This is a genomic window from Falsiroseomonas stagni DSM 19981 (assembly GCF_900114315.1).
Lineage (GTDB): Bacteria > Pseudomonadota > Alphaproteobacteria > Acetobacterales > Acetobacteraceae > Falsiroseomonas > Falsiroseomonas stagni.
The window spans coordinates 392,904-447,662 of sequence record NZ_FOSQ01000001.1 but is presented as its reverse complement, the minus strand read 5'-3'; the positions used below and the strand labels follow the sequence as shown (position 1 = coordinate 447,662).

The 54,759-nt window shown below is 70.6% G+C and carries 57 protein-coding genes (2 of these 57 running past the window's edge); 21 read left to right on the top strand and 36 right to left on the bottom strand.

The features are described from left to right. Positions 1-163, bottom strand: the 5' end (the start) of a protein-coding gene (locus tag BM041_RS02145) for an FKBP-type peptidyl-prolyl cis-trans isomerase (protein ID WP_245761888.1). The gene continues 170 nt to the left of window position 1, outside the view; only the first 163 of its 333 coding nucleotides appear in the window; its start codon is at positions 161-163; its stop codon lies off the left edge, out of view. A gap of 14 nt (positions 164-177) precedes the next feature. After that, positions 178-606: a DUF3830 family protein gene (locus BM041_RS02140; protein ID WP_092954808.1), complete on the bottom strand. Its 429-nt coding sequence runs from the start codon at positions 604-606 to the stop codon at positions 178-180. A 121-nt stretch (positions 607-727) separates the two neighbouring features. Between BM041_RS02140 and BM041_RS02135 the strand changes: the two genes are divergently transcribed. Continuing rightward, positions 728-1,774, top strand: a complete 1,047-nt coding sequence (locus tag BM041_RS02135) for a YihY/virulence factor BrkB family protein (RefSeq protein WP_092957352.1) — start codon at positions 728-730, stop codon at positions 1,772-1,774. A gap of 18 nt (positions 1,775-1,792) precedes the next feature. On the opposite strand, the gene BM041_RS02130 is transcribed toward BM041_RS02135, so the two are convergent. The 3 genes from BM041_RS02130 to BM041_RS02120 form a co-directional block, all read right to left on the bottom strand. Continuing rightward, positions 1,793-3,121 carry an SDR family oxidoreductase gene (locus BM041_RS02130; RefSeq protein ID WP_217648589.1) on the bottom strand — a complete coding sequence of 443 codons (1,329 nt, stop codon included), beginning with the start codon at positions 3,119-3,121 and terminating at the stop codon, positions 1,793-1,795. A gap of 139 nt (positions 3,122-3,260) precedes the next feature. Next, the gene (locus BM041_RS02125) at positions 3,261-4,007 is read right to left on the bottom strand and encodes a superoxide dismutase (protein ID WP_092954805.1); all 747 of its coding nucleotides are present in this window, start codon (positions 4,005-4,007) and stop codon (positions 3,261-3,263) included. Positions 4,008-4,063: 56 nt separating this feature from the next. Beyond that, positions 4,064-5,101 (bottom strand): ABC transporter substrate-binding protein, encoded by a 1,038-nt coding sequence (locus BM041_RS02120; RefSeq protein WP_245761887.1) that lies wholly within the window; start codon positions 5,099-5,101, stop codon positions 4,064-4,066. 183 nt (positions 5,102-5,284) lie between these two features. On the opposite strand from BM041_RS02120, the gene BM041_RS02115 reads away from it, so the two are divergent. The 3 genes from BM041_RS02115 (at position 5,285) to BM041_RS02105 (ending at position 7,168) form a co-directional block, all read left to right on the top strand. Continuing rightward, positions 5,285-5,623: a DUF883 family protein gene (locus BM041_RS02115; RefSeq protein WP_139225933.1), complete on the top strand. Its 339-nt coding sequence runs from the start codon at positions 5,285-5,287 to the stop codon at positions 5,621-5,623. A gap of 15 nt (positions 5,624-5,638) precedes the next feature. Further along, positions 5,639-6,073, top strand: coding sequence for a hypothetical protein (locus BM041_RS02110; protein ID WP_092954796.1), 435 nt, complete (start codon positions 5,639-5,641; stop codon positions 6,071-6,073). Positions 6,074-6,166: 93 nt separating this feature from the next. Next, on the top strand, positions 6,167-7,168 hold the full coding sequence (locus BM041_RS02105) for an enoyl-CoA hydratase/isomerase family protein (RefSeq protein WP_092954793.1): 1,002 nt from the start codon (positions 6,167-6,169) through the stop codon (positions 7,166-7,168). 311 nt (positions 7,169-7,479) lie between these two features. Here BM041_RS02105 and BM041_RS02100 read toward each other — a convergent pair whose 3' ends face one another. Beyond that, positions 7,480-8,232, bottom strand: coding sequence for a GntR family transcriptional regulator (locus tag BM041_RS02100; RefSeq protein WP_092954791.1), 753 nt, complete (start codon positions 8,230-8,232; stop codon positions 7,480-7,482). A 112-nt stretch (positions 8,233-8,344) separates the two neighbouring features. Then, the gene (locus tag BM041_RS02095) at positions 8,345-8,740 is read right to left on the bottom strand and encodes a hypothetical protein (RefSeq protein ID WP_092954788.1); all 396 of its coding nucleotides are present in this window, start codon (positions 8,738-8,740) and stop codon (positions 8,345-8,347) included. A 307-nt stretch (positions 8,741-9,047) separates the two neighbouring features. On the opposite strand from BM041_RS02095, the gene BM041_RS02090 reads away from it, so the two are divergent. Both BM041_RS02090 and BM041_RS02085 read left to right on the top strand, forming a co-directional pair. Then, positions 9,048-9,875, top strand: a complete 828-nt coding sequence (locus BM041_RS02090; protein WP_217648588.1) for a glycosyltransferase — start codon at positions 9,048-9,050, stop codon at positions 9,873-9,875. A gap of 103 nt (positions 9,876-9,978) precedes the next feature. Continuing rightward, positions 9,979-10,611: a DsbA family protein gene (locus BM041_RS02085; protein ID WP_092954783.1), complete on the top strand. Its 633-nt coding sequence runs from the start codon at positions 9,979-9,981 to the stop codon at positions 10,609-10,611. A gap of 19 nt (positions 10,612-10,630) precedes the next feature. Here BM041_RS02085 and BM041_RS02080 read toward each other — a convergent pair whose 3' ends face one another. After that, positions 10,631-11,299, bottom strand: a complete 669-nt coding sequence (locus BM041_RS02080; protein ID WP_092954780.1) for an SIMPL domain-containing protein — start codon at positions 11,297-11,299, stop codon at positions 10,631-10,633. 152 nt (positions 11,300-11,451) lie between these two features. On the opposite strand from BM041_RS02080, the gene BM041_RS02075 reads away from it, so the two are divergent. The 6 genes from BM041_RS02075 (at position 11,452) to BM041_RS02050 (ending at position 18,066) form a co-directional block, all read left to right on the top strand. Beyond that, on the top strand, positions 11,452-13,017 hold the full coding sequence (locus BM041_RS02075; RefSeq protein ID WP_092954777.1) for an ABC transporter substrate-binding protein: 1,566 nt from the start codon (positions 11,452-11,454) through the stop codon (positions 13,015-13,017). 55 nt (positions 13,018-13,072) lie between these two features. Further along, the gene (locus tag BM041_RS02070) at positions 13,073-13,438 is read left to right on the top strand and encodes an endonuclease domain-containing protein (protein WP_092954774.1); all 366 of its coding nucleotides are present in this window, start codon (positions 13,073-13,075) and stop codon (positions 13,436-13,438) included. Positions 13,439-13,540: 102 nt separating this feature from the next. Further along, complete coding sequence (locus tag BM041_RS02065; protein ID WP_092954771.1) at positions 13,541-14,956, top strand: amidohydrolase family protein; 1,416 nt, start codon at positions 13,541-13,543, stop codon at positions 14,954-14,956. 85 nt (positions 14,957-15,041) lie between these two features. Continuing rightward, entirely contained in the window at positions 15,042-16,019 is a 978-nt protein-coding gene (locus tag BM041_RS02060; protein ID WP_092954769.1) for a Bug family tripartite tricarboxylate transporter substrate binding protein, read from the top strand. Next, positions 16,016-17,161 (top strand): mandelate racemase/muconate lactonizing enzyme family protein, encoded by a 1,146-nt coding sequence (locus BM041_RS02055; protein ID WP_092954766.1) that lies wholly within the window; start codon positions 16,016-16,018, stop codon positions 17,159-17,161. The genes BM041_RS02060 and BM041_RS02055 overlap by 4 nt, the downstream gene beginning before the upstream one ends. Then, on the top strand, positions 17,161-18,066 hold the full coding sequence (locus BM041_RS02050) for an EamA family transporter (RefSeq protein ID WP_092954763.1): 906 nt from the start codon (positions 17,161-17,163) through the stop codon (positions 18,064-18,066). Before BM041_RS02055 ends, BM041_RS02050 begins: the two co-directional genes overlap by 1 nt. Here the strand turns inward: BM041_RS02050 and BM041_RS02045 are convergent. The 13 genes from BM041_RS02045 to BM041_RS01985 all read right to left on the bottom strand — a co-directional run bounded on the left by BM041_RS02045 (position 18,063) and on the right by BM041_RS01985 (position 29,180). Beyond that, on the bottom strand, positions 18,063-19,460 hold the full coding sequence (locus BM041_RS02045) for an amidase family protein (protein ID WP_092954760.1): 1,398 nt from the start codon (positions 19,458-19,460) through the stop codon (positions 18,063-18,065). The two genes, BM041_RS02050 and BM041_RS02045, sit on opposite strands and share 4 nt — an antisense overlap. Before the next feature lie 79 nt (positions 19,461-19,539). Then, positions 19,540-19,962: a hypothetical protein gene (locus tag BM041_RS02040; protein ID WP_092954757.1), complete on the bottom strand. Its 423-nt coding sequence runs from the start codon at positions 19,960-19,962 to the stop codon at positions 19,540-19,542. Positions 19,963-19,966: 4 nt separating this feature from the next. After that, the gene (locus BM041_RS02035) at positions 19,967-20,434 is read right to left on the bottom strand and encodes a hypothetical protein (RefSeq protein ID WP_092954754.1); all 468 of its coding nucleotides are present in this window, start codon (positions 20,432-20,434) and stop codon (positions 19,967-19,969) included. Next, a complete protein-coding gene (locus BM041_RS02030; RefSeq protein WP_092954751.1) occupies positions 20,434-20,850 on the bottom strand; it encodes a hypothetical protein in 417 nt (138 codons plus the stop codon). The genes BM041_RS02035 and BM041_RS02030 overlap by 1 nt, the downstream gene beginning before the upstream one ends. After that, complete coding sequence (locus tag BM041_RS02025) at positions 20,847-21,404, bottom strand: hypothetical protein (protein ID WP_092954748.1); 558 nt, start codon at positions 21,402-21,404, stop codon at positions 20,847-20,849. Before BM041_RS02025 ends, BM041_RS02030 begins: the two co-directional genes overlap by 4 nt. A gap of 3 nt (positions 21,405-21,407) precedes the next feature. Continuing rightward, positions 21,408-21,959, bottom strand: coding sequence for a hypothetical protein (locus BM041_RS02020; protein WP_092954745.1), 552 nt, complete (start codon positions 21,957-21,959; stop codon positions 21,408-21,410). Positions 21,960-22,027: 68 nt separating this feature from the next. After that, positions 22,028-22,804: an enoyl-CoA hydratase/isomerase family protein gene (locus tag BM041_RS02015; RefSeq protein WP_092954743.1), complete on the bottom strand. Its 777-nt coding sequence runs from the start codon at positions 22,802-22,804 to the stop codon at positions 22,028-22,030. Next, positions 22,801-23,445, bottom strand: coding sequence for a 3-oxoacid CoA-transferase subunit B (locus BM041_RS02010; protein WP_092954740.1), 645 nt, complete (start codon positions 23,443-23,445; stop codon positions 22,801-22,803). Before BM041_RS02010 ends, BM041_RS02015 begins: the two co-directional genes overlap by 4 nt. Before the next feature lie 86 nt (positions 23,446-23,531). Continuing rightward, positions 23,532-24,212, bottom strand: coding sequence for a 3-oxoacid CoA-transferase subunit A (locus BM041_RS02005; protein ID WP_092954737.1), 681 nt, complete (start codon positions 24,210-24,212; stop codon positions 23,532-23,534). Between the two features lie 86 nt (positions 24,213-24,298). Continuing rightward, positions 24,299-25,159, bottom strand: a complete 861-nt coding sequence (locus BM041_RS02000; protein ID WP_092954734.1) for a MaoC/PaaZ C-terminal domain-containing protein — start codon at positions 25,157-25,159, stop codon at positions 24,299-24,301. A gap of 2 nt (positions 25,160-25,161) precedes the next feature. After that, positions 25,162-27,192: an acetate--CoA ligase family protein gene (locus BM041_RS01995; protein ID WP_245761886.1), complete on the bottom strand. Its 2,031-nt coding sequence runs from the start codon at positions 27,190-27,192 to the stop codon at positions 25,162-25,164. A gap of 135 nt (positions 27,193-27,327) precedes the next feature. Beyond that, positions 27,328-27,543 (bottom strand): hypothetical protein, encoded by a 216-nt coding sequence (locus BM041_RS01990; protein WP_092954731.1) that lies wholly within the window; start codon positions 27,541-27,543, stop codon positions 27,328-27,330. A gap of 302 nt (positions 27,544-27,845) precedes the next feature. Further along, positions 27,846-29,180: a transglycosylase SLT domain-containing protein gene (locus BM041_RS01985; RefSeq protein ID WP_245761885.1), complete on the bottom strand. Its 1,335-nt coding sequence runs from the start codon at positions 29,178-29,180 to the stop codon at positions 27,846-27,848. Between the two features lie 359 nt (positions 29,181-29,539). On the opposite strand from BM041_RS01985, the gene BM041_RS01980 reads away from it, so the two are divergent. From BM041_RS01980 to BM041_RS01965, 4 genes are read left to right on the top strand one after another with little or no spacing between them, the layout of a single operon-like run. Then, on the top strand, positions 29,540-30,160 hold the full coding sequence (locus tag BM041_RS01980) for an outer membrane lipoprotein (protein WP_245761884.1): 621 nt from the start codon (positions 29,540-29,542) through the stop codon (positions 30,158-30,160). A 52-nt stretch (positions 30,161-30,212) separates the two neighbouring features. Continuing rightward, a complete protein-coding gene (locus BM041_RS01975; RefSeq protein WP_092954725.1) occupies positions 30,213-31,055 on the top strand; it encodes an ABC transporter permease in 843 nt (280 codons plus the stop codon). Positions 31,056-31,059: 4 nt separating this feature from the next. Continuing rightward, the gene (locus tag BM041_RS01970; RefSeq protein ID WP_092954722.1) at positions 31,060-31,791 is read left to right on the top strand and encodes an ABC transporter ATP-binding protein; all 732 of its coding nucleotides are present in this window, start codon (positions 31,060-31,062) and stop codon (positions 31,789-31,791) included. After that, entirely contained in the window at positions 31,791-32,582 is a 792-nt protein-coding gene (locus tag BM041_RS01965; RefSeq protein WP_092954719.1) for a hypothetical protein, read from the top strand. The genes BM041_RS01970 and BM041_RS01965 overlap by 1 nt, the downstream gene beginning before the upstream one ends. A gap of 21 nt (positions 32,583-32,603) precedes the next feature. Here the strand turns inward: BM041_RS01965 and BM041_RS01960 are convergent, their stop codons facing one another. From BM041_RS01960 to BM041_RS01920, 9 genes are all read right to left on the bottom strand, one after another. Continuing rightward, on the bottom strand, positions 32,604-35,672 hold the full coding sequence (locus tag BM041_RS01960; protein ID WP_217648587.1) for a glycosyltransferase: 3,069 nt from the start codon (positions 35,670-35,672) through the stop codon (positions 32,604-32,606). 8 nt (positions 35,673-35,680) lie between these two features. Beyond that, entirely contained in the window at positions 35,681-36,673 is a 993-nt protein-coding gene (locus BM041_RS01955) for a GHMP family kinase ATP-binding protein (RefSeq protein ID WP_092954711.1), read from the bottom strand. Continuing rightward, positions 36,670-37,608, bottom strand: coding sequence for an NAD-dependent epimerase/dehydratase family protein (locus BM041_RS01950; RefSeq protein ID WP_092954708.1), 939 nt, complete (start codon positions 37,606-37,608; stop codon positions 36,670-36,672). Before BM041_RS01950 ends, BM041_RS01955 begins: the two co-directional genes overlap by 4 nt. Next, a complete protein-coding gene (locus BM041_RS01945) occupies positions 37,592-38,605 on the bottom strand; it encodes an NAD-dependent epimerase/dehydratase family protein (protein WP_092954705.1) in 1,014 nt (337 codons plus the stop codon). The genes BM041_RS01950 and BM041_RS01945 overlap by 17 nt, the downstream gene beginning before the upstream one ends. After that, positions 38,602-39,879, bottom strand: a complete 1,278-nt coding sequence (locus BM041_RS01940; RefSeq protein ID WP_217648586.1) for a class I SAM-dependent methyltransferase — start codon at positions 39,877-39,879, stop codon at positions 38,602-38,604. The genes BM041_RS01945 and BM041_RS01940 overlap by 4 nt, the downstream gene beginning before the upstream one ends. Next, positions 39,872-40,804, bottom strand: coding sequence for an NAD-dependent epimerase/dehydratase family protein (locus BM041_RS01935; RefSeq protein ID WP_092954702.1), 933 nt, complete (start codon positions 40,802-40,804; stop codon positions 39,872-39,874). Before BM041_RS01935 ends, BM041_RS01940 begins: the two co-directional genes overlap by 8 nt. A 77-nt stretch (positions 40,805-40,881) precedes the next feature. Beyond that, the gene (locus BM041_RS01930; RefSeq protein WP_092954699.1) at positions 40,882-42,123 is read right to left on the bottom strand and encodes a glycosyltransferase; all 1,242 of its coding nucleotides are present in this window, start codon (positions 42,121-42,123) and stop codon (positions 40,882-40,884) included. Continuing rightward, on the bottom strand, positions 42,120-43,313 hold the full coding sequence (locus BM041_RS01925) for an HAD-IIIA family hydrolase (protein ID WP_092954696.1): 1,194 nt from the start codon (positions 43,311-43,313) through the stop codon (positions 42,120-42,122). The genes BM041_RS01930 and BM041_RS01925 overlap by 4 nt, the downstream gene beginning before the upstream one ends. Next, positions 43,306-43,878 carry a D-sedoheptulose-7-phosphate isomerase gene (locus BM041_RS01920; protein WP_092957340.1) on the bottom strand — a complete coding sequence of 191 codons (573 nt, stop codon included), beginning with the start codon at positions 43,876-43,878 and terminating at the stop codon, positions 43,306-43,308. Before BM041_RS01920 ends, BM041_RS01925 begins: the two co-directional genes overlap by 8 nt. Positions 43,879-44,044: 166 nt before the next feature. On the opposite strand from BM041_RS01920, the gene BM041_RS01915 reads away from it, so the two are divergent. Both BM041_RS01915 and BM041_RS01910 read left to right on the top strand, forming a co-directional pair. Next, positions 44,045-44,707, top strand: a complete 663-nt coding sequence (locus tag BM041_RS01915) for an acetyltransferase (protein WP_217648584.1) — start codon at positions 44,045-44,047, stop codon at positions 44,705-44,707. Then, positions 44,707-45,774 (top strand): methyltransferase domain-containing protein, encoded by a 1,068-nt coding sequence (locus tag BM041_RS01910; protein WP_092954690.1) that lies wholly within the window; start codon positions 44,707-44,709, stop codon positions 45,772-45,774. Before BM041_RS01915 ends, BM041_RS01910 begins: the two co-directional genes overlap by 1 nt. Here BM041_RS01910 and BM041_RS01905 read toward each other — a convergent pair. From BM041_RS01905 to rffA, 6 genes are all read right to left on the bottom strand, one after another. After that, positions 45,732-46,655, bottom strand: a complete 924-nt coding sequence (locus BM041_RS01905) for a hypothetical protein (RefSeq protein WP_139225932.1) — start codon at positions 46,653-46,655, stop codon at positions 45,732-45,734. The genes BM041_RS01910 and BM041_RS01905 overlap by 43 nt on opposite strands. Continuing rightward, on the bottom strand, positions 46,648-47,286 hold the full coding sequence (locus BM041_RS01900) for a class I SAM-dependent methyltransferase (RefSeq protein ID WP_092954684.1): 639 nt from the start codon (positions 47,284-47,286) through the stop codon (positions 46,648-46,650). The genes BM041_RS01905 and BM041_RS01900 overlap by 8 nt, the downstream gene beginning before the upstream one ends. Then, entirely contained in the window at positions 47,286-48,101 is an 816-nt protein-coding gene (locus tag BM041_RS01895; RefSeq protein WP_092954681.1) for a phytanoyl-CoA dioxygenase family protein, read from the bottom strand. Before BM041_RS01895 ends, BM041_RS01900 begins: the two co-directional genes overlap by 1 nt. 10 nt (positions 48,102-48,111) lie before the next feature. After that, positions 48,112-48,657 carry a methyltransferase domain-containing protein gene (locus tag BM041_RS01890; protein ID WP_092954678.1) on the bottom strand — a complete coding sequence of 182 codons (546 nt, stop codon included), beginning with the start codon at positions 48,655-48,657 and terminating at the stop codon, positions 48,112-48,114. 70 nt (positions 48,658-48,727) lie between these two features. Beyond that, on the bottom strand, positions 48,728-49,435 hold the full coding sequence (locus BM041_RS01885) for a WbqC family protein (RefSeq protein WP_217648583.1): 708 nt from the start codon (positions 49,433-49,435) through the stop codon (positions 48,728-48,730). Next, the gene (gene rffA, locus BM041_RS01880) at positions 49,432-50,604 is read right to left on the bottom strand and encodes a dTDP-4-amino-4,6-dideoxygalactose transaminase (protein WP_092954676.1); all 1,173 of its coding nucleotides are present in this window, start codon (positions 50,602-50,604) and stop codon (positions 49,432-49,434) included. The genes BM041_RS01885 and rffA overlap by 4 nt, the downstream gene beginning before the upstream one ends. Positions 50,605-51,048: 444 nt before the next feature. On the opposite strand from rffA, the gene BM041_RS01875 reads away from it, so the two are divergent. From BM041_RS01875 to BM041_RS01865, 3 genes are all read left to right on the top strand, one after another. Then, complete coding sequence (locus tag BM041_RS01875; RefSeq protein ID WP_175533667.1) at positions 51,049-52,257, top strand: FkbM family methyltransferase; 1,209 nt, start codon at positions 51,049-51,051, stop codon at positions 52,255-52,257. A gap of 46 nt (positions 52,258-52,303) precedes the next feature. After that, a complete protein-coding gene (locus tag BM041_RS01870; RefSeq protein WP_092954670.1) occupies positions 52,304-53,335 on the top strand; it encodes a class I SAM-dependent methyltransferase in 1,032 nt (343 codons plus the stop codon). 103 nt (positions 53,336-53,438) lie between these two features. Then, positions 53,439-54,759 carry the 5' portion of an RHS repeat domain-containing protein gene (locus BM041_RS01865; RefSeq protein WP_092954667.1) on the top strand. The gene runs 1,562 nt beyond the window's last position, so 1,321 of the gene's 2,883 nt are visible here — the first part of the coding sequence; it begins with the start codon at positions 53,439-53,441; the stop codon falls past the right edge of the window.

The window sequence follows — 54,759 nt, the reverse complement described above, 5'->3', positions numbered from 1 at the left end:
CGCCAAGCGGGAAGCCGAAGGGGTCGCCGCGGTCGCGGGAGCTGTCGAACTTCCTGCCCTTGTTCTCCGGCGCCTTCGGATCGAACAGCCAGCCGGTGTAGTGCACGGTCACCTGCTTGCCGGAGACCGCCATGGTCCCCGTGCCCTCGGTGATGTCGGTCATGCCCAGTGCCATGGTCAGCCTGCCTTCCTGAAGGTGATGGGCTTGTTGCCGTCCCAGAGGACCGAACGCCCGATCTTGTAGAGGCGATCCAGGCCTTCCCGGATCGTGAGGAAATGGTTGCCCGCCAGCGGCCCGGCCTTGGAGGCGAAGGCGACGGCGCCGTAGGCGAGGAGGATCTCCGTCTCGCTCACGCTGGTCGGCAGGCCACCGGGATAGACGATGATCTGGCCGGGGGCCGGGTGGCTGGTCGCGTTCTCATACCCGATGGAGAGGTCGCGTTCGCCCATCGGGATCCAGCAGGCCTCGCCGGACCAGCGGACATGGATGATGCGGTCGCTGAAGGGCAGCAGCTCGCGGAAGCGGGCGACCGTCTTCGGCGCGTCCTTCTCCTCGTAGAAGGCGTGGAAGATCTCGCCCCCGATGTCGATCTCGATGTCGGCCATGCCGTGGTCACTCCCGGTCTGTCGCCCGCCCCTACGATGCCCGGCCGCGCTTGCCAAGCCGGGGGATGGCAACCCCGTGCCGGCCGGGCCGTTGCGGGATGCGCGGGAATGGGATGCTGCGATGCCGAGACGCGCCTGGTCGATCATCAAGGAGACGGTGGAGGGCTTCATCGAGGACGAGGCGATGACGCGGGGCGCCGCCATCGCCTGCTACACCATGTTCTCCATCGCGCCGCTGCTGGTGGTGGCGGTCGCCATCGCCGGCTTCGCCTTCGGGGAGGAAATGGTCAGCGCCGCGGTGGCGGAACAGCTGCGCGCGCTGGTCGGCCGCGAAGGCGCGGCGGCGGTGGAAGCCATCATGGAGGGCGTGGACGGGGATGGCGCGGGCGCGTCGGGCGTCCCGGCGCTGATCAGCCTGGCGGTGCTCCTCATCACCGCGTCGGGCGTCTTCGCGGAGCTGCAATCCGCGCTGAACGCGATCTGGAAGGCGCCGCCGCCGCCGGTGACCATCTCCACCCTGGTGCGGGCCCGGCTGCTGTCGATCGGCCTGGTCGCGACCACGGGCTTTCTTCTGTTGGTCTCGCTGATCGCTTCCACGATCATCGCGGCGCTGTGGAAATGGACCGAACGGCTGGCGCCGGAGCTGATGCCCCTGCTGCAGGGGGCGAACCTGCTGGTCTCCTACCTGCTGACGGCGATGCTTTTCGCGGCGATCTACAAGATCCTGCCGGACCGGCGGCTGCGCTGGCGGGACGTGGCGGTGGGGGCGCTGGGAACCGCACTGCTGTTCGGCATCGGGAAGGCGGCGATCGGCTGGTATATCGGGGGCAGCGGCATCGCGGCGCGATACGGGGCGGCGGGCGCGCTCGTGGTCGTGCTGCTCTGGGTCTACTACTCCGCACAGGTCTTCCTGCTGGGGGCGGAGTTCACGCGCGCCTGGAGCGGGCGGCTGCGGCGGCGCAAGGCGCATCCGCTTGGTGCAGACGCGCCGAAGGACATCATCGCGGCTGCGCCAGGCGATCGTGTCGCCGCGGCTGCGCCGAACAATCGTATCACCGCGGCTTCGCCAGACGATCCTATCGCCGCGGCTTCGCCAGACGATCCTATCGCCGCGGCTTCGCCAGACGATCCTATCGCCGCGGCTTCGCCGCGAGGCCCCGGCGGCTGACCGCCGGGGCCGATCGCGTCAGAACAGGCCGCTGCGGCGGGCGCGGCGGACGAGTTCGGCGCCGACCCGGGCGGGGTCGGGCAGCAGGTCCAGCAGGCGGTTGAAGGTCGCCCGGCCCGGCAGGTCTCGCGCATCGGGCAGATAGCGGTAGCCCGGCAGGTCGCGGGCCCTGGGCAGGCCGGGCAGGTCCCGGCGGCTGGGCAGGGACGCGTAGCCCGGGATGTCGCGCAGCCCGGGGAGATGGTCGGGCCGATAGCCGGCCAGCCGGCGCGGCAGGTCGCGCGCCATGCCGCGCGGCAGGTGGTCCATCGCGAAGGTCGCCAGGCGGCCATGGCCGCTGCGGCGCGCGGCGAACGCGCCGGCGACCAGCGCCACGCCGCCGGCGAGGAGGGCCAGCGTCGCCACCGGATGCATCTGCGCTTCCAGCACCAGGCTGGTCTGGCGCGCCGCCGGGCCGGGCAGGCTGGACCGTTCCTCCCCGCCCGGGCGGCCCTCCGCCAGATTGTCGCGGCGGCCGGGCCGGCCGGCATGAAGGCTGGTCTGCGCGGCGCGCGCGCCCTTAGCCATCAGCGCATCCGTCGCGCGCGGGAACAGCGTGCCGAGGACGGAGACCATCAGCCCGCCGCCACCGACATAGAGGTCGCGCCGCGGCGTGGTAGCGGCGAAGAGGATGGCGCGGGCCACGACCTTCGGATCATAGGTCGGCGGCGGCACGGCCAGGCCCGGGGAGCCCAGCAGGTTGCGGGCGTGTTCGGCGAAGAGGCTGTCGATGGCCGCCGGTTTCACCAGCGTGACGCTGATCGGCGCGCCTTCCGCCCGCAATTCCATCCGCAGCGCATCGGTGAAGCCCTTCACCGCGTGCTTGGTGGCGGAATAGGTGCCCTGGTAGGCGATGGCACGGTCCGACAGGACGGAGCCGACATTGATGATGGCGCCGCCGCGGGATTTCAGGCGCCGCGCGGCGACCAGGCTTCCATGCACCACGCCCCAGTAGTTGGTGTCGAACAGGCGGCGCTGATCCTCGATCGGCGTCTGTTCCTGCGTGCCGTAGATGCTGGCGCCGGCATCGTTCACCCAGGTGTCGATACCGCCGAATTTCTCCACGGCGAAGCGCGCCACACGCTCCATCGCGTCGAGGTCCGCGACATCGGCCACCCTGTATTCGGCGCGGCCACCAGCCTCCCGGATGCCGGTCACGGCGGTGGCGAGGGAGGGTTCGTCGCGCGCCACCAGCACCACCGCGGCGCCGCAGCCGGCGGCCATGCGGGCGGTGGCGAGGCCGATGCCGGAGGAGGCGCCGGTGATGACGATGGTCTGGTCGGAGAGCTTCTTCAGGCGGACGGCCATGGTGACGACGAACCCTTGCGGTGTTCGTGGCCAACGGCGGGAGGGGGGTTGCAGTTCCGGCGGTCCAGGGTCGCCTTCGACCCTGGCGAGGGGGTGAAGGGGGAGCAGCGCTCCCCCTTCTGACACCCCCCCGCGGGCGTCACACCGTCAGCGTGCCCGCCTTGGCGGCGGCGTAGCGCGTCGCGACCTTCGACCAGTCGATGACGTTCCACCAGTTCGCCGTGTATTCGGCCCGGCGGTTCTGGTAGCGCAGGTAGTAGGCGTGTTCCCAGACATCATTGCCGATCAGCACACGCTGGCCGTCCATCAGCGGGTTGTCCTGGCCGGGCCGGGTGACGATCGCCAGGCGCCCGGCCTGGGTCACGGTGACGAAGGCCCAGCCGCTGCCGAAGACGCCGTTCGCCGCCGCGTTGAAGCGGTTCCTGAAGGTGGCGAAATCGGTGAAGTCCTGGGCGATGGCGGCGGCGAGTTCGCCGGTGGGCTCGCCCCCCCGGCCACCCATGATGCCCCAGAACATGGAATGGTTGGCATGGCCGCCGCCATTGTTGCGGACCGCGGTGCGCACGGCTTCCGGCACCTGGCCGAGATTCATCAGCAGCTGGTCCAGCGGCAGGGCCTGCAGGGCCGTATGCTCCCGGATCGCCATGTTCAGGTTGTTGACCTGGCCGCCATGGTGGAAGCGCCAGTGCAGTTCCATGGTCCGGGCATCGATCGCGGCCTCATTCGCGTCGAAGGCGTAGGGCAGGGGCGCGAGCGTGTGCGGGCCGGTGGGCGCCGGGGCCGCCTGCGCCAGGGCGCTGCGCGGCGTGGCCCAGAGGGTGGCCCCGAGGGTGGAGCCGAGCGCGGCGCCGAGGCCGAGGAGGTTGCGGCGTTGCAGGATGGCCATGGGGGTTTCCTTTCCCTGGTGGTCTCGTGGCGCAGATAGGGTCCCAGATGGGGCCTTTACCGGGCCAGCCAATCGGCGAATCGCCGGGACAGGCGATCCATGTTGTCCAGCCAGAAGCGGTCGTCGATGCGCAGCGCCGTCGCGGCATTGGGCGGCGCGGTCGGCAGCGTGGCCAGGACGCCGGGCGGCAGCAGGGCATTCGCCTCCCGCGCCGTGACGCCATAGGGGATCAGCGGCGGCAGCCGGGCCTGCACCTGGGGCTGGCCGGCATAGGCCAGGAAATCCAGCGCCTGCGCCCGGTTCGGGCTGCCGCGCATGATCACCCAGCTGTCCAGCGTCGTCAGGTTCTGCGCCCATTGGATGCCGAGGTCCCGGCCATCCAGCGCATTCGCCGCGGCGATGCGGCCATTATAGGCGGCGGCCAGCGCGACCTCACCCGAGGCCAGCCATTGCGGGGGCTGGGAGCCCCGTTCCCACCACAGCAGCTCCGCCTTGATGGAATCGAGACGCCGCAGCGCGCGGTCGGTGCCCGCTTCCGTCGCCAGCAGGCGATAGACCTCATCGGGAGCGGCGCCGTCGGCCAGAAGGGCGATCTCCAGCGTCGTCTTGGGACCGCGGCGCAGCGCCCGGCGGCCCGGGATGCGGGCGGTGTCGAACAGGTCCGCCCAGCCGCGCGGCGGCTGCGCCTGGCGGCCGCGATCCCAGGCCAGGACGAAGGAATAGATCACGGCGCCGACGCCGCATTCGTTCACGGCCTGCGGCATGTAGCGGTCGGTGCCGCCGATCAGCGGCCAGTCGATGCGCTCGAACAGCCCTTCCTCGCAGCCGCGCAGCAATTCATCGGCCTCGACCTGCACCAGATCCCAGTTGTTGTTGCCGTCGCGCAGGCGGGCCCGCAGCACGGCGATGCCGCCATCCCAGGTGCCCTCCAGCATCCGCGCGCCGCGGGCCTGCATCCAGGGGCGGAAGAACACCTCCCGCTGCGCTTCCTGGTAGGCGCCGCCCCAGGAAACGATGGTGAGGTCGCGCATCTGCGCCCGCGCGGGCCCCGCCACCAGGACGGCCAGGAACAGGCCGGCCAGCAGGAGCCCCATGCGCCGTCGCATCGCCATTCCACCCTCGCCCGGCTTCCGTTGCGGGGAAGGTAGCGCCTTCGGCCGCCGCATCGAAGGGGTGAAGCGCACACCGTCACGCCAGGAGGACGAAACAATCCCCGGAACCCGATCCGGGTCACGACGTTCGAGCCCCGACCCCGAGACCCGATGAAGGAACACACCATGTCCCAGACCGCCAACGACCTGCGCAACCTGCGCGACGACGCCGTGGACAGCGGCAGCCGCCTGGCCGACGACGCCCGCGCCGAACTCGCCAAGCTGCGCAGCCAGGTGGAACGCCTGATGGAGGAGCGCGTGACGCCCGCGCTCGGCTCCGCCGCCGAGACGGTGGAGGACTACGGCCGCCGCGCCAAGGAGACGATCGAGGAGAATGCCTACGCGCTGTCCGACACCATCCGCGAACGCCCGCTGGTGACGATCGCGGTGGCGGCGATCGGCGGCTACCTGCTGGGCCGGCTGATGGGGGGCAACACCTACGTCTACCCGGACAAGCATCGCTAAGCGGAGTCTGTAGAGATGCGGCTGTTCCGGCTCGCCCAGGCCGCCTGGCAGGCGGAAAGCCTCTATCTGCGCCGCACCAGCCGCGGCTACGCCGTGCAGGCGGGCTATGGGGCGGGCGCCGCGGTCTTCGCCCTGCTGCTGCTGCTGATGCTGCACATCGCCGCCTTCGCCGCGCTGGTGCCGGGCCTCGGCCCGGTCTGGGCGGCGCTGGCGGTGGCGGGCGGCGACCTGGTGCTGGCGGGGATCCTCGGCGCCCTGGCCCGCCACCCGCCGCGCGACCCGGTGGCGGAGGAAGCGCTGCGGATCCGCCAGGCCGCGACGTCCCAGCTCTCGGACGGGGCGATGCGGGCGGCGATGCTGGCGCCCCTGCTGCGCAGCCAATCCGCGAAGAAGGGCCTGTTCGGCGCCGCCATCACCGCCGCGCTTGTGGGGCTGATGTCCCGCCGCTGAAACGGGCCAACCCGGCACGGGGACACCGTGCCGGGTTGCCCTTCGCGCGCGAAATCCCTAACGCCCCCGGAACACGACACCCGGGAGGGCCTGATGGGCGAGACCGCCGAAGCCACCGTGATCATGGCGCGCGACGGCGCCGCGGGCACGCTGCTGATGAACCGGCCGCGCGCGCTGAACGCGCTGGACCTGCCGATGATCGAGGCCTTCGCCGCCGCCATCCCGGCGCTGCGCGACGACGGGGACGTGGCGCTGGTGATCCTGGAAGGCGCGGGCGGCAAGGCCTTCTGCGCCGGCGGCGACGTGCGACGCATCCGCGAACTCGCCCTGGCGCGGGACAGCGCGGGGATCGAGGCCTTCTTCGCCGGGGAATACGGCGTCAACGCCGCCATCGCCCGCTTCGGCAAGCCCTGGATCAGCCTGATCGACGGCGTCTGCATGGGGGGCGGCATCGGCGTCTCCGTCCATGGCAGCCACCGCGTGGTGACCGAGCACGCGCTGCTGGCGATGCCGGAAACCGCGATCGCGCTATTCCCCGATGTCGGCACCAGCTTCGTACTGCCCCGGCTGCCCGGCGCGCTCGGGCCGTGGCTGGCGCTGACGGGCGCCCGGCTGCGCGGGGCGGAGGCGGTGGAAGCGGGACTCGCGACCCACTTCGTGAAGCGGGAAAACCTGCCCGCACTACGCGCCGCCCTGGTGGCCGGCGATGCCGGCGCCGTGGAACGCCTGGCCGAACCCGTGCCCCCCGGCCCGATCGCCGCGCAGCGCCCCGCCATCGACCGCTGCTTCGGCCACGCGACCCTGGCCGGCATCCAGGCCGCGCTGGCCGCCGAGGGCACCGAATGGGCCGCAGCGCAGGCCGCCATCCTGGCCCGCATGTCGCCGACCAGCATGGCCGTGACGCTCGAACTGCTGAAGCGCGGCGCAACCCTGGACCTGGCGGGATGCCTGGCCATGGAACTCGCCCTGACCCGGACCGTGACCCTGCACCCGGACTTCGCAGAAGGCGTCCGCGCCGTACTGGTGGACAAGGACAAAAAGCCGACCTGGCAACCCGCACCCGACACGGCCACGGTCGCCGCGATGTTCGGGTAGGCCGGGGGCGGCGGCGGTCTGGCCGGGGCGCGCCAGTGGTCTCTGGAGATGGGCGCTGCCCCTCTCCAGACCTGACCCCGCCAGGGTCCGGCGGGACCCTGGACCGCGAGGTTTCATCGGAAGGTGGGGAGAGGGGCACTGAACGCGCTTCGGACAAGCGCGCGCTATGCGCCCCTCTCCCCACCTTCCGATCATCCATGGGTTCCCAAGGGGCCGCTGCCCCTTGGCAGGGATGGGGTATCGGGGAAGGGACAGCGTCCCTTCCCCGGGCAACAAGCAGCACCCCAGCCCGGAACGCCGCCGCAGCCCCGCTACCGGAGCTTCACGTCGATCCGGACCATGTCGCCGCGGTAGATGCCGTTGGCGATGAGGAGGGTGGTGCCCTCCGGGTCCATGGCGGTGCGGTGGACATGGGCGACGGGGGCGTTGAGGGGCAGGTGCAGCGCCGCGGCGGTTTCGACATCCGCGCTGCCGATGGTCAGTGTCTGGCGGGCTTCGGCGATGGTGACGCCGGGCAGGCCGGCCACGAGTTTCAGGCTGGTCTTGGTGACCAGGTCCTCGGCCGTGACCTTGGCGGAGAGGCGGTCATCCATCCAGACATCGGCCAGCAGGAAGGGTTGGCCGTTCCGCCAGTGGCGGCGGCGGAGGTGCCGGTAGCTGGGCGCGGGATGGCCGGCATGGACGGGCGCGACGCTACCATCCTGGTTCGGATGGTCGGAGAGGATCTCGATCTCCGCCCCTTCGCGGGAGCGGAGCAGGCCGTTCCAGTCGGTCTCGACATCGCACCAGAGCCGATCGGGGGGCGTGGCGCGGACGAAGGTGCCCTTGGCGCGGAAGCGTTCGATCAGCCCTTCCTGGGCCAGCTGGTCCAGGGCCTGGCGGATGGTGGCGCGGGCGACGCCGCACTCGGCGGCGAGTTCATCGACCGTCGGGATCTGCTTGCCGGCCGGCCAGGCCCCCTGTTCCACGCGGTGGCGGAACAGCGTCGCGAGCTGCAGGTAGCGCGCCACGGCGCTGCGGTTGAGGTCGGGTGCCGGGCGGGGCGTTCCCGTGCTGTGGTTCATGCAGGCGTCCAGATCCGGCCGCGGGGAAGCGGGCGTGGTCGGACGCTAGTCGCGTGGCGGGCGAAAGGCCACAGCATTCGCCTTTCACCGCCACCCCTGCCGTGATGCCGGATCAGGCGCCCGCGCGCATGATCTTCGGGATTTCCTCCCGGAACCGGAACCGCAGCGCGGACCAGGTATCGTCCAGCGCGATCTGCGTGACGGGCAGCAGGCCTTCGGTGGTCAAGGGGTCCCAGCCATGGTCGCGGTCGAGGTCGGAGCGCACCGGCCCGGTCTTCTTCGGGTAGGCGAACCACAGCCGCGCCCCGATGCCGTAGAGGTTCAGCGCGCGCGGCGCGACCGAGCGCAACGTGGCCTTGTCCGCGGCGAAGGCCAGGATGAGGTCCGCGGCGGCGGTCGCCCCGTTCGGCAGTCCAAAGGTCATTCCCTGCGGGGCACCCAGTACCGCGCAGGCCATCCCCGGGCGGTAGCCTAGTTTGCGCGCCACCTCCCCGATCACGACACCCATTCGAGTCTTTTCCGTCACCGAGTTGCCATCAGAGCAGGCGGTCTAGCGCATAAGTGGGCGCCTTGCATGCATTCAATGGGCAGGTCCGCCCTGCGTTTTTTGTCATCTTTGTTCGTAACGCCCGAATTCGGCTTCTGTTCCTGACTTATCCACACCGTATCGTCCGATCATATACGATGCGGCGCATGACCTTCCCATGAACGGATTGCCATCGTGCCGCGACTCCGGCGGCCCACCTGCTTGCCCCGGCACGCCGGGGCGTGGCAGGGGGGCGGGGATGGATGCTTCCCTTTCGCGTGTCACGATCGTGACCGTCACCTGGGCCAGCGCGGACGCCATGCGCGGCTTCATGGCCGCGCTGCCGCCAGGGGTCGCCCTCATCGTGGTGGACAATGCCAGCCCGGACGGGACGGTGGCGGCGGTGCGCGCGGCGCGGCCCGGCGCCGTGGTGGTGGAGAACGGGTCCAACCTCGGCTTCGGGGCGGGGTGCAACCGGGGGCTCGACCGCGTCTCGACGGAGTTCGCGCTGCTCGCCAACCCCGATGCGCGGCTGACAGCGGCCGCCATTGCCGGGCTGGTCGCGGCGGCGGATCGCTGGCCGGCGGCACGGCTGGTGGCGCCGCTGATCCTGGATGGGGCGGGGCGGCCCGTGCGGTCCTGGAACGCGTCGCAGCTTCGCCGCCGCCGGATGGCCGGGCGGCGGGATGCGGAGCCCTGGCCGGAGGGCGCCTTCTGCGCCGACTATGCCTCCGGCGCCTGCCTGCTGCTGCGGCCGGCGGAGGGGCTGCGCTTCGATGAGCGGTTCTTCCTGTTCTACGAGGATGACGACATCTGCCTGCGCGCCGGCGGCGTGCTGGTGGAGCCCGGGGTGGGGGTGGCGCATGAGGGGGGGCGGTCCTCCGGCGGTTCCGCGCGCGTGACCTGGCGAAAGGCCTGGCACATGGCCTGGTCCCGGCTGCTGTTTCTCGACCTGCATGGCGGGCATGTGCGGGCGGAGGCCTGGCGCATGGCGGGGCGGCACGGCGCCAAGGCGCTGGGGCACGCGGCGACGCTGCGAGGGCGGAAGCTGGTGGGGGATCTCGGCGCGCTGGCGGGCACGCTGGCCTGGATCGGTGGGCGGCGCCGGGCGATCTGACGGCGGCGATCGTCCAACCAGGGTGAACGGTCCGTCCTGATCGTGCCGCTTCAAGGCGCGCGCGGGCGGTGCCATCTCCTGGCCCCCTGCCTGCGGAGGTCCGATGCGCATCACCTATCTCTTCGATCCGCTCTGCGGCTGGTGCTACGGCGCATCGCCGGTGCTCGGGCGGATCGCCGCGGAGGCGGGCTTGACCCTGGACCTGCTGCCGGTCGGCCTGTTCGCCGGGGAGGACGCCCGGCCGATGGAGGCGGGCTTCGCCGCCTATGCCTGGGCCAATGACCAGCGGATCGCGCGCCTGACCGGCCAGCCCTTCAGCGAGGCCTATCGCCGGCAGGTGCTGGCGGACACGACACGGCCCTTCGATTCAGGGCCGGCGACGCTGGCGCTCTGCGCCGTCGCCACGACCCTGCCGGCGCGGGGGCTGGAGGCACTGCGGGCGATCCAGGCCGCGCGCTATGTGGAGGGACGGGACACGACGGATCTGGCCGTGCTGGCGGCGGTGCTGGCGGCGCGGGGGCTGGAGGAAGCGGCGCTTCGCCTGCGCGCACCCGACGCGGCGCTGCGGGAGGCCTGCCATGCGCGGATGGCGGAGGGGCGCGCGACGATGCGCCGCTTCGGCATCACCGGCGTGCCCGCGCTGCTGGCCGGCAGCGGCGCGGCCCAGCGCGCCCTGCCCGCGGATGCCCTGTTCGGCGATGCCGATTCGCTGATCGTCCGGCTGCGCGCGGCCTGAGGGCGCCGCGGCCCGGCCTTCAGCGGGGACGGAGCACCACCACCGCCGCCACCGTCGCCGGCACCAGCACATCCTCCGCCATCGCGACCGGGGGCGTGGCGCTGCTGCTGGCGCGCATCGCGGCCATGGGGCGTGGCGCGTGGTCCGGCGCATCCACGCGAACCTCCCGCATGCCAGCCACGGCCAGGTTGAGCTGGGCGGCCAGGGCATCGGCGCGGCGGCGCAGCGCATCGAGCGCCTGGCGGGACGCTTCCTCCCGCGCCAGCCGGGCGGCCTCGCGCGTCAGGGTCCATTGCAGGGATTGCAGGGCCAGGCCCTGGGATTGGAGGGCGCCGGCGAGGTCGAGCAGCGCCGCGGCCTCCGCCCCCCGCAGCGTGACGGATTGCGCGGCCTGCCAGGCCCGCCCCTCCTCCGCCCGTCCGGTCCAGTAGCCGCCGGTGGAGACGCGGACGGAGGAGACGGCCTGCGCGCGGGTGACGGCGGCGGCGATGGCGCGGTTCACGGCCTCCTGCGCCGCGGCGGCGGAAGGGGCGCGGGCCTCGGCACGGAGCGTCGCGACCACCTCATCCGGCGCGCGGGCCACTTCCGCCGTTTCGGCGAGATGAAGCGTGGTTTCCACGGGTTGCGCGGAAGCCGGGGCGGGAAGCGTGGCGAGGATGGCGCCGAGGATCAGCAGGCGGCGGTGCATCAGGCGGTTCCTTGGTGGATCATCGGGCGGCGAGTCTAGCGCCGCGGTGATGGCGGCATGGCGGCGGAGGGATGGCGAGGTTCGGAAGGCGGTTGACGATTGCGCGATGCGGACGGACCCTTCCCCCTCCTGCCCCCGGAGAATCCCGCCGCATGCGCCACATCGCCCTTGCCGCCCTGCTCGCCCTGGGTTCCGTCCCCGCCGCGGAAGCGCGGAACTTCACCTGGGCCTTCAATGCGGATGTGCTGACGCTGGATCCGCACAGTTCCAACAACACCTTCACCAACACCTTCATGGGCAACGTCTACGAAGCCCTGGTGCGCCATAACGACCGGATCGAGATCGAACCCGCGCTGGCCGAGAGCTGGGAGCGCACGACGCCGACGATCTGGCGCTTCAACCTTCGCCGCAACGTGGTGTTCCACAACGGGGAAAGCTTCGACGCGGATGACGTGGTCTTCACCTGGGCGCGGGTGAATTCGCCGGGGTCCATGGCGCGCGGGCTGCTGGGCGCGATCAAGGAGGTCCGCAAGGTCGACAGCCATGTGATCGAGATCGAGACGCATCGTCCCTTCCCGATCCTGCCGGCCTCCATCACGCAGTTCTTCATCATGGATGAGGGCTGGAGCCGCGCGAACAACGCGACGGAGGCCGCGAACCTGGCCGGGCAGCAGGAAAGCGGCGCGACGCGCGTGGCGAATGGCACGGGGCCCTTCCGGATCACGGAGCGTCGGCCGGATGAGCGCACGGTGCTGGAGCCGCATGCCGGCTGGTGGGACCGGCCGGTCCATAATCTGACCCGTGTCACCTTCCAGCCGATCCGCAGCGCCGCGACGCGGACGGCATCGCTGCTGTCAGGCGCCATCGACGCGAATGTGGAGGTGCCGCTGCAGGACATCCCGCGCCTGCTGCAGGACAGCCGCGTGCAGGTGATCGAGGGGCCGGAGCTGCGGACCATCTATCTCGGCTTCGATCATGAGCGGGATGAACTGCTCTATTCCGACGTGCGCGGCCGCAATCCGCTGAAGGACCGGCGGGTGCGGGAGGCGATCTACCGCGCCATCGATGTGAACGCGCTGGTCCGCACCGTGATGCGGGAGAAGGCCTGGCCCGCGGGGATGATGGTGAGCCCCTTCCTGACCGGCGCGCCGCAGGACCTCAATGGCCGCCTGCCCTTCGACCCCGATGGCGCCCGGCGCCTGCTGGCGGAGGCCGGGTATCCGCAGGGCTTCACCGTCGGCATCGTCTGCCCGAATGACCGCTACGTGAATGACGAACGCACCTGCCAGGCGATCGCCGCCATGCTGGCGCGGGTCGGCATACGGCTGCAGCTGCAGAGCGAGCCGACCGCGGTCTGGTCCCGCCGCACGGCCAACCGCGACTTCTCGATCTACCTGCTGGGCCATGCCGGGCTGCCGCTGGCGGACAGCTATTCCACGCTGAACGAGGTGCTGCGCACGGCGGGGCGGACGACGGGCGGGCTGAACTACGGCCGCTGGTCCAACGCGGCCTTCGACGCGCTGGTGGAGCGCGCGGCGGAAGCGGCGGATGAGACGGCGCGGCGTGGCTTCATCCGCGACGCGCTGGCGATCGAACGCGCGGAGATCGCGCATGTGCCGCTGTTCCAGCAGCCCATCGCCTGGGCATCCCGCCGCGGGATCGACCTGCGCCAGGCGCCGGACAACCGGCTGCGGCTGTGGCTGGTGAAGGTGGAGTGAGGGGATAGACACTCCCTCCCCCGCGCTTGCGGGGGAGGGTCGGGGTGGGGGTCCGATGCTGCATCCACCAATCGCAGAGCCAGAACGCCATGCGACAGCACGACGACTGCGTCGTGACGCGACGGAAGCGGAGCAGAAGCTGTGGGCGTTGCTCCAACAGGAAGCGCTCGGCGTGCGCTTCCGGCGGCAGCATCCGATACCGCCGTACTTCGCGGATTTCGCCTGTACAGCGATGAAGCTCGTCATCGAGGTTGATGGCGGACAGCACAGTGGCCCGCATGATGCAACGCGTGATGCGGCGATGGCGGCGCAGGGCTGGCGGGTGCTGCGGTACTGGAACAATGACGTGCTGGCGAATGCCGATGGCGTTGTCAGCGATATTCGGCGCGTGATCGCTGAAATGATGGCGGCGCGCGGCTGAACAGGGCCGGGAATACCCCCACCCCGGCCCTCCCCCGCAAGCGCGGGGGAGGGAGCAAGAGCGCGCCGGAGTGAACGAACGAATGACTGACCAGGAGACTCCATGACCGATCTTCTCATCCGCGGCGGTGTCCTCATCACCATGGACACGACGCGCCGCGTCATCGATGACGGCGCCGTCGCCATCAAGGATGGCCGCATCGTGGCTGTCGGGCCGACGGCCGAGGTCGTCGCGGCGCATGGCAATGCGACGACGGTGATCGAGGCCAAGGGCCGCGCGATCCTGCCCGGGCTCATCGATGGCCACGCCCATGCGGGGCATGGCCTGGTCAAGACCATGGGCAACAATGACGGCGCCGCCTGGTCGGAGGCGTGCCGGATCATCTACACCCTCGCCTCCCCCCCCTCCTTCTGGAAGGCGGAGGCGATGCTGGCGGCGCATGAAAGGCTGCGCTTCGGCGTGACCACGGGCGTCTCGCTGCTGGGCGGCGGCGACAGCATCGGGCGCGTCGATGATCCCGCCTTCGCCGATGCCCATGCGACGGCGACGGAAGCCGTCGGCATCCGCAGCATCCTGGTGGTGGGGCCGACGCGGCCGCCCTTCCCGCGGCCCTATGTGGGGCCGGATGGCGTCGAACGCCCCGTCTCCTTCGAGCAGCAGCTGGAGACCATCACCGCGGCGCTGGAAGCCTGGCACAACAGGGGCCGCGTGAAGCTGGCGACGCTGATGCCGGTGTACCGGGAAGCGAAGCACGATCCGGCCAAGGTGCGCGAGATCGAGCGCCAGGGGCGGCTGGTGCGCGATATCGGCAAGAAGCATGGCGCCTGGTTCCACCAGGATGGCCATCGCCAGGGCAGCATCGAGATGGCGGACCGCATGTTCGGCCTGATGGGCCCCGACAGCTGGCACAGCCACTGCACCGACCTGACCGATGCGGATATCGAGACGCTGGTGCGGACCGGTGCCTCCGTCGTGCACAACCCCTCCGCCATCGCGGCCGTGCGGGGCTACTGCCCGGCGCCGCGGATGATGCAGGATGGCGTGACGGTGATGATCGGGTCTGACGCCACCGCGCCCGACCGCAGCGGCGACATGTTCCGCCACATGTTCCAGTGCATCCGCTACCACCAGCGCCACTTCCGGGACGAGACGATGATCCCGCCCGGCAAGGCGCTGGAGATGGTGACGATCGACGCCGCCAAGGGCATGGGCCTGGATGCGGAGATCGGCAGCCTCGAGGTCGGCAAGAAGGCCGATGTCATCACCGTGGATTTGACCGGACCGCATATGGTGCCGGCCAACATGCCCGTCGCGCGCGTGGTCTATTTCGCCAATGGCCATGACGTGATGGATGTGGTGGTGGACGGCCAGGTGTTGATGCGCGACCGCGTGACGCCGCACCTCGATGCGACGGAGATCGCGACGGCGGCGTGGCGGGAGGCGGATGCGATGCTGGAGCGGTCCGGCCTGCGGCACATGACCGTCGAGGATCCGGGCTGGGGCAAGGTGAAGCGGTAGCACCTGACCCGCGCGCGGCGCGCTGGCCGCGCGCGGCGGGCTGGGTGATGATCGCCCCCGGGAAACGCCACCGGAGACCACCACCATGCCGCAGCGCCGCGCCGTTCTCGCCACCGCTCTTGCGGGCCTCGCCGTGCCCCGTCTGGCGCGCGCGCAGGCCTGGCCGGCCAGGCCGATCCGCCTGCTGCTGCCCGATACGCCGGGCAGCGGGAATGACAGCACGGCGCGCATCTTCTCCCACTACCTGGAACAGGGGCTCGGCCAGCCCGTCGCGGTGGATAATCGCGGCGGCGCGGGCGGGCGGATCGGGGTGGAGGCGGCCTTCCGCAGCCCCGGCGATGGCTACACTTGGCTGCTGGGCAATGCGGGATCGAATGGCATCAACGCCGCGCTCTACCGCGACCTGCCCTATGACCTGGAGACGTCGTTCATCCCCGTCTCGCTGCTCGTGACGGGGCCGAACCTGCTGGCGGTGAACAGCCGCGTGCTGCCGGTGAAGACCGTGCAGGAGCTGATCGGCCATGTCCGGGCGCGGCCGGGGCAGATCAACTACGCCTCCGCCGGGCCGGGGTCCTCGGCGCATTTCTCGATGGAACTGTTCAAGTCGGTGGCGGGGCTCGACCTGGTGCATATCCCCTATCGCGGGGCGCCGGCCATGGCGCAGGCGGCGGTGCAGGGGGATGCGCCGGTGCTGGTCGGCAACCTCGTCAACGTCATGGGCTTCATCCAGCGCGGCGAGTTGACGCCACTTGCCGTCACCAGCCTGACGCGCAGCATCGACCTGCCGGAGGTGCCGACGCTGGATGAAAGCGGCCTGCGGGGCTTCGAGACGCTGGCCTGGAACGCGATGTTCGCGCCCCCCGGCACGCCCGCACCCATCGTCGCGCGCATGCTGGCGGAATTGCGGCGGGTGGCCGCAATCGCGGAGGTCCGCACGCGGCTGCGGGCCCTGGGCGGCGATCTGGTGGCCTCGGCGCCGGAGGTGCTGGCCGCGCGGGTGCGGGCCGACATCGCGCGGTGGAAGGATCTGGCGCAGCGCGCCAATATCAGGATCGACGGATGATCATCGAGCGCATCGCCTTCCGCGGCCTCAACGTCACGCCCAGGACCAACTGGTGTTTTCTCGAACTGACGACGACCGAAGGGCTCGTCGGGATTGGCGAATGCACGCTGGCGAACCAGGAGCCGCTGGTGGCGGCGGAGGTCGCGCGGCTGGATGCGCTGCTGCGCGGGCAGGATGCGGGGGCGCGCAACCGCATCGCGCGCTACCTGCCGCATGCGCCGGGCGGGCTGGTGGCGGCGACGGCGCTTTCCGCGCTGGACCAGGCGCTGTGCGACCTGGCGGCGCAGCGGGCGGGGATGCCGATCCACGCCTGGCTCGGCGGTGCGCTGCATGATCCCGTCACGCTCTATGCCAACATCAACCGCGGCACGAATCCCCGCACCCCCGCGGGCTTCGCCGCGGCCGCGATGCGCGCGGTCGGCGAGGGCTTCGTCGCGGTGAAGCTCGCCCCCTTCGATCCGCTGGTCTGGGAGGATGGCCACACGCCGGCCAACCGTGCCGCCTATGCTGAGGGGCTGGCCCGCATCGCGGCGGTGCGCGACGCGGTCGGCCCGGATGTCGCGGTGATGGTGGATGCGCATTGGCGCTTCTCCGCCGGTGGCGCCGCGGCGCTGGTGCGGGATGTCGCGCCCTTCGGCCTGTTCTGGCTGGAATGCCCGGTGGCGGAGGCGAACCACGCGGCGATCACGCGGCTGCGCGGCATGGCGAATGACCGCGGCATGCGGCTGGCGGGGGCGGAGACGCTCTCGGGCCTCAGCGCCTATCGCCCCCTGGTCGAGGCGGGCTGCTACGATGTGCTGATGCCCGATGCGAAACATGCCGGCGGCATCGAGGAGATCCGCCGCATCGGCGCGCTGGCCCAGACCGCGGGGATCGAGATGGCGCCGCACAACCCGACCGGCCCGGTGTGCCACGCCCATTCCGTCCACCTCTGCGCCACCATCCCGAATTTTCTCATGTTGGAAGTCCAATTCGGGGAGACCGAGGCGTTCTTCGACATCGTGCAGGGCGAAAGCCTGCGCTTCGATCACGGCACCGCACGGCTCTCAACCGCGCCAGGACTCGGCGTGACGCTCGCACCGACGACGCTGCCGGCATGGAAGCGCATGGACCGGCCCTGGCTGGACCCGAGGCTCGGTTGATGCCGGCCTGGATCGCCTTCAGCGTCGCCGCCGCGCTGTTCCAGTGCTGGCGGACGGCCATGCAGCAGCGGCTGCGGGACCAGCTTTCCGTCAATGCGGCGGGGGTGGTGCGGTATCTCTATGGCGTGCCGCTCGGCGTGGCGCTGGCGGCGGGATACGGGCTGGCGATGGGGTATTCGCTGCCGGTGATCGGGCTCGCCGTGCTCGTGCTCTGCGCGGCGGCGGGGTTTCTCCAGATCCTCGGCACCAACCTGCTCATCATGGCCTTCGGCTACCGCAACTTCGCCGTCGGCACCGCCTATTCCAAGACGGAAGCGATGCAGACCGCGGTCGTCGCGACCATCCTGCTGGGGGAGCATCTGTCACCACTCGCCTGGCTTGGCATCGGGGTTGGTGTCGGTGGCGTGCTGTATCTCTCGCTCGCGGGTCGGGGCACGACGCCGGTCGAATTGCTGCGCGGCGTGACGCAGCCGGCGGCGCTGTGCGGGATCGGTGCGGGGTTCTGCTTCGGCTTCACCGGGGTGCTGATCAAGGCGGCGAACCAGGTCATGCCGGGCGACGACCTCATCTTCAAGGCGCTGCTGATCCTGGCGATGACGAATGCGATGCAGACGGTGATGCAGGGCGGCTACCTGGCCTGGCGGGAGCCCGCGCAATTCGTGGCGGTCTTCCGGAGCTGGCGGATCTCCGCGCAGGTCGGGACGCTCTCCGCGCTCGGCTCCGCCTGCTGGTTCTCGGCCTTCGCCCTGGCCCCCGTCGCCATGGTGCGCGCGGTGGGGCAGGTGGAGATCCTGTTCACCCTGGCCTTCTCCCGCTTCTACCTGCGGGAGAAGGCGAAGCGCGCCGATGTGCTGGGCGCGCTGGTGGTGGTGTCGGGCGTCGTGCTGGTGCTGCTGGGCGGTTAGCCCTGCGGGTCGATGGGGCTGGCCGGGGTGCCCGCCGCCTCGATCGCCTCGGCGGCGGTGAAAAGCAGGTCTTCCCGGTACCGGCCGGCCAGCAGCTGCACGCCGACGGGGACGCGGCCGACCAGGCCCGTCGTCACCACCAGGCCCGGCAGGCCCATCAGCGGCAGGCCGACCTGCGTGAGCTGCGCTTCCATGATGCGGCGGAAGCTCTCCGTCGATTCCACATCGGACTGGTCGCGGAAGGGAAGCTCCGCGGAGACGGGCGTGATGGCGACCGGGTATTGCTCGAAGAACTGCATCCAGAGGCGGACGAAATAGGCGCGCTTCTGCAGCCCGTCCTGGAAGGCGTTCATGTCCGGCGTCGGGCAGAGTTCCTCCATCGCGGTGAAGATGAAGGTGGCGTCGGCATCGCCTTCCTGGTGCAGCGCGGCGTTGAGGCCGCGGCGGCTCTCCGCCAGCCAGAGCATGGCCTGGATGGCGGCGGGTTCGCGCAGCGGGGGGACGTCCACCTCCTCGACCACCCAGCCCGCGGCTTCCAGGCGGCGGGCGGCGTCGCGCAGCGCGGCCTCGACCTCCGGCGTCGTCGGCATGCCCTCTGGCCGCACGCAGAGCGCGGCACGCTTCGGCGCGGGCGGCCCCTCGGTGGGGGCATCGACCCACCAGGGGTCGCGGATATCCCGCTGGCACATCGCGGCGAAGGACAGGCGCAGGTCGCCGATGGTCCGCGCGAGGGGGCCGGAGACGGCCATGACCTGCCCGCCGATCGCACGCTCCGCCCCCGAGGCATTCCAGACGGGAATGCGGCCGAGCGTCGGGCGCAGGCCGTGGATGCCGCAGGCATAGGCGGGGTAGCGGATGGAGCCGCCGATATCCGTGCCGTGCCCGACCGCGCCGATGCCCGCCGCCGTGGCCGCCGCGGCGCCGCCGGAGGAGCCGCCCGGCGTGATGGACGGGTCGCGCGGGTTCTTCGTGTGGCCATGGAGCGAGTTGCGGCAGAACCAGCGCAGGCTGAAGGCGGGCGTGTTGGTGCGCCCCAGCAGCACCGCGCCCGCCTTGCGGAAATTGGCGACGACCGGGTTGTCCTGCTTCGCGACCAGGTCCTTCTGGATCCGCAGCCCGTTGGTGGTGGCGTAGCCTTCCTGGTCCACATTCACCTTGATGGTGACGGGCACGCCGGCCATGGGGCCGGGATCCTCCCCCCGCGCGGTGGCGGCATCGATGGCGGCGGCCTGGGCCAGCACATCGGCGGGGCGGTGATCCACCACCGCGTTGAGGGCGGGGTTCACGGCATCGAGCCGCGCGAGGGCGTCCTTCGCGACCTCCGTCGCGCTGGCCCGGCGGGCGCGCACCAGGGCGGCGATCTCGGTGGCGGGAAGGCGCCAGAACTCGGTCATGGGGTCGGTCTCCGCGGGCTGCGGCCCATTATGGCCGCCCTCCCGCTGCCGGCCATAGCCGGCGCCGCAGAAACCCGTGTCAGTCGATCTGGTTGGCCTGGAGGAAAAGGGCCTGGGACAGGGCTTCGAAGAAGCGCTGGAACGGGGCGGGGTCCGACAATTCGTGCTGGTTCAACTGGCCGGAGGCGCGGACGATGCTGCGTGGGCCATTGCCGGCCCGCACCGTGACGGTGAAGCGCACCACGCCATTGCCGAAGCGGGTGGCGGAGACGGTGCCAAGGACAGGGTCGGCCCGATCCACGACGAAGCCGAGGTCCTGCAGCGCGGACAGGACGCCGCGGAAGACGGCGGTGCGATCCTCGGTATCGAAGGCGCGGGTGGAGATGGCCCGCTGGGCAAGCTGGCTGTTCGTGGTGGCTAGGACATGCTGGCGGCTGTCCGTCTGGCAGGCGGCCAGCAGCGGCAGGCAGGCGGCCAGGGCGAACCGCGGGAGACGGGGCATCGGGCTAGATCTCATGCGCGGTGAGGAAGGCGGACTGGGCGATGCGTTCGAAGAAGCCCTGGTAGAGCAACGGATCGTCCAGCGTCTCTCCCAGCGCCAGCATGGCGCCGGGGCGCGGCACGATGCGCTGGAAGGTGACCCGCACGACCGAGGATGACTGCCCCGGGACGGGACGCACGGAGACCTGCGCGCGAATGCGCCCGCCCGCGATCTTGGAACCGACGATGATGCCGGCCTCGCTTTGGCTTTCCTCGATGGTGAAGCCGAGGTCCTGGAGGGCACCGAGCGAGGCCTGGATCATCAGGCGCTGGTCGAGCGTGTCGAAGCGACGCGACTGGCGGGCGCGCGTCGCCACGGCGGAAGCCGTGGGGGTGAAGGCGCTGGCCTGCTGCTCGCCGGTCGGCGGCGTGCACCCCGCCAGCACCAGGAAAGGGGTGACGAGAAGGCCCCGGACGACCTGGCGACGCCGCATCAGAAGGAGGATGAGCGGTAGGTGAAGTCCCTCACGGTCCCGCCTTCCGAGAAGCGGATGATCACGGTCAGGCTGCGTTGCGTGGTCTGGCTGGCGCCGGACCGCCCGGACACGCCGGCCAGGAACAGCGCGTTCACCCCGCCGGAGGAGTTCGAATAGACCTGCTCGGTCGCGATACGGTCATAGACCCAGGTCTCGCGCCGGCGCTCGTCGCTCGTGACCATGTTGGGCGCGCCGAGGGCGGCGGCGACTTCGGCGCCGCTCATCCCCTCCCGGATCTCGCGCTGGACGGTGCCGAGCGTCAGGCGGTCCCGCGAATCGCGGGAGGCGACTTCACGCGCGTGTTCGCTGGCTGGCGTGCAGGCGGCCGCCAGGAAGGACAGCAGCAGCGCGGCCTGGAGCCTGAAGCGCGTCATCGTGCGGGTGTTCCTGCGGTGGGGGTCGCGGCGGAGGTGGTGACAGGCGTCGCGGCACGGCCAGCGGCGGCCTGCCTTTCCCGCAGCGTGTTCAGTTCCGCGACGGGGCGTGGCGCTTCGGGCGAGGCATCGGTGGGCGGCAAGGCGGCCAGGGTGCGGCCGAGCGTGGCTTCCAGGGGTTCGAAGAAGTTGCGGCGGTAGAAATCGGGGCTGTCGACCTGCGCTTCGCGGAAGGCGTCCACGATCGAGGCGTTGGCGCGGACGGTGCTGGTCCCCTGTTCGCGCTGCTGCACGATGACGGCCATGCGCAGCGCTGTCTGGCGCGTGGCGGAGACGGTCAGCGCCTCGGGCTCCACCCGCGTGATGCGGTAGCCGAGGTCGTGCAGCGTGGCGATGACGGCGCGCATCGCCGCATCGGCGTCGGCGGGCACCACGCGGGCCTGCATCGCGCGCAATTCGACGGCGCTGCGCTGGCTGGCAATGAATTGCGTCTGCGGCGGCGCGCAGGCCGCGAGAAGGGCGACAAGGCCGAGGGCAGGAAGGATGCGGTTCATGCGTCAGGCCTGCCTTGCCAGGCCAGCGCGGACCCGGTCGAAGAAGCCGGTGGAGAATTCGGCCTCGGTCAGTTGTTCCACGCGCGTCCCGCCCTTGTTGTTCGTGACGATCCGTTCGAAGGACACGCGCAATACCGAATCACGCTGGCCCATCGGTTGGGTCGTGAGGGTCGCGCGGATGATCTGGTCGGTATCCCAGATCGGATCGTAGCGGACGCCAAGAACCAGCAAGGCAACCGTTAGCGCCACCTGGCCAACCACCTGCGGCGTTTCCACCGCGTCGCGGTCCTTGGCGCCCGCGAGCACGCCGTGGCGCGCCGCGCTCTCCTCGATCGTGAAGCCGAGGTCCTGGAGAACCTGCGTGGCTTCGACGAGCAGCCGGGTTTCAGGGACGCCGTCGAAGCGGGCAGTCTGTCGTTGCCGGATGGCGGCGGCCTCGGCGCGTGGCGCGCCGATCTGGAGCGCGGCCCGGTTGGCCCAATCGGGATCCTGGCAGGCGGCGAGGGTGAGGATCAGCGGCGAGGCAAGCAGTATTCGGCAGGACCGAGGAAACATTATACACCCGACTTATTGCTATATCGACTCTAAGTCCGGCAATATTGCACGGTCAAGTTGAGTTCGGACTACTTCCTGCCGAACACCGGCGCGCGCTTTTCCATGAAGGCGCTGCGGCCCTCGGCGTGGTCGGCGCTGAGGAAGCACATCGTCTGCCAGTCGCGCTCGCGCTCCAGCGCGGCGTCCAGGCCCTCCGCCAGCAAGCGTTTCGTGAGTGCGATGGGGAGCGGCGCCTGCTGGGCGAGGAAGGATGCGAGTTCCTGCGCCTTCGCCAGGGCGCCGCCCTTCGGCACGAGACGATCCACCAGGCCGATACGTTCGGCCTCCGCGCCCGCGATCTGGTCGGGGTAGAGCAGCATCTGCTTCGCGCGCGCAGGGCCGATGCGGTTGGGCAGGGTCCAGGGCAGGCCGAGATCGGCCATCAGGCCGACGCGGCCGAAGCCCGCGGCGAAGCGGGCATCCTCCGCAGCCACGATGGTGTCGCAGGCGCAGGCCATGGACAGGCCGGCGCCGACGCACCAGCCCTCCACCGCCGCCACCAGCGGGATGCGGCCGCCGATCATCAGGCGCACCATGCGGTGGGTGCGGCGCATGCGTTCGCGCCCCTGCTCGGCGTCGCGCACATCCATGCCGGAGATGTCGCCGCCGGAGCAGAAATTCCCGCCCTCACCCGTCAGCACGATGGCGCGGATGCCGTCATCGCCCTGGGCGGCTTCGAGGATCGCGAACATCTGCTCCCGCAGCGCGACGTTCAGCGCGTTGCGGCGGGCGGGGTAGTCCAGCGTCAGCGTGAGGACGGCGCCGTCGCGCTGTTCCGTCACGCGGCAAACCGGGGCGTCGCTCATGAGTCGGTATGCAGCACGGCGCCGGTCTTCGCCTGCAGGTCGGCCAGCGACATGCCCGGCACGATCTCCCGCACCACGAAGCCGCGGCCGCGGACCACGTCGATGACGGCCAGGTTGGTGTAGATGCGCTGCACGGCGCCATGCGCGGTCAGCGGGTAGCCGCAGGTCTCGACCAGCTTGGGGCGGCCATCCTTCGTGGTGTGGTCCATCACGACCCAGAGGCGCTTGGCGCCGGCGGCCAGATCCATCGCGCCGCCGACGGCGGGGGCGCTGTCATTCTCGCTGGTCGCCCAGTTCGCGATGTCGCCATTCTCCGCGACCTCGAAGGCGCCGAGGACGCAGAGGTCGATATGGCCGCCGCGGATCATCCCGAAGCTGTCGGCATGGTGGAAGAAGCTGCCACCGGGGCGGAGCGTGACGGGCTGCTTGCCGGCATTGACCAGCCAGGCATTCACCTTGTCCGGCGCCGGCGCGGGGCCCATGCCGAGGATGCCGTTTTCACTGTGCAGGATGACCTCGCGGTCCATCGGCACATAGTCCGCGACCATGGTCGGGATGCCGATGCCGAGGTTGACGAACCAGCCCTCGGGAATGTCGTCCGCCACGCGGGCGGCCATCTGCTGGCGGGTGAAGCTGGACATTGATAAGCCTCCGAGACGTTCGAGGATCGGGGCCGGCGCCCGATGACCGGAGGGCCACTTGGCCCGGAGGTCTGAATCGGCCGCCGTTAATTCCAAGGAGCGCCGCGCGCGACCTGCACGACGCGCTGCACATAGATGCCGGGGGTGTGGACGTTGTCCGGCGCGATGTCGCCGAGTTCGCGGATGTGGTGCGTCTGCGCCACCGTCAGCGTGGCGGCCATGGCCATCACCGGGTTGAAGTTGCGGCCACCCTCCCGATAGGTGAGGTTGCCCCAGCGATCGGCCTCCCAGGCCTCCACCAGCGCGACATCGCCGGGCAGGGCCAGTTCCAGGATATGCGGGCGGCCGTTGAAGTCGCGGGCTTCCTTGCCCTGGGCGAGCTTCGTGCCGGCCGCGGTCGGCGTGAAGAAGGCGGGGATGCCGGCGCCCGCGGCGCGCATGCGCTCCGCCAGCGTGCCCTGGGGGACGATCTCCAGTTCCAGCTTGCCGGCGCGGTACAGTTCCTCGAACACCGTCGATCCGGCGGAGCGGGGGAAGGAGCAGATGATCTTCCGGACGCGCCCCATCTCCATCAGCTTCGCCAGGCCGACGCGACCCGCGCCGGCATTGTTGGCGACGACGGTGAGGTCCTTGGCACCCTGCTCGATCAGGCCCTCGATCAGTTCGTCGGGCTGGCCGACGGCGCCGAAGCCACCCATCAGGACGGTCGAGCCGTCCTTGATGCCGGACAGCGCCTCCGCGATGGATTGGACGATCTTGTTGATCATGCGCGCTGCCGCAGCCTCCACCACCTGGTCGCCCCCCCTGCGGGGGTGCGTCTCGGTAGCCGCTTGGGCAAGCGGCGTCCAGACGATCAACGGAGGGTCAATCGCCCGTTGGAGATGACCACGACATCGCGCTCCATGACGCGGCTACGGAAGGCGGCACCAGTGGCGTCGGGCCAGATTTCCGTGCGGATGGTCTCGCCCGGGAAGACGGGGGCGGAGAAGCGGCATTCCATCCGGCCGAAGCGCGCGGGATCGCCCCCGCAGACCGCGCGGAGCAAAGCGCGGCCGACAACGCCGAAGGTGCCGAGGCCGTGCAGGATGGGGCGGGGAAAGCCCGCCTTGGCCGCCAGGCCCGGGCTGCTGTGCAGCGGGTTGTGGTCGCCGTTCAGGCGATAGAGCAGCGCCATTTCGGGGCGCGTCGGCAGGTCGAGCGTGAGGGCGGGCGGGCCCTCGGCTTCCGGGGCGGGCTTCTTCACGGGGCCGGTGGGGCCGCCGAATCCGCCATCGCCGCGCAGGAAGATGGTCTGGTCCACCGTCGCCAGCGTCTGGCCCGTCGCGGCTTCGATCACCTCCCGCGCCACATAGAGCAGCGCGCCCTTGCCCGCGCCGCGATCGACCAGGCCGGTGACGCGGGACCGGCCGATGATCTCGCCTTCCACGGGCAGCGGCGCGTGGAGTTCGACGGATTGCTCCCCCGCCACCAGGCGGACGGCATCCACCCCTGTCGCGGGATCGGCCAGCCAGAAGCCGGGATAGCCGAGCACGACGGGGATGGTGGGAAGGGCCTGCATGGCCGCGCCTTCCGTGACGAAGCGGAGATCGGCCTCATCCATCGGGTCCTGCCCGACGCCGAGCGAGAGGGCGTAGAGCGCGGTGTCCTGCCAGCGCAGCACCTGGCGGATCTCGGGGATCGGGAAGTTGAGCAGGGTTTCGGTGACGATGGGCATGGTCAGACCTCGATGACGGCGTCGGCGGCGAAGGCGCCATCCGGGGTGACGAGAAGGGGGTTCACCTCCGCGGACAGAAGCCGCGGGCCGGCGCCGGCGGCGAAGCGGGACAGGGCGACGAGGGCTTTCGTGAGCGCCGCCACATCCGCCTTGGGGCGGCCTCGCGCGCCATCCAACAGAGGAAAGCCCTTGAGGGAGCGGATCATCGCCTCCGCCCGCGCCGGATCGACCGGGCAGCGGGCGAAGGCGACGTCCTTGAACACTTCGATGAAGACGCCACCCAGGCCCACCATGGCGACGGGGCCGAAGACGGGATCGCGCACCACGCCGAGCGCCATCTCCACCCCGCCCATGACCTGCTTCGCCACCAGCACGCCATCGATGCGGGCAGCGGGGGCGCGTTCGGCGGCGCGGGAGAGGAGGGTGGCGTGGGCGTCGCGCAGCGCGGCCTCATCGGCGATGTTCAGGATGACGCCGCCGATCTCGCTCTTGTGGAGGATGTCGGGCGACAGGATCTTTGCCACCACCGGGAAGCCGATGCGGCGGGCGACGACGACCGCTTCCTCCGCCGTGGCGCAGGCGGCCTCGGGCACCATCGGCACGCCGGCCTCGGCCAGGATGCGCTTGGCCTCGGCCTCGTTCGGCGCCGTCGCGGGCAGGGATACGGCGGGGACGGGTGCAGGCGCGGGCGGCATTGACGAAAAGGCATCGCCGAAGCGGCCCATGGCGGCGAGGGCGATGACGGCGCGGGACGGGTCCTCGATGCAGAGGAAGCCGTCGGCTTCCCATTCCCGGACACGCTCCGTGCTGGCCAGGATGGAGAGGACGAAGAGGCGGTCGGGGTGGCGGTCCAGCACCTTCTTGAGTTCGGCGCGCAGGCGCGGCGCCATGGAGGGCGTGCCACCCCAGGCCGTGAAGAAGGCGATGACGCTGCTGTAGCCGCCATCGGTGACCATGCTCTCGGCGAAGCTGCCGATCACGCTCATGTCGTTGAAGGCCTGCGCGGTGCAGTCCACGGGGTTGAGGGGGGAGGCGAAGGGAACCAGCTTGCGCAGCGCATCCTGCGCGTGCTGCGGCATGGGCGGCATGGGCAGCCCCGCCGCTTCCGCCGCATCCGACATCAGCACCCCCGCGCCGCCGGAGATGGTGACGACGCCGAGCGTGTTGCCCGCGGGGTAGAGGCGCTTCTGCGCGACGTAGCAGACGTCCAGCAATTCCTCGGTCGTCCGCGCGCGATGGACGCCATATTCCGCGAGAATCGCGTCCATCACCCGGTCATCGCCGGCGATGGAGGCGGTGTGGGATTGCGCGGCGGCCTGGCCGAGCGCGGAGCGGCCGACCTTCATCATCACCACCGGCTTGCGCGCGGCGCGGGCGGCTTCCAGCGCGGCGATGAAGCGCGGGCCGTCCTTGATGCCCTCCGCATAGGCGGCGATGACGGACACCTCCTCGCTTTCCGCCATCCAGCCGATGATGTCGGCGAGGTTGGTATCGGCCTCGTTCCCCGTGGTGACCAGGACGGGGGTGCCGATGCCGCGGTCCCGCGCGGCCGCGAACAGATGGCTGCCATAGGCGCCGGATTGGGAGGCGATGCCGACGGCGCCGGGCAGCGGCCAGCCGCCCTCGAAGCTCGCGGAGAAGATGGGGTAGTAGCCGAGCGCGGCGTTGAACAGGCCGAGGCAGTTGGGGCCAACGAGCCTCATGCCATGCCGGCGCGCGGCGGCGACGAGTCGCGCCTGCATCGCCGCGCCGTCCGGCCCCACCTCCGCGAAGCCCGCGGTGAAGACGATGGCCGCGCCGCAGCCGCGGGCGCCGAGATCCTCCACCGCCTGGATCGCGCCCTCCCCGGGGATGGCGACGATGGCGGCATCCGGCGTCACGGGCAGGTCGGCGATGGCGGGCCAGGCCTGCAGGCCCTGGACGGTCGCGCGGTTGGGGTTCACCGGCATCAGCGGCCCGGCGAAGCCGCGCGCCTTCATGTAGGCGATGGGGCGGCCGCCGATCCGCACCGGATCATCCGACGCACCGATCACGGCTACGGCCTTCGGCCTCAGCAGCCGGTCGAGATCCTTGAAGGACAGATGCGCCTCCCCTGAGCCAGTCGGCGGCAGGGTGGGGGAGCGGTGCGGCGGGGACAAGACTACCCGGGCCGGGAAGCCCGGGCGGGGTCAGCGGATCAGTAGCGCGACCGCGACGATGAAGAGGCTGAGGACGGCCAGCGCCTTGACCGCCGTCATCAGGTCGCTGGTCTTGCCGCGGCTTTCCTCATCCTCGCTGTCCCAGCCGGAGGAGATCACCGGATAGGCCGGGCGTTCGGGAGGCTGTTCGGCTGCCTTGGGGGCTGCCTTGGGCCGGGATGCCGGGGGGACCGGCGCACGCGCCACCGGGGCCTCCGCCAGATCGGCCGGAGGACGGAGGCCTAGCAGGCCGGGGGGGACCTGCCCTGTCGGAGCTTCCATCGCCATGTGTCCATTATCGACATCGCGACGAATCATTCCACTGCCTATTGGGTGAGCGGTCACATTTTTTTGACCTCGAATTCGTGATCGAGAGCAGGGAGACACAACCTGCACGAGCATTTCGAGCCGAGGCGGACCCGCCCTGGTGATGCTGCCCCATAACGAAGCGCGGCCCGCCCCGGTGGGGGCGGGCCGCGGGCCTCATCATGGGATGGGGCGCCCCGGCGTCAGACGCCGGGCGCGACGATCATGCAGGCGCCTCGGCCACGCAGCCTTTCGCAAGCCTGCTCGGCCGCACCGCGGCTGGAAAGGCCGGTGACGCGGGCGCGGTAGAGCACGCCGCGGCCCTGGCCGGAGGGCTCGACCAGCGCGCGGGTGCCGGTGGCGGCGACCTGGTCGCGCGCCTGGCCTGCGGCGGCCCGGGCCAGGTTCTCCGACGCGAAGGCGCCGACCTGGATGCCCCAATTGCCGCCGCCCGCCGGGGCCGACGGGGCGGGGCGGGGTACCGCCGGCAGGGTGCCGGCATGCGCCTGCGGGATCAGGGAGAAACCCCGCCCGGCGGGCGCCGGCGCGGCGGCGATGGCGCGGGAGGCACCGGGCGGGGGCGCCAGCGACTCGGTGCGGATGGGGGCTACGCCGGGGTCGCCGGCGCTGGCCACGGGCTCCATCCGCGTCACGCGGTCGCCGGGGCTTTCGATCGGGTCCATGCGCGTCTGGAAATCGCCGGGGCTGGCGATCGGCGCCATGGCGACGACGGTGCCGGCGGGCGCGAAGCCGCCGGCTGCGGCAACCTGCGTGCGGACGGGCGCGGCCGGCGGCGTGAAGGCGGAATCGACCGCGGTGCTGCCATCCGGGATGGGTTCCATCCGCACCACCGGGCCGGCGGGCAGCCGGGCCACCTGCACGCCCGGATCCACCGCGCGGCGCTGTTCGCGCAGCGCCAGCATGGTGGCGGCATCGCCGCGGCGCGGCCCCGGCGGGATGTCGAGCGGGATCTCGGCGGCGGCGTAGACCTCAGGCGCCGCGCGGCGGTTCGGGCTGGTGCCGGCGATGCGCGGCCCGATTCGCGCGACGTAGTTGCGCGTCTCGTTCGGCAGGCCGCGGCCGCCCCAGAGGTAATCCTCCAGCCGCCGCGGACCGGCATTGTAGGCCGCCAGGAAGGCAGGCGCGCCGTACAGCTCATACATCTCCCGCACATAGGCGGTGCCGGCCATCAAATTGTCCCAGGGGTGATAGGGATCGGGGCCAAGGCCGTAGCGGGCCTGCAACTCGCGATAGGTGCCGGGCATGACCTGCATGAGGCCCATGGCGCCGACGCGGGAGGTGGCGCCGACTCGGCCCGCGGATTCCTGGCGCATCACTTCCCGGATCCAGCGTTCCGGCACGTCGAAGCGGCGGGAGGCCGTCTGGATGTAAGGGCCCCAGGGGTCGCCGGCGGGGCCGGGCGGGTCGTAGGTCGTGGGGCGCACCCATTCGCCGGACGACGCCGGCGCCTGCGTCACCGCCCGCTGCGGAGACTGGCCGCAGGCGGCAAGCGCCCCCAGCAGCAGGCACGCAGCCAACGGGCGAACCAAGCCCGCAGCGCTGAAGCCGACCATGCCATGCTCTCCGTCCGTTGACGGAACCGGAGTGTCCGAGGCCTGCCCCCCCGGCCATGGCGCACCGCCCCCGCGATGCGACCTGGCCCAGGCCAACCCCCGATACCCGTCCCGTTCGTTCAAGCCATCCCGCACCGGCCTGGCCACCTGGGCCATCTGGCATGGGTTTCGTGAAGGAACGCCGAAAAAAACGGCGAGCGCAACGCCTACCGCACGCCGGTAGGCGGAGGCAAGGACGAGATCATGGCAGAGCGTGCCGTGTTACTGCCACGCTACCAGTTGAAACAGCACGCAATCATCCGGGGCGGGCATTCCGGCCCGGGATGCGCTACCTGTCACCCGATCCCGTCGCCTGGCGACGACTCATCAAGACCGCGTCGCCTTGGCGACGACCCATCACGAAGGGCATCACGATGCGCCTGAACCACCGCCTGATCCCCGCCGCCGCCGCGCTTGCGCTGCTGGCCGCGGTGCCGGCCTGTGCGCCGGCCAATACGGGCACGACCTATTCCGCCGGTGCGCTCGGCGGCGCCGCCCATGTGAACTACGGCACCATCGTCGGCACCCGCCCGGTCAATGTGGCCGGCAGCACATCCGGCGTTGGCACCGTGGGCGGCGCCGTGGCCGGTGGCCTGGCGGGCAGCTTCATCGGCGGCGACTGGCGGTCCAACGCCATCGCGGGCGTGGGCGGCGCCATCCTGGGTGGCCTGGCCGGCACGGCGATCGAGCGGGGCGTGACCCAGGGCCAGGCGGTGGAATTCATCGTCCGCCAGGACCGGGGCGGCGACATCGCCGTGGTGCAGACGAATGAGGAAGGGCTGCAGGCCGGGGACCGGGTGGTCATCACCCGCGGCGACCGCGTGCGGCTGTCGCGCGCCGCCGGCGGGCCGGTGCCGCCGATGACCTCTCAGTTCCCTGGCCAGCCGGGCCCGCTGACCAAGTAGCGCGGCGGCGCTTCCTCTGGCCCGCCCCTCCCGGGCGGGCTATGAGGCGCCCATGCTCGACCGAACCGCGGCGACGTCGCCGGCCTATATCGTCGATGCGGCGGACCCGCAGCACCTGCGCCGGGCCATCGCCGACGTCACCCTCGGCTTCAGCCGGTGGCGGCTGGCCAGCGCGCTGGCGTGGCTCGACCTTCGGAACCGCTATCGCGGCTCCGTCCTCGGCCCCTTCTGGCTGACGCTGTCGACGGCGGCGATGCTGCTGGGCCTCGGCCTGCTCTATGCTGCGCTGTTCCGGATGTCGCTTGCAGAGTACCTGCCGCACCTGGCGGTCAGCCTGGTGATCTGGAACGCCATCGCGCAGATGGTGAACGAGGCGACGACAAGCCTGACCTCGTCCGAGGGCATCATCCGGCAGATGCCCCTGCCCTATACCGTCCATGCGCTGCGCTGCGTCATGCGCAACGGGCTGGTCGCGGCGCACAACCTGCCCTTGATCGGCGTCGTGTTCCTGGCCTGCGGCCACCTGCCGGGGCCGGAGGCGCTGCTGGCCATCCCGGGCTTCATCCTGATCGCCATCAACGCCTTCGCGGCCGCCCTGCTGCTCGGCATGATCTGCGCACGCTTCCGCGACATCGGGCCGATCGTGGCCAGCGTGATGCAACTGGCCTTCTTCCTCACGCCCATCCTGTGGAAGCCGCGGCTGCTGGGGCATTGGGAGGTACTGATGCCCCTCAATCCCTTCTACGCGGTGCTGGAGACGGTGCGCGGGCCGCTGGTGGAAGGCGGCGGGCCGCTGATCGCCTGGGTCGCGGCGATCACCTACACGGTGCTGCTGGTGGCGATCGCGGGCGCCTTCTTCGTCCGCTTCCGCGGCCGCGTGGCATTCTGGGTCTGACGCCATGGCAGCGATCGAGGCTTCGGGGCTTTGCCTGGACTTCCCCTTCTACCACCTGGGCGCACGGTCGCTGAAGAAGCGGCTGCTGGGCGGTGCGCGGCTGCACACGGACCCGTCCAACCGCGTGGTGGTGACGGCGCTGCGCAACCTGGATTTCCGCATCGTCACCGGCGAACGGGTGGCGCTGGTGGGGCCGAATGGCGCGGGCAAGACGACGCTGCTGCGGACACTGGCCGGCGTCTACGAACCCGTGGTCGGGCGGCTGCTGGTGGAAGGCCAGATCGGCGCGCTGATCGATGTCGCCGCCGGGATGGACCCTGAATCCACCGGGCGGGAGAATGTCACGCTCCGCGGCCTGTATCGCGGCCTGCCGGACGCGCAATGCGCCGAGCTGGTGGAGGAGGTCGCGGCCTTCGCGGGCCTCGGCGATTTCTTCGACGTGCCGATCCGCACCTATTCCGCCGGCATGGGCGTGCGGCTGGCCTTCGCGCTGGCCACCGCGATGCAGCCGCAGGTGCTGCTGATGGATGAGTGGTTCCTGGCCGGCGACGCCGCCTTCATGGCGAAGGCGGAGGAGAGGCTGGCGCGGCTGGTCGGCGGCGCCGACATCCTGGTGATCGCGACGCATGATTTCAGCGTGGTGCGCCGGTGGTGCACGCGGGCGATCCGGATGGAGGGCGGCGTGATCATCGCCGATGGGCCGGCGGAGGAGATCCTGGCGGGAATGGGCGTGTGATGGGCATCGGGGATGGCCATGCCGTCCCTGACGCCAGCCCGCCCGTGGCCGGACACCGCTCGACCCGCGCCAGGCAAGCCGCATCGCGCGCCGGGCGCCTGCTGATCCTCATCGCGGGTTGCGGCGCCTTCTTCCTCCCCCTCTGGTTCCTGCTGTTCTTCGGGGCCGTGGCCGTCGATGCCGGCCACGCATGGCTGCGGCGGCCACCGGCCGGCGATGGCCCCAGGGGCTTCGTGCAGAGCCCGTCGCTGAGCCAGGAGCCCGTGGTGCTCCGCGACGGGGACTTCACCCTGGCCTTCCCGCGCCACCATCTCGTCTCCGCCGATCCATCGCCCCGGCACGGGACGCGCGTCTCCCTGGTTGCACTGGCGACCTATCCGGGGATGGAGGGGAATTCCCCGGCGCTGGCCCGATGCTTCGACTGGGCGCAACTGGCGGCATGCGGGATCGTCGCGCTGTCCTATTCGGGCATCCGGGAGGAGGGCACCCAGGCTTTCAGCAGGCGGCGGGCATCCCTGCTGGACGGGCATGAAGACCGGGACGCTGGCGCGTTCGGCCTGCGGCCGACGATCATGCCGCACGTGCTTGTGCATATCGACGAGCAGGCCGAGGACATCATCGTCATCTCCTGCCCGCCCATCCTGCCGGATTGCAGCATGACGCTGGATGTCGCGGGAACGCGCTGGCGGGTGCTGATGGCGCCCGCCCTCCTCGGGCAATGGCGCGACGTAGTGGCGGAAATCCGCCGCTTCCTCGCGGCGCGCGTCACACGAGACGGCGGGCCGGGCTGAACGCGCGCGGCTTCGCTCCCCTCAGCCGCTCCAGCTCCACCAATGCTGTTCGTAGCGGTTGTCGTTGAAGATCTCGTACCAGGGTGAATGGGCCAGCGTCAGCGCGACCTGGTGGCGCGCCGGCATCTGGCGGCGGAGGCGGTGGACGGCCCGGCTGGTGTGCAGCGTCATGCCGGCGCGGCCCATGATCTCATCCGGCAGCAATTCCACCGACCGGATCTCCGCCAGCGCTTCCCGCGCCGCTTCCAGCGCCCCGCGGGCGAAGGCAGGGGCATGGCCGCGCTTCATCAGGTGCAGGGCGAGGGATTCGGCCAGTTCGAAATCGGTGCTGAGGTGACCGCAATAGGATTTGCGATAGGAGAAGCAGGCCCGCAGCAGCGCGACGGCCTGTTCGACCGGGCGATGGGCGAAGGCGTAGTCCATGCCGGCCGGCGTGCGCCACAGGTACCAGGCGCGCAGATCCTCGATCTCCGCCCGCGGGTGCTGGGTGGTGCGCTCCTCCGGGTAGTTGTTGAAGACGCCCAGCATCTCCGGCACGTGGACTGACCGGATATGCGGCATGACACGGTTCTTGAATTCCGTGTCGCCGGCGGCGCGGTAGGTCTCGTCGTAGAAGCCGAAGCGTTCGTGGATGGACCGGCGATAGAGGCCGCCGACCCAGCTGAGGTAGCAGGTCTCCAGATACACCAGGTCCTGGCTGTAGCCCGTGCGGTCATAGGGCATGACGTCGGCGTCGAAGACGCCCTTCTCATCCACCGAGGTGACGACGCTGTCGGCCATCGCCCAATCCACGCCGGAATCGCGGTCGAGCGCCGCGGCGAGCTTCGTCAGCGCCTCCGGGTGCAGCCCCTCATCCGCGCCGAGGAAGGAGAGGTAGGGCGCGCGGGCCAGGTGGATGCCGCGGTTCCAGGCGGCCTGGATCGTCTCCCGCCCCGCCGACCTGGCATAGACGATCGGGATGGCGGAGCGGCGGGAGGCCTGCCAGCGGCGGAGCGCCGCGCCCTCATCCTTCGGCGAATTGCTGTCCACCAGGATGATCTCGAGCCCCCCGGCCTTCGCGAGGGATTGCTGGGCGAGGTTGTCGAGCAGCGTCGGCAGCTTGTCGGAGGCGTTGTAGAGCGAGACGATGACGGCGACGCGGGCGGTGTGGTCGGCCCTGCGCGGATCATCGAGGATGGCGAGCCGCTGGCGGGCCTTGGCGCGGTTGCGATCGAAGGCATCCTTCATCAGCGCGGCACAGGCGGCATCGCGTTCCGCCGCCGGCAGGCCGAACATGGCATGTGCCGTCGCTGCCTCATGCCGGAAGCCGTTGGCGGCGAGGGTGGCGGTGATGAAGGGCAGGTCGCCCGTCCGGTCCTCACCCAGCCAGCGGATGATGCGCAGCATGTAGGTCGCGGCGATCAGGTCATTGCCCTGGCGGCGTTCCAGGCTGGCGAGTTCGCGGAACAGGCGCACGCGGTCGACCAGGCGCCAGGGAATCTCCCGCGACAATTCCGCGATCTTCGCCTTGATCTCCTCCGGCGTCGTCTCCGGCATCGTGAACATGGTGCGGCGGAAGCGGGGGAGCGAGCTGGCGCCGACGATCTGCTGGAGGGTGCGGGGGGAGACGCCAGTTACCTCCCGCATCCGCGACTTGATGCGTTCCTTGGTGATTTCGCCCATGCTGCCGCGGTGGCGAAGGCGCCAGAGGCCGGCGGCGCGCCGGGCGGCCTTCACCGCGGGCCGGCGCAGCGGCGTCGGCACATGGGCAGCGAGGGTCGTGGCCGTGGAAAGGCCGCTTTCCAGCGTCCGCAGCACCGCGCGGCGGGGCAGCGATGGTTCACGCAGATCGGCCAGCATGGCGAAGCGCGCCGCCAGATCGACCACCGTCTGCCGTGCTTCCCCATCCTGTGTCGTGCCCGGGGACCAGATGCGGCCAAGGCAGTCATGGTCGGCGCGCGGCATGGCGCGGGCAAGCGCCGCCAGGACCAGGCCACGATGGCGGTCATAGTCCCGCAGTACCGCTTCCACCCGACCAGCCGTGACGCGACTGCAATCGAGGGAGATCGTCGTCCAGTCCAACGCCGGCAGGTGGCGATGCAGCCAATGGGCGTAGCCGGAGCGGTCGGAGGCCATGACGACGCAACCCTGGCCGAGTGCTTCCAGGGCCGTCAGGTTGAAGGTGTCGTGCCGCGACGGCAGCATCAGCAGCGACCGGCCACGGAACAGGGAGCGGAGCGCGGCGGGCGCCAGCCCGTCCACGATCTCCGGCTTCAGCGCACGGCGCCGCGCGATGCCGGCGAGGGTTTCCGAGGAGCCGATTCCCTGCCGGTTCGGCCCATCCGGCCCCACCACCCGGAGCGCGCCATAGGCGGCTGGATCGATGCACCAGGCAAGGTCGAGGAAGAGGTCGGGCCCCTTCCACTTCTCCCGCCGCCCGACGAAAACCAGGTCCGGCGCGCCGCCATTCGTCGCCGGAACCGGCGTGAAGGGATCGACGATGCAGAGCGGGTCGAGGATGTTGACGGGCAGGTCGGCGATGTCCTGCCATTCGGCGGCGTAGGATTCGCTGATGGCATAGCGGGCATCGGCGGCGCGGAACTGCAATTCCTCCCGCTGCCGCAGCTCCTCCATGAAGGCATCGCCGCCCGCAGCACCCGGCCAGCCCGCCGCGAAGGCGCTGGAGAGCGTGCCGTGCAGCGCGACGGCGACGGTATCGAGTTCGATGCCCTCCGCCGCCAGGGCCTGGCGGATGAACAGCGTGTGCTGGCTGTAGTCCGGGCCATCGGCTACGTGGAAGTGGTTGCGCCCGGCATGGGTAGCGACCGAGGCCGCGAGGTTGCGGCATTCGACATACTGGTTGAGCAGATGGCCGCCGCGGGCTTCCATCTCGGGCCTCACCTGCCAGGCGCGGGCATAGGGGATGGCGATCGCGTTGCCCGGGCGCGGCGCATCGGCGGGTTCGCGGCGCGCGAAGTAGTAGAAGGTGTCCTGCGGACGGCCGGTGATGATGCGCCTGTAGGTGGACTGGCCGCCGCCGACGCGGTGATAGAGGTCGAATTCCAGCAGCAGCACGTGCCGGCCGCCGGGTTCGCGCATCGGTGCCGGCATGGCCATGCTCAACCCTTCAGGATGGTCGCGCCGACGGTATCGAGCGCGATGGGGATGATGGAGTGGCCTTCCATGCCGGCCCGGAAGGCGGCCTGGCGTTCGGGCGGCACGAGCATCAGCAGGAAGCCGCCGGCGCCGGCGCCGCAGAGCTTGCCGCCGAGCGCACCCGCCGCGCGGGCCTGGGCGTAGAGGCTGTCGATATGCGGGTTGGAGACCTTGGAGGACAGGCGCTTCTTGGTCTCCCACCCCTCATGCAGCATGGCGCCGAAATCGCGCAGCATCGCCTCCGGGTCGTTGGATTCCAGGACGGTCTGCGCCTGGTCCACCAGCGCCAGCAGGTGGCTGAGATCCTTGTCGGCGGCGCCGGACTTCGTCTTTTCCATCTGCTCGCCGAGCGTGGCGGAGGCGAAGCGCGTCATGCCGGTATAGACGAGGAAGAGGGAGGAGTTCAGCGCATCCTGGCAGGGCGCCGTCATCTGGATGGGGCTGATGCGCGTGCGGCCGCCTTCGAAGTCGAAGCGGTTGAGGCCGCCGAAGGCCGCGTGGTGCTGGTCCTGCACCCCCACATTCTCCTGCAGCACGTCGCGCTCGATCCGCACGGCCTCCCGCGCCAGGTCCATCTTGGTGGCGCCGCGGCCCTGCAGGGCGAAGATCAGGTTGATGAAGCCGACGGCGAAGGAGGAGGAGGAGCCGAGCCCGCTGCGCGCGGGCAGGTCCGCCATGATCGAGATGTCGAGCGGCCGGTCGTAGCCGTAGAGGCGGATCGCCTCACGCACCACGGGGTGCTGGATCTGGTCGAGTTCCGTCACCTGCTCCATGCGCGAGTAGGAGACGCGGTAGCGGTAGTCGAGGATGGTGGAGAGGCGCAGCGCCGCGACATAGACATACTGGTCGATGCCCATGCCGAGCACGGCGCCGCGCGCGCGGGCGAAATATTCCGGATAGTCGGTGCCGCCGCCGAAGAAGGACACGCGCAGCGGCGTGCGGGAGACGATCATCATGGCGCGATGGCTTCCCCGTAATCGGCGGCGAGCACCTGGGCGACGCCGGCTTCGACGCTGAGCTTCGGCTTCCAGCCGGTGGCGGCCAGGAAGCGGGCGGAATCGAGGCTCTTGTAGCCTGCGCCCTGGAAGGATCCGGGCGGGCTGACGATGCGCGCATCCCAGCGCAGCGCGCGCAGGATGGCCGTGGCGCAGTCGCCGACCTCGACCGGGGCGTTTGGCGTCACGTTGATGATGCGGTCTTCGAAATGGGCGTCGGCCAGCAGCACGGCATCGATCTGGTCATGCGCATGCAGAAGGTCGCGGACCGTATGCGGGTTCCCCCAGACCTCGAATTCCATCGCGCCGCTGCGCTTGGTGCGCACGGCGCGGTCGATCATCGCCGCCATGAAATGGGCGCGCGTGTCTTCCGTATGGGCATGCGGGCCGTAGACGGTGGCGAGCACGCAGTGCAGCCAGTGCAGGCCATACTGCTTGCCATAGGTCTCGCACCCCGTGGCCAGCAGTTGCTTGGCCAGCGCGTATCCCTGCACGGAGGGATGCGGGCGGCCGATGCCGAATTCCTCCTCCGGCGTCGGGTGGCTGGCCTCCGCATAGGTGCAGGAGGAGCCGAGCGAGACGAGCTTCGCCTGCGGCTGGTGGTGGCGCCAGGCTTCCAGGATGTTCAGGTGGATGCTGGCATTGTCGCGCAGCAACTCCCCCTGGATGCCCCACTGGATGTTGCCGGTGCGCTGCTTCGTGATGACGTGGAAGATGCGGCCGGCCTTGGGGGCGTCGCGGAACGCGCGATCCACCACGGCCGGGTCGGTGAAGTCGCCGGCGGCGCGGCCGACGGCATGGCAGGGCCAGCCTTCCGCTTGCCAGCGATCCAACAGGTTCCGGCCGAGGAATCCATCGGCGCCGAGGATGATGGTGGGGCTATCGGCGTAGGGCATCGCGATACCAGGCCAGCGTGGCGGCCATGCCGTCTTCCAGGCTGCGGAAGGGGGCGAGGCCCGGCAGCAAGTCGCGCAGCTTCGCGGCGGTGGCGCGGCGCACCTTCACGCCGCGATTGCCGGCGGCGGGCGGGGAAGTGAGCTTGATCGGGCGCTGCCTGCCGGCCGCCTGCATCGTCGCCACGGCCAGATCGCGCACCGTGCGCGTCTGGCCGTTGGCGAGGTTCACCGCGGCGGTCGTGCCGCGCAGCTTCAGGGATTCGACGAACGCCTCGGCGGCATCACCCGAAAAAATGAAATCGCGCTCGGCATCGGGGTCGCCGCGGACCTCGAATTCCGGCGCGTCGCCGCAGGCCCGGATGACGAAGGCGGTAGCGACATGGGCCTCGGCCTCGTCCAGCGTATCGTGGGGGCCGTAGGGGTTGGTCAGGCGGAAGCTGATGGTGCTGATGCCGGCGCGCCGGGACCAGAGTTCGCCCGTGATCTCCCCCCACCGCTTGGACCAGGCATAGGCAGCCTCGCCATCATGCGGCCAGGCATTGAGATCGAGGGGCAGCGCATCGTCCTGGAGGTCCCAGGACGCGGGATAGACGGCGGAGGAGGAGGCGGCGCGCACTTCCGAAATGCCGCGCGCCATGGCGAAGCGGTAGACCGCTTCCGTCATTGCCAGGTTCGCCGACAGGATTTCCGCCTGCTGCTTGCCGAAGATGGAGGCGAAGTAGCGGAAGGCCGCGACATGGATGATGGCGGTGCCGGCGGGCAGTGTGGGCAGCGTGTCCACCGCGCTGGCCGCGACCGTCATGGCGCAGCCGGGAACCGGGGTGCCGGAGGCGGTGACGCCGATGATGGTGGGAACGCGCCCTTGCAGCGCATCCACCACGTTACGTCCTATGAAGCCGCTGGCGCCCCAGACGACAACCGCCTCCGGGAGCCCTTGGCCCTGCGGCCGATTCAGACCTTCGCGCCCTGCGGCGCTACGGTCATCGGACGCACTCACGCGTCGGCCTTCCCGTAGGTCTTCACCTTCGGGATCGGCACGATGAGTTCGCCACCGCCCGCCAGATACGCCTTCTCCTTCGCGAGGAACTCATTGATGAAATTCCAGGCGAGGACGAGGTAGGCGTCGGGGCGGGCGCCCTCCTCCGCCTCGATCGGGATGCGGACGCCGGGGATGGCGAGACCGACCTTCATGGCGTTCTTCTCGACCGCCTTCTGCACCAGGTCGGGGCCGATGCCGAAGCTGTTGAGCAGCGTCGCGCCCTTGGCCGGCGCGCCATAGGCCCAGACCGATTTTCCGGCAGCCTTGTAGCCTTCGAGCAGCGCGACGAGGCGCTTGCGGAGGTCGAGGACGTTGGCGGCGAAGGTCCGGTAGGTCTCGATCTCGCCGAAGCCCTTGGCGATTTCCTGCGCCTGCATGGCGCGGACGCTGTCGCCCACCGGGCGCACGCCCTTGCGGGTCACATGCGCCTCGATGCTGCCGCCATGGATGTCGACCAACGTCGCCTCGAACACCTCCAGCCCATGCTGCGCGAGGAGGGCCGAGAGGGACTTCAGCGTGTAGTAGCAGAGGTGTTCGTGATAGACTTGATCGAAGGCGGTGTTCTCCACCATGCCGCCGAGATAGATGGCCTGCACGACGAAGACGCCGTCCTGGTCGAGCAGGGAGGCGATGCCCTCCACCACGCTGTGCAGTTCCTCCAGGTGGAAGAAGACGCCCGCGGCGGTGATGACCTTGGCCGGGCCGTGTTCCTTGCGGATGTCGGCGCAGCATGCCGCGTTGAAGAAGCGGTTCCAGGTGGGCACGCCGGCATCCTGCGCCAGCTTGGCCACGTTGCCCGCGGCCTCCACCCCCAGCACGCGGGCGCCGGAGAAGGCCCACTGCTTCAGCCAGGTGCCGTCATTGCTGCCGATGTCGACGACGAGGTCGCCGGCCTTCACACCATAGGCGGCCGCGATGCGCTTGCTGGTCTCGAGGAAATGCGCCGGCAGCGTCTTGGTGGTGCCGGAGACGTAGGGGTAGTCGGTGAACATCGATTCCTTCGGAATCGTATGGTCGATCTGCACCATGGTGCAGTCCCGGCAGAAGCCGACGCGCAGGGGGTAATGCGGCTCCACGCCCGGCGCCAGGTCCGGCCGCACCAGGCGGTTGCAGTGGGGCTGGTCACCGAGGTCGATGACGAGTTCGACATTGCGCCCGCCGCAGCAGCGGCAGGCCATGTCGAGCTTCACGCCCGGCGCGGGAACGACCATCCGGGAGGCGACCTCAGACATTCGCGAAGCGCCCGTTGCGCAGCATGCGGTAGCCCTTGATCAGCTCCTGGATGCCCTTGTCGAGGCCGTGGTCCGGCATCCAGCCCGTGGCTTCCAGCTTGTCGTTGGAAACGATGTAGTCCCGCTTGTCCGGATCCTCGCCCACCGGCGCTTCCAGCCAGACGAAGCCCGGCACGTGCTTCGCGATGCGCTCGCAGAGCTGGGCCTTGGAGAGGTTCGCCTCCGACAGGCCCACATTGTAGGCCTGCCCGCGCATGGTACCGACATTGTCGATGCCGTGCAGGAAGGCCTTCACCACATCGCGGATGTGGATGTAGTTGCGGCGGAAATGCGCCTCGAACAGCACCACGGCGCGGTCATTCACCGCGCGCCAGGTGAAGTCGTTCACCAGCAGGTCGAGCCGCATGCGCGGCGCCATGCCGAAGACGGTGGCGAGGCGGAAGGACAGGGAATTGGCGTGGCCGAGCACCGCTTCCTCCGCCTCCACCTTCGTCCGGCCATAGAGGGAGACCGGGCGGAGCGGCGATTCCTCGGTGCAGGCGGCGTTGCCTTCCCCGATGCCGTAGCCGGAATTGGTGGTGGGGTAGGCGATCAGCTGGCTGGGGCTGGCGCGCTTGACCAGGTTGACCACCGCGTCGCGGTTCAGGCTGGTGGCGCCGATCTCGTCCCGGGCGCAGAGCGGCGCGCCGACCAGCGCGGCCAGCGGGATCACCACATCAGCCTGCTTCAGCAGGGGTTCCAGCACGCGCATGTCGCGCGTGTCGCCGCGCACCGCGTTGAAATTCGGATCCGCGCAGGAATGGGCCAGGAAGGGCTCACCGGCGGCGAAGGTATCCAGCACCGTGACCTGCCAGCCTCGGGCCAACATAGCCGGCACCAGCATCGATCCGATATAGCCGGCCCCGCCGGTGACAAGCACATGCATCGAGCAAATTCCCTTCGGACCCCGGTACCGCCGGGCGTATAGAGTCTGTTACCGGGCCGGGCAACCGGAGCGGCGCGTTATCCGGTTGCAACGAATGACCGGAAAAGCGCGTCAGGATTGTGTTCATCCCGCCATTTTCGTGCCATGGTGCGGGACTTGGCCGTCATTTCGGGCAGATGGTCGATGGCCCGGGACAGGGCGGCCGCGACCGCCCGCACCCCGCCGCCTTGCACGATCGTGACGGCACGGCCGTCGCCGGCGACCGCTTCCATCCACCCGCCCGCCGGGATGACCGCGGGCAGCCCCAGGGCCAGCGCCTCCGCCAGGATGCCGCTGCTGCGCGCGCCATAGGTCGGCCCGTCATAGGGCAGCAGCAGCAGGTCCGCGCCGGCCAGGAGGGCGGCGTACCCCAGGGCATCCAGGGCCTGCTCGACCAGTATCAGGTCCCTGCCCTGCCGGGCCTGGAGCGCGCGGTGGGCGCGCTGGACCAGGGGATCGGCCCCCGCCCCCACGGGCCCGGACTGGATGGTGAAGCGCGCCCGGCCGGCCAGCGGCGCGATCGCCTCCGGCAGATGATCGTAGCCCTTCTCCAGCCTGGCGCCGCCGGCAAAGACGATATGCGGCAGGGCGCCTGGTGCGCGTGGCGCCAAGTCCGGCACCACGATCGGCAGGGGCACCGTGCGGACCGGCAGGCCCGACAGGCGGCGGAAATCCGCGGCCAGCAGGTCCGTATCCGCGAAGAGGCGCAGGCGCGCGCCGAAGCGGGCGGCGAGGCGCGCCAGCAGCGCGGGCAGCGGTTCCGGCGCGGCGTCATCCGCCTCCATCTCCGCGGGCATACGCCGCAGCACGACCAGCAGCGTGACGCCGTGCAGGTCCGGCCCGGCGGCGAGGGAGGCCAGGTTGGCGCCGGAGACGCTGTGCAGCAGCAGCCAATCGCCGGGGCCGGCCGCCAGGGTGCCGAGCGCGGCGTGGAGTTCAGCCGCCAGGCCGTCCGGCGCGCGGGCGGAAAGGCGGCGGCGGGCGGCACGCATCAGGTCGGCGGCCGCGGCCGCGATCGGGGCCGGCAGGTGCGACAGGCCTCCGAACAAGGCCCGGCGCAGCGCACCCCCGCCACCGGCGCTCTGGTAGGCGGTGCCGAGGACGGGATGGCATTCGATGTCGGGGATGGTGCCGCTGAAGCCCCGAGCGGCCAGGATGACGGCCGGCGTGCCGGCCCGGGCCGCGGCTTCCGCGACCGACCGGGAATAGGAGAGGTGGTGGCCGAGGGGCCCGGTCAGCCCCGGATCGGCGATGATGAAACGGGGCGCGCCGCCGGTCACAGCAGCCGGGCGATGAAGGCGTCGAGGTCGCCGCCGGGGAAGAGATGCCCGGGCAGCCCGGCGGCGCGCGCGGCCTCGATGTCCGTGTTCTTGTCACCGACGAGGAAGGACCGCGCGGCATCCACCGGCCAGACCGCCAGCAGGTCCCGGATCATGCCGGGCTGGGGCTTCCGGCGGCCGCAATCCACGCGGTAGCGGTCCTCCAGCGCCTGGGGGTGGTTCGGGCAGTATTCGAAGGCGTCGACATGCGCGCCGGCGGCGGCGAATTCGGCGGCCATCCAGCCATGCATCACGCCCACCTGGGCTTCCGGGAAGAAGCCCTTGGCGACGCCGGCCTGGTTGGTGACGACGAAGACCAGCCAGCCCGCATCGTTCAGCCGCTTCACCGCGGCGGCGGCGCCGGGGATCCAGCGCGCCTCCGCCGGCTTGTGGGGCCAGCCCGTATCCTCGATCAGCACGCCGTCGCGGTCGAAGAAGACCGCGGGGCGGCGGGCCATGGCCGGGATCATGGCCTGGGAGGCAGCGAGATCCTCCGGGATGCCGATATCGATGAAGGCTCCGTCATACAGCGCGCCGCGCAGCGCGCCGGCCTCCGCCAGCTTCGGGAAGACGTCCGATTCCATGGAAACGGGACCATCGCCGATATGGTCGAGGATCGCCTTGTCCAGCCAGTAGATGCCGCCATTGATGGGGCCGGACCGGTCGGGGGAGCGGGCGGCGAAGCCCTGGATGCGGCCGGCGGCATCGACCTCCACCGTGCCATAGCGCGCACCGGGCGCGGCGCGGCGCAGCGCCAGCGTGGCCAGGGCATCGCCCGCATGCAGCGGCAGGTCCAGGAGATTGACGTCGAACCGCGTGTCGCCGTTGAGGAGGAGGAAGCGGTCCTCCAGATGCTCCGCGAACAGCTTCAGCCCGCCGGCGGTGCCGAGCGGCTCGGGCTCGATCAGCACCTCGATCCGCGATCCGCGGATGGTCGTGCCGTGGTAAGCCTCCGCGATCGTATGGCCCAGATAGCCCGCGAGCAGCGTGATCCGCGGAAAGGCGAACCGGGAAACCTCCTCGATCAGCCACTGAAGGAAGGGGCGGCCCGCGACCTCCACCATCGGCTTCGGGATGGTGTCCGTAAGCGACCCCAGGCGGGTGCCACGACCGCCGACCAGGATGGCGGCCTGTGCCGGCACCTCAGGCATCCGCCAGCCGTTCCTCCACCGCTGCGCAGTAGCAGTGGTAGAGCGCCAGATGGACCTGCTGGATGGCGGGGGTGGACCGCGACGGCACGGCCAGCAGGTGATCGCAGAGCGGGGCCATCTTCCCGCCCCCCTCCCCGGTCAGGCCGATGGTCGCCATGCCGAGCTTCCGCGCGGCTTCCAGCGCCTTCACCACATTGCCGGAATTGCCGGAGGTGGAAAGGCCGAGCAGCACGCCGCCGGGTTCCCCATAGGCTTCGACCTGGCGGGAGAAGACCGTCTCGTAGCTGTAGTCGTTCGACCAGGCGGTCAGCACGGCGGGGTTGGAGGAGAGGCAGATCGCCTTCAGCGCGCGTCGCTCCTTGAGGAAGCGGCCCACCATCTCACCCACGATGTGCTGGGCATCGGCGGCGGACCCGCCATTGCCGCAGACCAGCAGCGGGCGGTTGGCGGCCAGTGCCGTGACGGTGGCGTCCACGGCAGCCTGCATCGTGGCATCCAGGCCGCGGGCCCGGGTGGCCGCGAGCACCGCGGCGGCGTCCGACAACCAGGCATTGAGCGTGATCATGCGCATCTCCATCACCGGGTTCCATCGGCCCAGGGCGACGCGCGGGTTTAGGGCGGCAGGGCGGCGGCGTCACCCCCTGCAGGCGATGGTGGGCAAGGCTTGGCGGGCTGCGCGGGCGACGGCGGGGCGCTATGCTGGCCCGGGACAATGGCGGGGACGATTTGCGTTGAAGGACATCGTCATCTTCGGCACCGGTCCGATCGCGGAACTCGCCGCGCTGTACTTCCGGGAGGATGCCGGGCGCCGCGTGGCCGGATTCACGGTCGACTCGGCCTATGCGACCATGCCCGACTTCGCCGGCCTGCCCCTGGTGCCGTTCGAGGAGGTGGAGGGGCGCTTCCCCCCGGCTGGATACGACCTCTTCGTCGCACTGGCCTACACCAAGTTGAACAAGCTGCGCCGCGCCCGGGTGGATGAGGGGAAGGCCCGGGGCTACGGCATCGCGCACTATGTCAGCAGCCGCGCCACCCGCTTCTCCACCTTCGAGGCCGCGGAGAACCAGTTCATCCTGGAGGACAACACGATCCAGCCCTTCGCGCGGGTGGGGCGGAACGTGACGCTGTGGTCGGGCAACCATATCGGCCACCACAGCACCATCGCGGAGGACGTGTTCATCGCCTCCCATGTCGTGGTGTCCGGCGGCGTGACGATCGGGGCGCGCAGCTTCATCGGCGTGAACGTGACCATCCGGGACCATGTGACCATCGGCGCGGATTGCGTGATCGGCGCGGGGGCGTTGGTACTGCAGGACATCCCGGACGGGTCGGTGCTGTCGCCTGGGGGGACCGAAATCTCCAAGGTGCCGAGCCACCGGCTGAAGCGGATCTGATGGACATGGGGCGGATCGCCTATCGCTGCCCGGCAACGCGCGAGGCATTGGCGACGGGGCCGGACGGTCTGTTCCGGCGGGATGGCGCGCTCTACCGCTTCCTGCCGCGGGCGCAGGCCGATTCCGTACCGGTACCCAACTTCCTGGACCTCGCCGCCGCCGGGGATGGCCAGCGCGCGAGCCTGTCCATGTATGACACCGCGACCGCAACCGCGGTCTACCGCAATTTCCTGGACTGGCTCTTCGCCACCTTCGGGGAGGATGAAGCCGCCTGGCGCCGGGCGATGGTGGCGCGGCTGGCGCTGCGGGCCGGCGATGCGGTGCTGGTGACGGGCTGCGGCCTGGGCGACGACATACCGCCGATCATGGACGCGGTCGGCGCGGGCGGAGAGGTCCATGCGCAGGACCTGTCGCCTGCCATGGTGCAGGCGGCGGCGGGCCAATGGGCGCGGGCCGGCGGCATGCAGCCCCGCTTCTCCGTCGGCGATGCCGCGCGGCTTCCCTTCGCCGATGGCGCCTTCGATGCCGCCTTCCACTTCGGCGGCATCAACCTGTTCGACGACATCGCCGGCGGCATTGCGGAGATGGCGCGCGTGGTGCGGCCCGGCGGCCGGGTGGTGCTGGGGGATGAAGGTGTCGCACCATGGCTGCGGGGCACCGACTACGCGCGCATGGTGATCGCCAACATTCCACTCTGGGGACGGGAGGCGCCGATTGCCCTGCTGCCGCCGACGGCACGGCAGGTGCGCCTGGATTGGATACTCGGCAATTGCTTCTGGGTGATAAGCTTTACCGCAGGCGAGGGCCTGCCGCCCATCAACCCGCACGTCCCCCATAAAGGGCGCCGCGGCGGCACCATGTGGACGCGCCACCACGGCGTGCTGGAGGGCGTGACGCCGGAAACCCGGCAGCGTGTCGAAAGCGCGGCTGGCGCGGCAGGGCTTTCGGTGCATGACTGGCTGGAAGCCAACTTGCGCGCACGGCTGGCGGAAGCGGGGGACGTCCAGGCGGGAAGTGCCGGGGATCAGCCCTCCAGCACCGCAATCCCGAAGCCGGTGCGGCCATAGCCAACGCCGTTGTAAAGCATGTAGCGGTGCCCCCCATGGTCGAAGACCGCGGGGTAGGTGCGACAGCCCTGTTCCCACGGGGCTTCCGGCGTGGTGAAGGCGACAGCGCCGTCATCCCGCAGCCAGGTCGAACCATCCGCGGAATGGGCATAGCCCAGGGCATAGGCGTCAAGCCGGCGGCAATACCAGGCATGCCAACCTGCGGCATCGCGCAGGATGCAGGGCCGGGACAGCGCCCATTCGCCGGCGTAGGCGTGATCGAGCGCCAGCCGCGCGTCCCGCACCCAGGTCGCGCCATCATCGCGTGACCACGCCCGCCGGACGGGATGGTCGATCGCGCGCCCGTCGCGCGGCGGACATTGGTGGGTGCCGTACCAGATGGACAGCCCATCGCCATCCCGCGCCAGCCAGGGATAGCCGAGGCTCAAAGGGTCCGTCGCGTCGCGATCCAGGGCGGGCGCGAAGGAGGTACGGTGCAGGCGATCCTCTCCAGGTGCTGCCCGCGCGCGGCCGATTGCGGTCCGGAAGGGGACCGATCGCCCCAAGCTCCAGCCCAGGAACCAGCAATCGAGGCCTCCGTCGGGATGCCAGCCCACCCAGCCCACGGAGGCGCCGGCATCGTCGAAGGCGCCCGCAGGCCCGGCTTCAAGCCAGGGGCCACGCGGCGGGGCCAGCTTCTCGAAGCCATCCGGCCACAGCGCGAGGTCGAGCGACCAGATGCCGGACCGCCCCTTCTCGTCGCGCGGCGAGAAGAACACGCGCAGGCTGCCGTCCGGCATGCGGAGAGGCGTCGGGTAGGAGGCATGGGTGGCATGGCCGGGCACCTCGCCCGCCGCGACATGCACATGGCCGAGCGTACGCCAGCGCTGGCGATCAGGCACGGGAGCCCGGCGCATGTCGCAGGACCAGGGTGAACTCCCACAAGCCGTAATCCTGCAGAACCGCGGCGTGGCGACCATGGCGGGCGATCATCGCGGCCAGCATGGCGGCGGGATCGGCATAGTGCAGGTCCGCTCGACGGCGGTCCGGATCGCTGTTCAGGCTCAGCATGTTGAAGCCGAAGCCGCGGCGTGATGCGCGGGCCAGGCCTTCGATCACGCCATCCACATACCCTGTCCAGGCCGCGGCATCGGCGCCACGGATGACGTTGAGGATGCCGCTGGCGATGGCGTAGTCCGCGACCTCCGGGCTTTCGGCGCCGCGGTGGAAAACGCGGTCCGGGCCCTCTCCATGCAGGCGCCGCGCGGCCTCCACCATGGCGGGCGCGACATCCAGCCCGATATAGCGGCCGCGATGGCCATGGGCGCGGAGGAAGGGCAGGAAGTCGCCATAGCCGCAGCCGAAGTCGAGGATGCTGGCCTCCGGGTCATCCTCCACCAGCCGGAGGAACTGGCGGTGGCGCAGGCGCTGCCCGTCCTCGTCCTTCCAGTCCACGCCCTTCGCGGTGGTGCCATGGGTGGCGAGGGCCTGTTCGTAATGCGCGGTGACGGCGGCCAGGATCGGGTCTGCCATCAGCGGCGGGCCTTTCCGAGGCGCGCGGCGCGCTGGGCACGCCAGGCATCCGCGCTGGGGGCGGGCTGGTAGTCCAGGCCGAGGCGACGGCGAAGCGTGGGGTCGAGGCCCGGCCGGTCCCGGAACGCCACCTGCTGCGCCAGCAGCGGGATGCCGTGCAGCGTGTTGATGGCCCGGCGCGGCCGGGTGCCGCGATTCACACCGCCGCGATGGAAGCACATGGCATCGAACACCACGATGGCGCCCGCCGGCGCATGCGCCGGGATCGCCCAGCGATCGACGAAGGCCTGGGACGGGAAATCCGCATGCAGATGCGAACCCGGCAGGAACAGGGTCGATCCGCTGGTCGCGTCGAAATCATCCAGCACCGCCAGCGCGCCGAGCGCGATGGGCTTCGTGCTGACCCAGGATTGGTAGGGCAGGTCGCGATGCCAGTTCTGCTGGTGATGCTCCGCCGCATCGGGCGGCATGACGATGCCGTTCTGCTGCATGACCAGCGCGGCGGGGCCCAGCACCGCCTCCACCACCGCCATCAAAGCGGGGGCGCGGAGGATCTCGAGGAAGATGTCATCCTCCTCCAGCAGCGCGCGGGCCTGCCCGGCATCGCCGATGGCGGCAAGCGCTTCCTCCCCCCCGAAGCGGGCGGCCTGGTCGGCCAGCACGCGGTCCAGCGCATCCCGCATCGCCGCCACCGTGGCGGGGGGCAGGGCATCCCGCAGCACGGTGAAGCCGAGCCGGGACAGTTCCTCCAGCGCCAGCGCCAGGGCAGGGTCGGCGGCGAGGGGCGCGGGGGGGGTGATGCCGTAGGATTTCATGGCCGGGCTCTCATCGGGGGATCAGGTCGTCCCAGCGGATGACGTGGCAGGCAGCGAAGCGGGCGGCAAGGGCCGGTTGCACCCCGGGCCGGAGCGCCAGCAGCAGGCTGGCCAGGAAGGTGCCTGGGTCCGGCGTGTGCTCCACGACATTGACCGACAGGACCAGCGCCGCGCGCAGGCCCGGGCGGAGCGCGGGCGCCACGGGGATGCCGGTGGCGCGGGCCGCGGCGGCGACACGGGGCGCGACCTCCACGCCCATGCGCCGGGCTTCGGGCCAGATGGTGCCGAGCGCGCCGAGCAGCGCGCCATTGCCGCAGCCGACATCGAGGATGGAAGCCGGCGGTGACCCGTCCCACAGCCGGGCGATGCGGGTGGCGTAGCCGCCGGCGCGGGCGATGTCGGCCTCGGTCGGCGGGGCCGCGCCCAGCGCATAGGCATCGCCGAAGGTGCGGCGGGGCAGGCGCGCGGCCTCGTGCCGCGGCAGCCAGCCAGCGCCGCAGGCGCGGCAGTGCGGGCGCTCGACCACTACGCCGACCAGCGCGCCGTCGCTGAGCATGGAACGCCGGCGGGGTGCGGCGACGGGCAGGGCGCCGGGCGAGGCGCAAAGGGGGCAGCGGGACGCTGCGCTAGGCACCGAGCACCGCCCGTGCGCCGTCCGGCCCCAGCGTCAGCAGCGGATCCAGGACGGAAACAGCCGGTTCGAAACCGCCCCAGAGCTGCCTGTATTCCGGCAGCCCCGCATAGCTCATCCACTCCACCGCCATGCCGCGGGCGGCGAAGGCGCCCTCATCCAGATAGGCCTGGGCGGAGGGGCCGGAGAGGTAGTGGGTGGCCCCCGTGGCGGCGGCGAGTTCGACCAGCCGCTGCGTCGGGTCCAGCGCCTCCAACCGCTCACGCGGCAGCAGGTCCACGTCGCGCAGGAAGGGCGTGGTGATGCCCAGCATGGCGCAGAGCGCCCGCGTCAGGTGCTGGTTGACCCCCGACAGCATCGGCTGGTCCGCCACAGCAGCATAGGCGGTCCGGACGGCGTCGATGCCTGAAGAAAAGCCGGCGCCGCGGCGATAGGCGCCCTCGATGCTGCGCAGGTGCTTCGCGGCCCAGCCGGGCTCCGCGATCTCCATGGCGTCGATGGGGGAGAGGTAGTTGCCCTTCTGCTTCACGGGGATGGTGAGCCAGAGCGGGCCCTGCGCGGTCTTGATGCGGTTGCGCGTGCGCCAGTCCCGCCGCGTGAACTGCACGCTGTCCAGGAAGACGAAGGCGTCACAGCGCGCGATCATGGCGAAGGCGCCACGCCAGGGGATGTAGCTGGACTGGACGATCGCGACCCGCTTCACGCGTTGTTTCCGTAGAAGGCCGCGATGGCGTCGATGACGCGCGCGACCTCCCCATCCCCCAGGCCGAGATACATGGGCAGGCGCACCAGGCGACTGCTGACGTCATCCGTCACGGCCAGGCTGCCATGGGCACGGGCGTAGCGCAGCCCGGCAGGCGCGGAATGCAGGGGCACGTAGTGGAAAACCGCATGGATGCCGCGGGCGCCGAGATGCGCCAGCAGCGCGGTGCGCGTCGCGGCATCCTTCGCCAGCAGCCAGAAGATGTGGCCATTCGCCTCATCCGCCGTCGCCGCGGGCAGCGTGACATGGCCGGCGCGGGCCAGGCCCGCCAGGCCGATGCGATAGGCCTCGTAGCTCGCGCGCCTCGCCTGGATGATCGCTTCCGCCTGTTCGAACTGGGCGTAGAGGAAGGCGGAGACGATCTCCCCGGGGCAGTAGGAGCTGCCGATGTCGCGCCAGGTGTATTTGTCGATCTCGCCGCGGAAGAAGCGGCTGCGGTCGGTGCCCTTCTCCCGCAGGATCTCCGCGCGCTCGATCATCGCCGCGTCATTGACCAGCAGGGCGCCGCCCTCGCCGGAGATGATGTTCTTCGTCTCATGGAAGGACAGGCAGCCGAGATGGCCGATGGTGCCGAGCGCGCGGCCCTTGTAGTGGGACAGGTGCGCCTGGGCCGCATCCTCCACCACCAGCAGCTTGTGGCGGTCCGCGATGGCCATGATCGCGTCCATCTCGCAGGCGACGCCGGCGTAGTGGACGGGGACGATGGCGCGGGTGCGGGGCGTGATGGCGGGCTCGATCAGGGCCTCATCGATGTTCAGCGTATCGGGGCGGACATCGATGAAGACCGGCGTCGCGCCGCGCAGCACGAAGGCGGTGGCGGTGGAGGAGAAGGTGAAGGAGGGCATGATGACCTCATCCCCCGGCCCCACCCCTGCCAGCATCGCCGCCATTTCCAGCGCCGCGGTGCAGGAATGGGCCATCAGCGCGCGGCGGGCGGGCAGTTCGCGTTCCAGCCAGGCCTCGCAGCGCTTCATGAAGGGGCCGCCGCCGGCGATGGTGCCGTTGCGGATCGCTTCCTCGATATAGGCGAGTTCGCGGCCCACCATGGTCGGGCGGCCGAAGGGGATCTTCCCGGGGGTCGGACCGGATGGGGCGGCGGCGTCGGTCATGCAAGGCGTGTCGGGCACCGGCGCGGCAGCGTCAACCCGCAGTGGTGTTATCGCCCCCCCCATACCGTCAGCGGAGAGGCGCACACTGATGTTCTCGACCCCGCCGGTGCCGCATGGCGGCGCGGCGATGGAACTGTGGCACGCCTGCGCGTCGACGACGTCGCGCTGTCCCGAACGGGTGTAGCCCTGGCGGGGACGCTGGAGCAGGGGGCGCGCCGCTTCCGGAGCCGGTGGCTGGGGGCGATCGCCGTCCTGCCGCCAGGTCACACCATGACAGCGTCCAGGACCTCATGGTCTGCCGGAAGCCGGCGGGCTGAGACACCAGCCACCGGGACAGGGCGCGGCGGGCTGTTCGCTGGACAGCCGCTCGACATTTCTCCACAAGCCTCCGCTGGGCGACCCGGCCGACGGGCAGGCCCGCCGCCAGAACGGATGCAGGACCTGATGCGCCAACTGATCCTCGATACCTTCCGTCGCGCCGCCGGCACGAAGCAGCTTCGTGGCACCGTGGAGGCGCTGGCCACCGAGGTCTCGATGCTGCTGGGCACCCAGGGGCCGGGCAGCGAGGTGGCGAAGCGGCGGGAAGTGATGGAGCGCCTGGTCCGCGTCGGCGACTTCCCCCTGCAGGCCTGGTGGGAACGGTCCTACTGGGAACCCGTCGTGCAGATGGCGATCCGGGACCATGTCCGGCCCGGCGACATCGCCTTCGACGTGGGATCGAATGCCGGCGCCTTCGCGGTGCAGATGTCGCGCCAGGCCGGCCCGCGCGGCATCATCTGCGCCTTCGAGGCCAGCCCGCGGATCATCGGCCGCACCCAGCACAATCTGGTGCAGGCGGGGGCGAACAACGTCACGCTCTATCACCGCGCGATCTGGCACCGCAGCGGCGACTTCGTGCATATCGAGGCCGGGTCCCACCTGAACGACCGCGTGGCGGAAGGGGCGGGCGGGGTCCCGGTGCCGACGCTCGCGCTGGACGATTTCATCGCCGCCACGGGCCTCAGCCCCAGCTTCGTGAAGATGGACATCGAGGGCGCGGAACTCGATGCGCTGAAGGGCTGCCCGAAGCTGCTGGCCGAGGGCCGGCCGGTGATGGCGCTGGAACAGGCGCCCGACGACATGCGCTGCCACGCGTTGCTGGTGGCCGCCGGCTATGTGGCGGTGGACCTTTCGACCGGCCGGCGCATCCGCCAGTCCAGCGACTTCACCTCCCCCACCGGGGTCGTCAACGTGCTGTTCGTGCCGGAGGAGAAGGCCGCCAACAATCCCTATTGCGATGAGCGGCAGGAGGTGGTGATGGCCATCCCCGGGTCGCGCTTCACGCGCGATGCGGCCGGCGGCGCCAGCCTGGCGGACCCGCCGGTGCTGCCGCCCGGCCGCTACGTGGTGCGGGCCGATTTCTCGGCGAGCGGCAAGCAGAACGAGGTCTACGCCGGGCTGGAGGCGGATGGGGAGGTGGTCTTCCGCTACCACACCCACACCGCCTTCCTGGCGGAATGCTACCGCGAATGGGTGGTGCAGCTGGACCGGCCGACGAAGGTCGCGCCCTTCCTGCGCTTCCTGAACGGGTCGGATCCGACGCTCGACTGGCGCGGGGTGGAGGTGATCCGCCTGCCGGGCTTCGACGGCATCGCCGGGCCGCTGGTATTCTGACCGGCCCGTTCTTCCCGCCCACCCCGATGCACAGGCAGGCACGCGCATGCGCCGCATGATACTCGACCAGTTGCGGCGGATCGCCGGCACCGGGCACCTGATCCGGGAAGTCGACAGCCTGCGGGCGGAGGTCACGGGGCTGCGGACCGAGATGACGGCGCTGCGGGAGGTCGCGAACCGCGCCACTGCCGCGGCGGAGGCCACCCTGGCCGCCGTCAAGCCGCCGCTGCCGCAACTGCCCGGCACGCCCTACTCCACGGTGGCGATCCCGATGGAGTACCCGCCATCCCGCGACCTGCGGCCGCGCTGGGGGGAGACGCGCCCCCCGCTGCAGCCGATCGTCGACTGGGTGAAGCCGCATGAGGCCGAGTACCGGAAGCTGCTGACGGCGATCCGTGCCCGGGTGCCGGCGCTGGCCCGCATCGCGCTGGATTTCGACCCTGCCCGGCTGCCGGAACCCGCCTGGCGCGGCGTGCCGATCGCGCCCTTCGACAGCGCCGCGCTCTACACCCTGGTGGGGGAACGCAAGCCGAAGCTGTACCTGGAGATCGGGTCGGGCATCACCACCGCCTTCGCCTGGCGGTCGGTGAAGGACCATGGCCTGTCCACCCGCATCGTCTCCATCGACCCGGAACCGCGCGCTGCGATCGACGGCATCTGCGACGAGGTGGTGCGCGCGGGGCTCGAGACCTGCGACCTCTCGGTATTCGACCAGTTGGAGGCCGGGGATATCCTGTTCCTGGATGGCTCCCACCGCGTCTTCATGAACAGCGACGTCACGGTCTTCATGCTGGATGTGCTGCCGCGGGTGAAGCCCGGCGTGCTGATCCATGTGCACGACATCCAGCTGCCCTGGGACTACCCGGACATGTTCACCACCTGGTACTGGAGCGAGGCCTACATCCTGGCGGCCTACATCATCGGGGCGGCGGACAGGCTGCGGCCGGTGCTGCCTACAACCTGGGTCTGCCGGGACGCGGCCTTCGCCGACTGGTTCGCGACACCGCCGGTGGACCTCGGCCCGCAGAATGATGGCTGGCGGGGCGGCGGGTCCATGTGGTTCGAGAAGATCGCCTGACCGGACGCCCGTTGCCCCCCTGGCGGGGCCGGCTTAACGCCGGTTTCACCGTACTGCGGTAGGGGATATCCAAGGCCCAGCAGGGGCCACGGAGCCCCCTTGGATGTCGCAGACGCTTTCGGGCGACAACGTCACCGACAGCATCTTCACCTGGACCTTCACGGCCAATTCCGGCGACAGCTGGGGTGGGACGCTGGTCGATGACGGCACGCGGTATGTCGTCGGCTCCATCCTGAACACCGCCACCGGGCGCTACACCATCGTGGCGGCAGCACCGCAGGGCGTGGACCTCTCCGCCTTCGGGATGAATGAGGGGTGGATCGCCGTCTCCTGGTACCGGGACGCCAGCGGCGTCTTCATGGTGACGCGGAACGGGGCGGGCACTGCCTCCGGCACCGCCGGGCTGGGGTCGGAAGTCGATGCCGCCTGGAACGGCACGGCCTGGGACAGCTTCGGCCTGGGCGGATCGGACCAGGCGGATCCAGGTGACCTGGCGGACAGCCTCTTCACCTGGACCTTCACGGCCGACAGCGGCGACATCATGCAGGGCACGCTGCTGGATGACACGCGCAACTGGGACCCGGGCGACACGCGGCGCACGGCCTTCGGCACCTACCGCATCGATACCGAGATACCCTATGGCCGCGACCTCGGCAGCGCGGGGGTGGAAGGCACGATCACCATCGTCAGCTACACGGATTTCTTCGCCGACATCCAGTTCACGCTGGAGACGGGCGCCTCCGGCCCCGCGGGCTATGGCGGCTTCGGCAGCGAATGGGACCGCGCCTGGACGGGCACCGCCTGGATGCCAGTGGGCCAGGGCGGCGCATTGCAGGCGGACCGGCTGCCGGACCGCGTCTTCAGTTGGCGCTTCACCGCCGACAATGGAGACCAGTATGTCGGTTCCATGGTCGGCCACAGTTCCGCCCTGACGACGGGCGACCGGATCGAGACCGATCACGGCCACTACGATATCCTGCAGGAGAACGCCTATAGCGGCCCGGCCAGCGCCCAGGGAATGGTCTGGGTGTTGCGGTACTACGACGCTTCACTCGATACATGGATGACGACGTACCAGAACAGCGTCGCCACGACGGCGAGCGGGACGCGCGGCCTAGGCAGCGAATACGACTATGCCTGGGACGGCGATGAATGGGACGATTTCGGCCTGGGCGGCGTGCATCTGGCGAGCATCGAGCGGAACAACCTGTTCGGCTGGACCTTCACCGCCAATTCGGGGGACCGCTATACGGGCTGGCTGATCGCCGCCGACGACGCCTATGCGGCGGGCGATACCGTGGCCGGCGCGCAGGGCCGCTACCAGATCACCTATGAAGGCACCTGGGGCGGCGCCGCCGGGGCAGGCACGATCTACACCACCAGCTACAGCGATGCCGGATCGGGCCGCAGCTTCGATACCTACC

Bases quoted from the DNA above. Each gene is read 5' to 3' on its own strand.
- BM041_RS02035 (WP_092954754.1), bottom strand. From the start codon at position 20,434: ATGCGGCGTCGCCAGGTCGTCCGGGGCCTTCTCGTCACCCCTTTCCTG.
- BM041_RS01955 (WP_092954711.1), bottom strand. From the start codon at position 36,673: ATGATGATCGTCTCCCGCACGCCGCTGCGCGTGTCCTTCTTCGGCGGC.
- BM041_RS02085 (WP_092954783.1), top strand. From the start codon at position 9,979: ATGCGCATCACCTATCTCTTCGATCCGCTCTGCGGCTGGTGCTACGGC.
- BM041_RS02065 (WP_092954771.1), top strand. From the start codon at position 13,541: ATGACCGATCTTCTCATCCGCGGCGGTGTCCTCATCACCATGGACACG.
- BM041_RS02020 (WP_092954745.1), bottom strand. From the start codon at position 21,959: ATGTTTCCTCGGTCCTGCCGAATACTGCTTGCCTCGCCGCTGATCCTC.
- BM041_RS02055 (WP_092954766.1), top strand. From the start codon at position 16,016: ATGATCATCGAGCGCATCGCCTTCCGCGGCCTCAACGTCACGCCCAGG.
- BM041_RS01920 (WP_092957340.1), bottom strand. From the start codon at position 43,878: ATGATCACGCTCAATGCCTGGTTGTCGGACGCCGCCGCGGTGCTCGCG.
- BM041_RS02130 (WP_217648589.1), bottom strand. From the start codon at position 3,121: ATGGCCGTCCGCCTGAAGAAGCTCTCCGACCAGACCATCGTCATCACC.
- rffA (WP_092954676.1), bottom strand. From the start codon at position 50,604: ATGACCGACGCCGCCGCCCCATCCGGTCCGACCCCCGGGAAGATCCCC.
- BM041_RS01950 (WP_092954708.1), bottom strand. From the start codon at position 37,608: ATGCCCTACGCCGATAGCCCCACCATCATCCTCGGCGCCGATGGATTC.
- BM041_RS01960 (WP_217648587.1), bottom strand. From the start codon at position 35,672: ATGCCGGCACCGATGCGCGAACCCGGCGGCCGGCACGTGCTGCTGCTG.
- BM041_RS02030 (WP_092954751.1), bottom strand. From the start codon at position 20,850: ATGACGCGCTTCAGGCTCCAGGCCGCGCTGCTGCTGTCCTTCCTGGCG.
- BM041_RS02140 (WP_092954808.1), bottom strand. From the start codon at position 606: ATGGCCGACATCGAGATCGACATCGGGGGCGAGATCTTCCACGCCTTC.
- BM041_RS02040 (WP_092954757.1), bottom strand. From the start codon at position 19,962: ATGCCCCGTCTCCCGCGGTTCGCCCTGGCCGCCTGCCTGCCGCTGCTG.
- BM041_RS02100 (WP_092954791.1), bottom strand. From the start codon at position 8,232: ATGAACCACAGCACGGGAACGCCCCGCCCGGCACCCGACCTCAACCGC.
- BM041_RS01935 (WP_092954702.1), bottom strand. From the start codon at position 40,804: ATGCATGTGCTTGTCACCGGCGGGGCCGGCTATATCGGATCGATGCTG.
- BM041_RS02105 (WP_092954793.1), top strand. From the start codon at position 6,167: ATGGGCGAGACCGCCGAAGCCACCGTGATCATGGCGCGCGACGGCGCC.
- BM041_RS02010 (WP_092954740.1), bottom strand. From the start codon at position 23,445: ATGTCCAGCTTCACCCGCCAGCAGATGGCCGCCCGCGTGGCGGACGAC.
- BM041_RS02000 (WP_092954734.1), bottom strand. From the start codon at position 25,159: ATGCCCATCGTCACCGAAACCCTGCTCAACTTCCCGATCCCCGAGATC.
- BM041_RS01975 (WP_092954725.1), top strand. From the start codon at position 30,213: ATGCTCGACCGAACCGCGGCGACGTCGCCGGCCTATATCGTCGATGCG.
- BM041_RS02125 (WP_092954805.1), bottom strand. From the start codon at position 4,007: ATGGCCATCCTGCAACGCCGCAACCTCCTCGGCCTCGGCGCCGCGCTC.
- BM041_RS02120 (WP_245761887.1), bottom strand. From the start codon at position 5,101: ATGGGGCTCCTGCTGGCCGGCCTGTTCCTGGCCGTCCTGGTGGCGGGG.
- BM041_RS02110 (WP_092954796.1), top strand. From the start codon at position 5,639: ATGCGGCTGTTCCGGCTCGCCCAGGCCGCCTGGCAGGCGGAAAGCCTC.
- BM041_RS01890 (WP_092954678.1), bottom strand. From the start codon at position 48,657: ATGCTCAGCGACGGCGCGCTGGTCGGCGTAGTGGTCGAGCGCCCGCAC.
- BM041_RS02050 (WP_092954763.1), top strand. From the start codon at position 17,161: ATGCCGGCCTGGATCGCCTTCAGCGTCGCCGCCGCGCTGTTCCAGTGC.
- BM041_RS01925 (WP_092954696.1), bottom strand. From the start codon at position 43,313: ATGCCTGAGGTGCCGGCACAGGCCGCCATCCTGGTCGGCGGTCGTGGC.
- BM041_RS02025 (WP_092954748.1), bottom strand. From the start codon at position 21,404: ATGAACCGCATCCTTCCTGCCCTCGGCCTTGTCGCCCTTCTCGCGGCC.
- BM041_RS02045 (WP_092954760.1), bottom strand. From the start codon at position 19,460: ATGACCGAGTTCTGGCGCCTTCCCGCCACCGAGATCGCCGCCCTGGTG.
- BM041_RS02060 (WP_092954769.1), top strand. From the start codon at position 15,042: ATGCCGCAGCGCCGCGCCGTTCTCGCCACCGCTCTTGCGGGCCTCGCC.
- BM041_RS02070 (WP_092954774.1), top strand. From the start codon at position 13,073: ATGCTGCATCCACCAATCGCAGAGCCAGAACGCCATGCGACAGCACGA.
- BM041_RS01980 (WP_245761884.1), top strand. From the start codon at position 29,540: ATGCGCTACCTGTCACCCGATCCCGTCGCCTGGCGACGACTCATCAAG.
- BM041_RS01895 (WP_092954681.1), bottom strand. From the start codon at position 48,101: ATGAAATCCTACGGCATCACCCCCCCCGCGCCCCTCGCCGCCGACCCT.
- BM041_RS02080 (WP_092954780.1), bottom strand. From the start codon at position 11,299: ATGCACCGCCGCCTGCTGATCCTCGGCGCCATCCTCGCCACGCTTCCC.
- BM041_RS01940 (WP_217648586.1), bottom strand. From the start codon at position 39,879: ATGTCTGAGGTCGCCTCCCGGATGGTCGTTCCCGCGCCGGGCGTGAAG.
- BM041_RS02075 (WP_092954777.1), top strand. From the start codon at position 11,452: ATGCGCCACATCGCCCTTGCCGCCCTGCTCGCCCTGGGTTCCGTCCCC.
- BM041_RS01870 (WP_092954670.1), top strand. From the start codon at position 52,304: ATGCGCCGCATGATACTCGACCAGTTGCGGCGGATCGCCGGCACCGGG.
- BM041_RS01900 (WP_092954684.1), bottom strand. From the start codon at position 47,286: ATGGCAGACCCGATCCTGGCCGCCGTCACCGCGCATTACGAACAGGCC.
- BM041_RS02095 (WP_092954788.1), bottom strand. From the start codon at position 8,740: ATGGGTGTCGTGATCGGGGAGGTGGCGCGCAAACTAGGCTACCGCCCG.
- BM041_RS01970 (WP_092954722.1), top strand. From the start codon at position 31,060: ATGGCAGCGATCGAGGCTTCGGGGCTTTGCCTGGACTTCCCCTTCTAC.
- BM041_RS02135 (WP_092957352.1), top strand. From the start codon at position 728: ATGCCGAGACGCGCCTGGTCGATCATCAAGGAGACGGTGGAGGGCTTC.
- BM041_RS02005 (WP_092954737.1), bottom strand. From the start codon at position 24,212: ATGATCAACAAGATCGTCCAATCCATCGCGGAGGCGCTGTCCGGCATC.
- BM041_RS01910 (WP_092954690.1), top strand. From the start codon at position 44,707: ATGGACATGGGGCGGATCGCCTATCGCTGCCCGGCAACGCGCGAGGCA.
- BM041_RS01875 (WP_175533667.1), top strand. From the start codon at position 51,049: ATGCGCCAACTGATCCTCGATACCTTCCGTCGCGCCGCCGGCACGAAG.
- BM041_RS01965 (WP_092954719.1), top strand. From the start codon at position 31,791: ATGGGCATCGGGGATGGCCATGCCGTCCCTGACGCCAGCCCGCCCGTG.
- BM041_RS02115 (WP_139225933.1), top strand. From the start codon at position 5,285: ATGTCCCAGACCGCCAACGACCTGCGCAACCTGCGCGACGACGCCGTG.
- BM041_RS02015 (WP_092954743.1), bottom strand. From the start codon at position 22,804: ATGAGCGACGCCCCGGTTTGCCGCGTGACGGAACAGCGCGACGGCGCC.